The organism is Actinoplanes lutulentus, assembly GCF_003259845.1.
GTDB classification, from domain to species: domain Bacteria; phylum Actinomycetota; class Actinomycetes; order Mycobacteriales; family Micromonosporaceae; genus Actinoplanes; species Actinoplanes lutulentus.
The window spans coordinates 57672-115342 of record NZ_QLMJ01000022.1 but is presented as its reverse complement, the minus strand read 5'-3'; the positions used below and the strand labels follow the sequence as shown (position 1 = coordinate 115342).

General features: G+C 68.9%; 46 protein-coding genes (2 of these 46 cut by a window edge). 21 read left to right on the top strand and 25 right to left on the bottom strand.

Annotated features, from left to right (window positions below):
* Positions 1-793, top strand: partial view of a hypothetical protein gene (locus B0I29_RS36980; RefSeq protein ID WP_111653812.1) — the 3' portion only. It extends 170 nt beyond the left edge of the window; only the last 793 of its 963 coding nucleotides appear in the window; its start codon lies off the left edge, out of view; the stop codon is at positions 791-793.
* 87 nt (positions 794-880) lie between these two features.
* Here B0I29_RS36980 and B0I29_RS36975 read toward each other — a convergent pair whose 3' ends face one another.
* The gene (locus tag B0I29_RS36975; RefSeq protein ID WP_111653811.1) at positions 881-2296 is read right to left on the bottom strand and encodes a chitinase; all 1416 of its coding nucleotides are present in this window, start codon (positions 2294-2296) and stop codon (positions 881-883) included.
* Between the two features lie 134 nt (positions 2297-2430).
* Between B0I29_RS36975 and B0I29_RS36970 the strand changes: the two genes are divergently transcribed.
* The 4 genes from B0I29_RS36970 to B0I29_RS36955 all read left to right on the top strand — a co-directional run bounded on the left by B0I29_RS36970 (position 2431) and on the right by B0I29_RS36955 (position 6473).
* Positions 2431-3939, top strand: coding sequence for a ricin-type beta-trefoil lectin domain protein (locus tag B0I29_RS36970; protein WP_111653810.1), 1509 nt, complete (start codon positions 2431-2433; stop codon positions 3937-3939).
* Positions 3936-4973 carry a glycoside hydrolase family 43 protein gene (locus B0I29_RS36965; RefSeq protein WP_111653896.1) on the top strand — a complete coding sequence of 346 codons (1038 nt, stop codon included), beginning with the start codon at positions 3936-3938 and terminating at the stop codon, positions 4971-4973. Before B0I29_RS36970 ends, B0I29_RS36965 begins: the two co-directional genes overlap by 4 nt.
* A 239-nt stretch (positions 4974-5212) precedes the next feature.
* The gene (locus B0I29_RS36960) at positions 5213-5647 is read left to right on the top strand and encodes a hypothetical protein (protein WP_146617021.1); all 435 of its coding nucleotides are present in this window, start codon (positions 5213-5215) and stop codon (positions 5645-5647) included.
* On the top strand, positions 5637-6473 hold the full coding sequence (locus B0I29_RS36955; protein ID WP_111653808.1) for a hypothetical protein: 837 nt from the start codon (positions 5637-5639) through the stop codon (positions 6471-6473). Before B0I29_RS36960 ends, B0I29_RS36955 begins: the two co-directional genes overlap by 11 nt.
* Here the strand turns inward: B0I29_RS36955 and B0I29_RS36950 are convergent.
* Together B0I29_RS36950 and B0I29_RS36945 are read right to left on the bottom strand one after the other, a co-directional pair.
* Positions 6463-7815 carry a BNR repeat-containing protein gene (locus tag B0I29_RS36950; RefSeq protein WP_146617020.1) on the bottom strand — a complete coding sequence of 451 codons (1353 nt, stop codon included), beginning with the start codon at positions 7813-7815 and terminating at the stop codon, positions 6463-6465. The two genes, B0I29_RS36955 and B0I29_RS36950, sit on opposite strands and share 11 nt — an antisense overlap.
* Positions 7812-9089 (bottom strand): hypothetical protein, encoded by a 1278-nt coding sequence (locus B0I29_RS36945; RefSeq protein WP_146617019.1) that lies wholly within the window; start codon positions 9087-9089, stop codon positions 7812-7814. Before B0I29_RS36945 ends, B0I29_RS36950 begins: the two co-directional genes overlap by 4 nt.
* 99 nt (positions 9090-9188) lie before the next feature.
* On the opposite strand from B0I29_RS36945, the gene B0I29_RS36940 reads away from it, so the two are divergent.
* Positions 9189-9581 carry a PPOX class F420-dependent oxidoreductase gene (locus B0I29_RS36940; RefSeq protein WP_111653805.1) on the top strand — a complete coding sequence of 131 codons (393 nt, stop codon included), beginning with the start codon at positions 9189-9191 and terminating at the stop codon, positions 9579-9581.
* A 115-nt stretch (positions 9582-9696) separates the two neighbouring features.
* On the opposite strand, the gene B0I29_RS45405 is transcribed toward B0I29_RS36940, so the two are convergent.
* The 3 genes from B0I29_RS45405 to B0I29_RS36925 are packed head-to-tail and all read right to left on the bottom strand — an operon-like array spanning position 9697 to position 14608.
* Positions 9697-12471 (bottom strand): DUF6493 family protein, encoded by a 2775-nt coding sequence (locus tag B0I29_RS45405; protein WP_146617018.1) that lies wholly within the window; start codon positions 12469-12471, stop codon positions 9697-9699.
* Between the two features lie 10 nt (positions 12472-12481).
* Positions 12482-13699 (bottom strand): MFS transporter, encoded by a 1218-nt coding sequence (locus tag B0I29_RS36930; RefSeq protein WP_111653804.1) that lies wholly within the window; start codon positions 13697-13699, stop codon positions 12482-12484.
* 3 nt (positions 13700-13702) lie between these two features.
* Entirely contained in the window at positions 13703-14608 is a 906-nt protein-coding gene (locus B0I29_RS36925; RefSeq protein WP_220091530.1) for a TolB family protein, read from the bottom strand.
* Between the two features lie 145 nt (positions 14609-14753).
* Between B0I29_RS36925 and B0I29_RS36920 the strand changes: the two genes are divergently transcribed.
* On the top strand, positions 14754-15278 hold the full coding sequence (locus B0I29_RS36920) for a hypothetical protein (protein WP_146617017.1): 525 nt from the start codon (positions 14754-14756) through the stop codon (positions 15276-15278).
* A gap of 536 nt (positions 15279-15814) precedes the next feature.
* Complete coding sequence (locus tag B0I29_RS45400) at positions 15815-16108, top strand: hypothetical protein (RefSeq protein ID WP_181558168.1); 294 nt, start codon at positions 15815-15817, stop codon at positions 16106-16108.
* 25 nt (positions 16109-16133) lie between these two features.
* Here B0I29_RS45400 and B0I29_RS36910 read toward each other — a convergent pair whose 3' ends face one another.
* The 4 genes from B0I29_RS36910 to B0I29_RS36895 are packed head-to-tail and all read right to left on the bottom strand — an operon-like array spanning position 16134 to position 19237.
* Complete coding sequence (locus B0I29_RS36910) at positions 16134-16376, bottom strand: hypothetical protein (protein WP_111653800.1); 243 nt, start codon at positions 16374-16376, stop codon at positions 16134-16136.
* A gap of 5 nt (positions 16377-16381) precedes the next feature.
* Positions 16382-17785, bottom strand: a complete 1404-nt coding sequence (locus B0I29_RS36905; protein ID WP_111653799.1) for a flavin-containing monooxygenase — start codon at positions 17783-17785, stop codon at positions 16382-16384.
* Between the two features lie 13 nt (positions 17786-17798).
* Complete coding sequence (locus tag B0I29_RS36900) at positions 17799-18785, bottom strand: FO synthase (protein WP_111653798.1); 987 nt, start codon at positions 18783-18785, stop codon at positions 17799-17801.
* Positions 18782-19237, bottom strand: coding sequence for a MarR family winged helix-turn-helix transcriptional regulator (locus B0I29_RS36895; RefSeq protein WP_111653797.1), 456 nt, complete (start codon positions 19235-19237; stop codon positions 18782-18784). Before B0I29_RS36895 ends, B0I29_RS36900 begins: the two co-directional genes overlap by 4 nt.
* A gap of 228 nt (positions 19238-19465) precedes the next feature.
* On the opposite strand from B0I29_RS36895, the gene B0I29_RS36890 reads away from it, so the two are divergent.
* From B0I29_RS36890 to B0I29_RS36865, 6 genes are read left to right on the top strand one after another with little or no spacing between them, the layout of a single operon-like run.
* Positions 19466-19672: a hypothetical protein gene (locus B0I29_RS36890; protein WP_111653796.1), complete on the top strand. Its 207-nt coding sequence runs from the start codon at positions 19466-19468 to the stop codon at positions 19670-19672.
* A 45-nt stretch (positions 19673-19717) separates the two neighbouring features.
* On the top strand, positions 19718-21706 hold the full coding sequence (locus B0I29_RS36885) for an NADPH-dependent 2,4-dienoyl-CoA reductase (RefSeq protein WP_181558167.1): 1989 nt from the start codon (positions 19718-19720) through the stop codon (positions 21704-21706).
* 28 nt (positions 21707-21734) lie between these two features.
* Positions 21735-22547 (top strand): crotonase/enoyl-CoA hydratase family protein, encoded by an 813-nt coding sequence (locus tag B0I29_RS36880; protein WP_111653795.1) that lies wholly within the window; start codon positions 21735-21737, stop codon positions 22545-22547.
* Complete coding sequence (locus B0I29_RS36875; protein WP_111653794.1) at positions 22538-23095, top strand: PadR family transcriptional regulator; 558 nt, start codon at positions 22538-22540, stop codon at positions 23093-23095. Before B0I29_RS36880 ends, B0I29_RS36875 begins: the two co-directional genes overlap by 10 nt.
* Before the next feature lie 16 nt (positions 23096-23111).
* On the top strand, positions 23112-24326 hold the full coding sequence (locus B0I29_RS36870; RefSeq protein ID WP_111653793.1) for a cation:proton antiporter domain-containing protein: 1215 nt from the start codon (positions 23112-23114) through the stop codon (positions 24324-24326).
* Between the two features lie 22 nt (positions 24327-24348).
* Positions 24349-24924, top strand: coding sequence for a hypothetical protein (locus B0I29_RS36865; RefSeq protein WP_111653792.1), 576 nt, complete (start codon positions 24349-24351; stop codon positions 24922-24924).
* Here the strand turns inward: B0I29_RS36865 and B0I29_RS36860 are convergent.
* Positions 24912-26102 carry an MFS transporter gene (locus B0I29_RS36860; protein ID WP_111653791.1) on the bottom strand — a complete coding sequence of 397 codons (1191 nt, stop codon included), beginning with the start codon at positions 26100-26102 and terminating at the stop codon, positions 24912-24914. The genes B0I29_RS36865 and B0I29_RS36860 overlap by 13 nt on opposite strands.
* A 110-nt stretch (positions 26103-26212) precedes the next feature.
* On the opposite strand from B0I29_RS36860, the gene B0I29_RS36855 reads away from it, so the two are divergent.
* The gene (locus tag B0I29_RS36855; protein ID WP_111653790.1) at positions 26213-26884 is read left to right on the top strand and encodes a M23 family metallopeptidase; all 672 of its coding nucleotides are present in this window, start codon (positions 26213-26215) and stop codon (positions 26882-26884) included.
* A gap of 49 nt (positions 26885-26933) precedes the next feature.
* Here the strand turns inward: B0I29_RS36855 and B0I29_RS36850 are convergent, their stop codons facing one another.
* The 5 genes from B0I29_RS36850 to B0I29_RS36830 are packed head-to-tail and all read right to left on the bottom strand — an operon-like array spanning position 26934 to position 33553.
* Positions 26934-28616, bottom strand: a complete 1683-nt coding sequence (locus tag B0I29_RS36850) for a carbohydrate-binding protein (protein WP_111653789.1) — start codon at positions 28614-28616, stop codon at positions 26934-26936.
* Positions 28617-28654: 38 nt separating this feature from the next.
* On the bottom strand, positions 28655-30553 hold the full coding sequence (locus B0I29_RS36845; RefSeq protein ID WP_181558166.1) for a glycoside hydrolase family 127 protein: 1899 nt from the start codon (positions 30551-30553) through the stop codon (positions 28655-28657).
* An 8-nt stretch (positions 30554-30561) separates the two neighbouring features.
* Positions 30562-31371, bottom strand: a complete 810-nt coding sequence (locus B0I29_RS36840; protein WP_181558165.1) for a carbohydrate ABC transporter permease — start codon at positions 31369-31371, stop codon at positions 30562-30564.
* Complete coding sequence (locus B0I29_RS36835; protein WP_111653892.1) at positions 31368-32306, bottom strand: carbohydrate ABC transporter permease; 939 nt, start codon at positions 32304-32306, stop codon at positions 31368-31370. The genes B0I29_RS36840 and B0I29_RS36835 overlap by 4 nt, the downstream gene beginning before the upstream one ends.
* Before the next feature lie 2 nt (positions 32307-32308).
* Positions 32309-33553: a sugar ABC transporter substrate-binding protein gene (locus B0I29_RS36830; protein ID WP_111653788.1), complete on the bottom strand. Its 1245-nt coding sequence runs from the start codon at positions 33551-33553 to the stop codon at positions 32309-32311.
* Positions 33554-33740: 187 nt separating this feature from the next.
* On the opposite strand from B0I29_RS36830, the gene B0I29_RS36825 reads away from it, so the two are divergent.
* On the top strand, positions 33741-34712 hold the full coding sequence (locus tag B0I29_RS36825; RefSeq protein ID WP_245973061.1) for a LacI family DNA-binding transcriptional regulator: 972 nt from the start codon (positions 33741-33743) through the stop codon (positions 34710-34712).
* A gap of 199 nt (positions 34713-34911) precedes the next feature.
* Positions 34912-38547, top strand: a complete 3636-nt coding sequence (locus tag B0I29_RS36820; protein WP_111653786.1) for a LamG-like jellyroll fold domain-containing protein — start codon at positions 34912-34914, stop codon at positions 38545-38547.
* A gap of 45 nt (positions 38548-38592) precedes the next feature.
* Here the strand turns inward: B0I29_RS36820 and B0I29_RS36815 are convergent, their stop codons facing one another.
* The 4 genes from B0I29_RS36815 to B0I29_RS36800 are packed head-to-tail and all read right to left on the bottom strand — an operon-like array spanning position 38593 to position 44948.
* Positions 38593-41841, bottom strand: coding sequence for an FtsK/SpoIIIE domain-containing protein (locus B0I29_RS36815; RefSeq protein WP_111653785.1), 3249 nt, complete (start codon positions 41839-41841; stop codon positions 38593-38595).
* Positions 41838-43022: a hypothetical protein gene (locus B0I29_RS36810; protein WP_111653784.1), complete on the bottom strand. Its 1185-nt coding sequence runs from the start codon at positions 43020-43022 to the stop codon at positions 41838-41840. Before B0I29_RS36810 ends, B0I29_RS36815 begins: the two co-directional genes overlap by 4 nt.
* A complete protein-coding gene (locus B0I29_RS36805) occupies positions 43019-43966 on the bottom strand; it encodes an AAA family ATPase (protein ID WP_245973059.1) in 948 nt (315 codons plus the stop codon). The genes B0I29_RS36810 and B0I29_RS36805 overlap by 4 nt, the downstream gene beginning before the upstream one ends.
* Positions 43944-44948, bottom strand: coding sequence for an effector-associated domain EAD1-containing protein (locus tag B0I29_RS36800; protein ID WP_146617015.1), 1005 nt, complete (start codon positions 44946-44948; stop codon positions 43944-43946). The genes B0I29_RS36805 and B0I29_RS36800 overlap by 23 nt, the downstream gene beginning before the upstream one ends.
* A gap of 13 nt (positions 44949-44961) precedes the next feature.
* Between B0I29_RS36800 and B0I29_RS36795 the strand changes: the two genes are divergently transcribed.
* Entirely contained in the window at positions 44962-45882 is a 921-nt protein-coding gene (locus B0I29_RS36795; RefSeq protein WP_111653782.1) for an FAD-dependent oxidoreductase, read from the top strand.
* Positions 45883-45983: 101 nt separating this feature from the next.
* Here B0I29_RS36795 and B0I29_RS36790 read toward each other — a convergent pair whose 3' ends face one another.
* The 4 genes from B0I29_RS36790 to B0I29_RS36775 form a co-directional block, all read right to left on the bottom strand.
* A complete protein-coding gene (locus B0I29_RS36790; protein WP_111653781.1) occupies positions 45984-49277 on the bottom strand; it encodes a discoidin domain-containing protein in 3294 nt (1097 codons plus the stop codon).
* Entirely contained in the window at positions 49274-50689 is a 1416-nt protein-coding gene (locus tag B0I29_RS36785) for a glycoside hydrolase family 43 protein (RefSeq protein WP_111653780.1), read from the bottom strand. Before B0I29_RS36785 ends, B0I29_RS36790 begins: the two co-directional genes overlap by 4 nt.
* Positions 50690-50751: 62 nt before the next feature.
* The gene (locus B0I29_RS36780; protein WP_111653779.1) at positions 50752-53169 is read right to left on the bottom strand and encodes a glycoside hydrolase family 127 protein; all 2418 of its coding nucleotides are present in this window, start codon (positions 53167-53169) and stop codon (positions 50752-50754) included.
* Positions 53170-53224: 55 nt separating this feature from the next.
* Positions 53225-54043 carry a hypothetical protein gene (locus B0I29_RS36775; RefSeq protein ID WP_245973058.1) on the bottom strand — a complete coding sequence of 273 codons (819 nt, stop codon included), beginning with the start codon at positions 54041-54043 and terminating at the stop codon, positions 53225-53227.
* A gap of 208 nt (positions 54044-54251) precedes the next feature.
* Between B0I29_RS36775 and B0I29_RS36770 the strand changes: the two genes are divergently transcribed.
* The 3 genes from B0I29_RS36770 (at position 54252) to B0I29_RS36760 (ending at position 57289) form a co-directional block, all read left to right on the top strand.
* Positions 54252-55217: a LacI family DNA-binding transcriptional regulator gene (locus B0I29_RS36770; RefSeq protein ID WP_111653777.1), complete on the top strand. Its 966-nt coding sequence runs from the start codon at positions 54252-54254 to the stop codon at positions 55215-55217.
* A gap of 81 nt (positions 55218-55298) precedes the next feature.
* Positions 55299-56252 carry an alpha/beta hydrolase gene (locus tag B0I29_RS36765; protein ID WP_111653776.1) on the top strand — a complete coding sequence of 318 codons (954 nt, stop codon included), beginning with the start codon at positions 55299-55301 and terminating at the stop codon, positions 56250-56252.
* Positions 56253-56263: 11 nt separating this feature from the next.
* On the top strand, positions 56264-57289 hold the full coding sequence (locus B0I29_RS36760; protein WP_111653775.1) for a helix-turn-helix domain-containing protein: 1026 nt from the start codon (positions 56264-56266) through the stop codon (positions 57287-57289).
* 62 nt (positions 57290-57351) lie between these two features.
* Here B0I29_RS36760 and B0I29_RS36755 read toward each other — a convergent pair whose 3' ends face one another.
* Positions 57352-57671, bottom strand: the end of a protein-coding gene (locus tag B0I29_RS36755; RefSeq protein WP_111653774.1) for an aldo/keto reductase. It continues 622 nt past the right edge of the window; 320 of the gene's 942 nt are visible here — the last part of the coding sequence; its start codon lies beyond the right edge, outside the window; its stop codon occupies positions 57352-57354.

Genomic DNA, 57671 nt, shown 5'->3' with positions numbered 1-57671 from the left:
CGAACCCCCCGCCAGCGCCGGCCAGGAGCTTCCGGTCCAGCTCTCCACCGATCAAACCCAGACCTGCGTACGCGGAAACGCCCGCCCGATCGTCGACACCACTACCCCGACCATGTCGGCCGTCTTCATCGGTGATGCCGAGCCCGGCTTCGAGGCGACCTTCGAGCTGCGCGCCCTGGCCGGCACGGGACCCTCCGCCATGAGCTTCGTGCTCGGTAACCCCGGCGAGCCCGTCGTCAACGAGACCTGGCAGAACTATCTGGAGCCGGGCGTCTCGTACCGCTGGCGGGTCCGCGGCACACCCCAGGACCCGGCGACCGGCGGCGGATGGTCGGACTGGTGCGAGTTCACCATCAAGCCAGGGCTGGTCGAGATGAGCGACGCTTCCGACCCCGACGTCGTCCGCGAGCTCGGCGTGGTCCCGGCCGACAGATATCCGGTCACCCTCACGGCGGGCCAGTGGCTGCTGGTCATGGACGCGATCGACGGCGAGGACGACGAGGAACTGGACGACGTCGGCGACGATTTCCCGGACGAGATCGGCAACCAGATCCAGGCCATCGCCGACCAGATCCGCTCGCAGACCTCCAACAGAACGAGCACCGTCACGCTCACCGGCGCCGAGTGGGCGACGGTCGCCATGGAAATCGCCGGCCTCGCCAACGGCTGGGACCAGCTCTACGAGGAGGAGCCGGAGGTCGGCCAGGACGGCACAGATTACTGGAAAGTCGTCGACCGCATCTCCGCCGAACTCGGCGGCCCGAAACACACGACCCTCGGATTCGAACGTTAACCCCAACCCACCGGCTCCACAGGCCGCGTGTCGATTTAGGGCGCGATCCGCACCCTAAATCGACACGCATGCCCGGGAGACGGCGGGTCAGCCGAGGGCGTTCAGGAACGGCTCGTGGGAGTTCTTGAACTCCCAGCCGTAGAACTTGTCCCAGTTGATGCTCCACGTCATCAGGCCGCGGAAGTTCGGGTTCGTGCCGCTGCGGACCGTGTAGCCGCCGCAGTTCGTACCCTTCACCAGGCAGGTCACCGCCTGCTGGACGGCGGCCGGTGCGACGTACCCGTTGCCGGCGCTGGTCGAGCTGGGCGCGCCGAAGGCGATCTGGTCCTCGCGCAGGGCGGGGAACACGTTGGCGGTGTTGCCGGCGACCGGGAAGCCCGCGAGGAGCATGTCGGTCATGGCGATGTGGAAGTCCGCGCCGCCCATCGAGTGGTACTGGTTGTCCAGGCCCATGATGGAGCCCGAGTTGTAGTCCTGGACGTGCAGCACGGTGATGTCGTCCCGCAGCGCGTGGATCACCGGGAGGTACGAGCCGGCGCGCGGGTCCTGGCCGCCCCACGGTCCGGAGCCGTAGTACTGGTACCCGAGCTGCACGAAGAACGTCTCGGGCGCCATCGTCAGCACGAAGCCGGTGCCGTACCGGGCCTTGAGCGATTTGACCGCGCTGATCAGGTTGACGATGACCGGCGTGGTCGGGTTCTTGAAGTCGGTGTCGCCGGTGTTCAGCGACAGCGAGTGGCCCTCGAAGTCGATGTCGACGCCGTCCAGGCCGTACTTGTCGATGATCGCGCTGACCGAGCTGACGAACTTGTCGCGCGCCGCGGTCGTGGTGAGCTGCACCTGGCCGTTGGCGCCACCGATGGAGAGCAGCACCTTCTTGCCGGCCGTGCGCTTGGCCTTGATGGCGGCGATGAAGTCGGCCTCGGACTCGACGCCGGGGCACTCGGTGGCCGGGCAGAGACTGAACCGGATGTCGCCGGAGGTGGCCGTGGTCGGCTCACCGAACGCCAGGTTGATGATGTCCCACTCGGCGGGGACGTCGGTCATCCGCACGTACCCGGAGCCGTTGGCGAAGCTGGCGTGCAGGTAACCGATGAGGGCGTGCTTCGGCAGGCCGCCGACCGGGATCGGGGTCGTGCTCGTCGACGGGCTGACGCTCGGCGAAACCGACGGCGAAACCGAGGGAGAAACGGACGGCGACACCGACGGCGACGGGGACTGGCTCGTCACGGACGGCGAAGGGTTCGTCGTGCCGCCGCAGGCGCCGTTGTTGATCCAGACATCCCACTGGGCCGACTTGAGGACCGGGTCCTCGCCCTGGGTCCACCACTTGGCCGTGTAGTTGTTGCCGCCCTTGGAGACGACGTTGTCCTTGACGTAAACGGAGCCGGCGGACCAGGCCGCCGCGCAGGCCACGGCGGCACTCGCCGTGGTGGCGACATAGATGGTTGAGCATGCCACGACGAGTGCTGCCGCCGCGGCAAGGATCGGGGATCGACGCATGGCTAATTATTAGGACTGTTAACTGAACTTGTAAATAGGGTTCATTGACAGGCCGGCAACGGAATGACAGGGTTCGATCTGAGAGCGCTCTCACGCCCCGAAATCCCCGCCATCCCCGCGTGAAAGGACGAGCTATGTTCCGTCGCATCGTTCTCACGGCGACGCTCACCGCCGCCGCTCTGACCCCGTTCCCCGCTGCGGCTTCCGCCGCGGAAGCGCCGGCGGCACCGGCGGACACCGGCATGTTCGCCGCGATGAGCCGCGACCTCGGCCTCGACCAGGACGAGATCGCCGACCGGCTCACCACCGAGGCCGCCGCGCCGGTCATCGAGAACCGCCTGCGCCGGCAGCTCGGCGCCCGGTTCGGCGGCGCCTGGATCCCGGACGGCGCGACCCGCCTCACCGTGGCGGTGACCAGCGCGGCCGACGCCACGAAGGTCAGGGCTGAGGGTGCCGACGCGAAGCTCGTTGCGCGTACCGAAAAAGACCTGGCAGCGGACCGCGCCAAGCTGGACCGACGCGGCGCGCAAGCGCCGGACGCCGTCCGAAGTTGGTATGTGGACACGGCGGCCAACCGTGTGGTGATCACCGCCGCGCCCGGCGCCGAGGCCGCGGCCAGGCGTTTTGCGGCGGAGAGCGGCGCCGGCGCGGTGACCGTGCGCACCGAGGCGCAGCGACCGGTGCCGATGTATGACACGCGCGGCGGCGACCAATACGTCATCAACGGCAACACGCTCTGCTCGGTCGGATTCGCCGTCGCCGGCGGCTTCGTCACGGCCGGTCACTGCGGCGGCACCGGCAGCCCGACCCTGGGCTTCAACAACCAGGCTCAGGGTACGTTCGCCGGCTCATCCTTCCCCGGCAACGACTACGCATGGGTACGCACGAACGGCAACTGGGTGTCACAACCCTGGGTGAACAACTACTCCGGTGGCAACGTGGTCGTCGCCGGTTCGCAGGAGGCCGCGATCGGCAGCTCGATCTGCCGCTCCGGACGCACCACCGGCTGGCGCTGCGGCACGCTGCTCGGCAAGAACGAGACGATCAACTACGCGCAGGGTTCGGTCTCCGGCCTGAGCCGCAGCAACGCCTGCGCGCAGCCCGGCGACTCGGGCGGCTCGTGGATCTCCGGCAACCAGGCGCAGGGTGTCACGTCCGGCGGCACCGGCGACTGCACCAGCGGCGGCACCATGTGGTTCCAGCCGGTCAACGAGATCCTCGGGGTCTACGGCCTGTCGCTGACCACGTCCGGTGGCGGCGGTGGCGGTGGCGCGCTGATCAGCAACTGGAACAACAAGTGCCTGGACGTGCCGAACGGCAACTTCGCCGACGGCGTGCTGGTGCAGATGTGGAACTGCAACAACTCCGGCGCGCAGAAGTGGGAGGCCGTCGGCGGCGCGCTGCGCACCGGCAACAACAAGTGCCTGGACGTGCCGTGGGGCTCGACCACCAGCGGCGTGGAAATCCAGATCGCCGGGTGCAGCGGCAACCCGGCGCAGCAGTGGGTGCTCAGCGCGGCCGGTGACCTGGTGAACCCGCAGGCCAACAAGTGCCTCGACATCAAGGACTGGAACGGCAACGACGGCGCCCGCATCCAGCTGTGGGACTGCGCCGGAACCCTGAACCAGAAGTGGCGCCGATGATCCGGCGCGTGGCCGTCCTGGCGATCCTGCTCGCTCTGATACCGGCCATGCCCGCCAGTGCGGCACGGACCAGCCTGCGGGCTGCGGATCCGAGCGTGCTGCGGGTCGGCGGCACCTACATCGGCGTGCAGTCGCTGGGCGGCGGCATCGCCGTGCGGCAGGCGTCGTCGCCGGACGCCCTGGCGACCGCGTCCGCGCAGCAGGTCTGGTCGGACACCGGCAACCTCGGCGAGGTCTGGGCGCCGGAGATCCACCGCGACGGCGGCCGGTACTACATCTACTTCACCGCCGGGCGCGGCGCCGCCCACCGGATGTACGTGATCAGCTCGGCGTCGCCCGCGTCCGGTTACACGGGCGCGATCCGGATGGCGCTGCCGGACGACAAGTGGGCCATCGACGGCACCATGTTCGTCTTCGGCGGGCAGCGCTGGTTCTCCTGGTCCGGCTGGGCCGGTGACACCAACGTCGAACAGAACCTCTACATCGCCCGGATGAGCAGCCCGACCACGACGACCGGCGCCCGGTACGTCATCTCGCAGCCCCGGGAGAGCTGGGAGCGGGTGGTCGGCAACCCGTTCATCAACGAGGGACCGGAGGCGATCCGCGACCCGAACGGTCAGCTGCACATCACGTACTCCGCGAACGGCAGCTGGAGCAACCAGTACTGCATCGCCGACCTGCGGCTGCGGGCCGGCGGCGATCCGACGTACGTGTGGGACTGGTACAAGTCGAACGGCTGCCTGTTCGGCTCGAACCGCGCCACGATGATGGCCGGCTGGGATCCGACGCTGTACGCCGACGGGCCCGGCCACCATAGCTTCGTGCTGCTCGACGGCGACATCGCGACGAGCCCTCCGGCCGGGTCCCGATTCCCGCTGATGTACCACGCCGTTCCCAAGGGCATGCCGTACGCCTGGGAGAACCGGTACTGGCACACCGGGTCGTTCGCGTGGTGGGGAAACACGACGTACACCAGGGCGAACGTGCCGGGCGCGACCAGCAACACCGGATTCGGCATCAAGTTCTTCGAGTAGGCGTGGCTGTCACAGCTTCGACATGATTCCGAGGACGGACCGTCACGTCGGGGCACCAGGATGAGTCCTGGTTGAACCACCTTGTGGTCGTGCGGGGATGTTCTCTGCCAGGCATCCCCGCACGACGCGACCAATCATCCGATCCGAAGTACCCGTTCCGGTGAGTGCTCTGTCCCGGGACGCAGCGTGACAATGCCGGAATGGACGTGGGCCGCAAAGGCTTGGGTTGCTGCCTTCTGATGGCCGCGACCTTGTCGCTGACCGGATGTCCCGATCAGGAGAACACCCCACCACCGCCGTCGCCATCGTCGCCCGCTCAGACGACGGTCTCCCCCAGCACGAAGGTGCCCGCGAAGGTCGTGCCCGGCGAGGTGGAGCCCGGGGAGGTCGAGCCCGAGATCCACAGCGCTGAGCCATACGTGATCGGGACGTCACAACCCGGGCCGGAGATCCCGGGTGTGACGGTGCAGCCGACGCTCGCCGAAACGTCCCTCATTCCGGAGATACCGGGCGTCCATCCGCAGCCGACACTCGCCGCCAGCACGTCGTTCGACCCGGAGATCCCCGGCGTCACCTCGCGGCCGTCGCCGATCCCGCACGGCACCTCGCCGTCACCCACCGGCGCCAAGCCGACGACGACGGCGCCCACCTCCACGGACGGCAGTGGAGAGTGAGGCCGCGGGCACGGCCGTGCTCATCCGTGTCCTCGAAGCCGTCGGACTGGTCGTCGCCCCGTTCGCCACGCTGACCGGCCTGCTCTACTACTTCGGCTGGGTACGCACGAACGCGATCTTCTCCGAGTTCGGCATCGACGCCAACCTGCTGAAGTACACCACCCAGGACTACCTGCTCCGCAGCGCCGGGGTGGCGTTCCGCCCCTGTGCCGCGGTGCTGCTCGGCGCCGCGGTCGTGCTGCTGGCCCACCGCCTGCTGACCCGGGCCCTGGAGAACCGCCCGCGGCACCGGCAGGCGGTCCTGAGCGAGGTCATCGCCCTGGCCCTCCTGCTGCTGGCGCCCGGCGTCGGCGTCCTCTTCGGCCGAACCAGCCTGCTCACCCCGCTGACAGCGGCCGCCGCGCTGATCACGGGTGTGCTGCTGCTGGAGGTGGCCGTCTCGCTGTGGACGGCCGGCGAACGCACCGAGCGCCTGCTCCGGCGCGGCATCGTCGCCGGCGTCGTGGTGGTCGGCCTGTTCTGGGCGTTCTCGGTCTACGCGCAGCAGACCGGCGACCGGCTGGCCGCCGGTCTGAGCGGCAACCTGGGCGTGCTGGCGAACGCGGTCGTCCTGAGCACCGACGACCTGTCCCTCGCCGGACCGGGCGTTGTCCGGACCGATCTCGGCGAGGGCGTCGCGTACCGGTATCAGTACACCGGGCTCCGGCTGCTGGTATACCGCAACGACCGCTGGTTCCTGCTGCCGTCGGGCTGGCACGGCGACCCGGCGGCACGCGCGATAGTCCTGCCCGACGGCACCGGGCTGAGAGTCGAGCTCAGCCGCTGACCGTCCAATCCTGCACGTCGATCTGGCTGCCGCCGTACCGCGGAGCGAAGAAACTCAGCACGTTCGACGACTTCAGCCGCTGGTGGTCGATCAGCGGATCGGAGAAGTAGATCGCCGACGACGTCCAGCGCAGCGCCCAGTCACTCCACGCGGACGCCTTCGACGCGGTCTCGATGTGCAGCTTCCGTGTGCTGGAGTCACCGCTGACCACGTACAGATTGTCCTTGGAATCGACCGCGATGTCGCCGCGCGCGGACCGTTCCAAGAACGGGGTGTAGGTCTGATGCCACACCTTGCTGGCCTTGTCCCGCCAGTAATGCACCAGCACCGCCGACTCCCGCGCCGCCGTGAAATTGGTGTTGCTGGCCGCGGCCGCCGGCAGATGCGACGCGAGCACGTGCACGATGCCGGCCGCGTCGACCACCTGCGATTCCTGGTTGATCAGCCCACGGTTCTGGGCGATGCCCCACACCCTGAGATCCGCCGCGTCCGAGCGCAGCGGATTGGTCCCGCTGGTCGCCACCACGCTTCCGGCGCTGTTGCGCCACGTGCGTCCCTTGTCTTTGCTGTACGCGTAAAAAAGATCGTGGTTCGTGCTCGCGTCCGACGTCTCCCGCACCGTCCACGTGGCGTGCAGCAGCGGCACCGCCGGATCGAAGTTGTCGTACTCGATGCCGAACAGGTACGCGTTGTTGCCGGCCGTGGTGCCGTCGATGAACTCGCCGATGGACGACCACGCGCCGGCCCGGTACTCGTAGAGCACCTCGTCGCCGGTCCCGCTGTACCCGGTGCGGATCGCCAGTTGCAGCGTGCCGTCCGGATGCGCGAAGAACTGCGGATAGGTGACGACGTCCATGGCGACGCTGGTCAGCTTCGTCTGCACGGCGCCGAAACTCGCGGTGGACCAGGTGGCCGCGGTGGCCAGGCCGCTCACCGACTTGCGGTACCGCAGTTGCGACGAGTGCGTGTCGAACGCCAGGTGGATGGTGCCGTCCGCCGGCGCGATGCCGATGCTGATGGTGTTGTGCGAGTCGGTCGAGGTAGTGACGTAATCGGTCAGCCGCAGGTTCGACCAGGCCCCCGACGGGAGCAGCCGCCGGGACAGGTTCACGTAACCGCTCTGATCCCAGAACGCCGAGTACTGCCAGCTGCCGTACGTGACGATCCCGTCCTGCTGGAACGACTCACCGTTCATGTAACCGGTGTACGTCAGCGCCGTACGCCCGGCCGTGGTCAGCACGGTCGACCGGGAGAGGGTGACGGTCGGCGCGGCGGCCTCGGCCGGAGCCCCGACCGCCACCAGCGCAAGGATCGAGACGAGCGCGACGAAGGACCGCCTCACGACAGCGACCACGCGGCCGGCCGGATGGTTCCCGCGGCGTCCTGCACGTTCGCGATCAGCACACCGGACTCGGTCAGCTCCACCACCGAGCGGATGGTCCAGCCCCGCGGCGCCGGCAGCTCAGTACGCACGCCGTCGTGCCAGAGCGACAACCGGTTGGTGCCGTCGGCGCCGTCGGCCAGGATCACCATCCGCCGGCCGTTGGCGACGGCCACACCCTGCGCGCTGAGTTCTCCGGCGGCCAGCGGCACGACGGTCACCTGGTTCGCGGCGTTCCAGTACGCGGCGCTGCGTCCGCCGGACGCGTCGCTCAGGACACCGGCCACCCCGCCGTCGGCAGCGAGGTTGTTGACCGTCTGCCCGGACGGGCACACCAGGCCGCCGACCGGCTGGCCCTGGGTCGCCTCGGTCAGGATCACGTTCGTGCCGGGCACCCCGCCGGTGTGCCGGAGCAGCACGTACTTCGGCAGCCCACCGGTCACGCTGAACCCGCTGGCCACGACGCTGCCGTCGGCCTGGACCCGGGAGACGCAGGCGGGGCCGAGGTACGCCGTACCGAACACCGGCACCGGCACCGTCGCGCCGTCCCTCCACAGCACCGGACGGGCGGTCGTGCCCTGGCCGACGCCGCTGAAGACGGACACCAGAGTGGTGCCGGTCGCGTTGATCGAGATGACGTACCGGCGGTATCCGGCGTCGAGCTCCGGCGTTCCGCTCAGCAGCGTGCGCGTGCCGGAGCGGGCGACCAGCTCGGCCTTGCCGGAGATCAGTTCCGGTCCGGCGGTGGACACTCCCCACGTGGCGCCGCGCGGGTCCACCGCGCCGGCCCGGCTGCGCGGCTCGCCGATCAGCGTCGCGGTCGTACCGGTGATCGACCACCGGGTCGCCCGGGTCGCACCGTCGACTGTCACGTCACCGGCGACCTCGCCGAGGTCGGTGATGCTGCTGACCGAGCCCGAGGTCGCACCGGCCGGCAACGCGAGCCGCTGACGCTGCCAGCCGACGCGTGGCAGGCCCGCCCATCGGTACGGCGTCTCGACGATGGACGTGTTCCCGTCCGGCCCGGTGGTGGTGACGCGTGCGGTGCCGGCCACCACACCCAGCGGTGACACGTCGGACGCCGTGACGGCGAGCGCCTCCCCCGGCCCCGCCGCCGGGACCGGCAGCAGCACACCCCGCACGGCCGGAGCCGCCGAGGCAGGCGTTACAGCGCTGGCGGCGACGAGCGCCCCGGCCAGCGCCACCGCGGTGGCCCGCGTCACAATATTTGTCATTGCCAATGTGTATCAAGGTCGAGATGCCGGCACAATCCACCGCCCGACGGGTGCCGTCACACAGCCGGATCTCAGCGGCCCGGCAATAGGATCACCAGCATGACCGTGCCCGCGGATATCGCCGCCAGCAAGCAGATCAGCCTGACCACGTACCGCAAGGACGGCACCCCGGTGGCAACCCCGGTCTGGCACGTGGCCGACGGCGACACCATCACCACCGTCTCGTCCGCCGACGCCTGGAAGGTCAAGCGCCTCCGCAGGAACGCGCAGGTAGAGATCGTCCGCTGCGACGTCCGCGGCAAGATCGACCCGGATGCCCGCCCGGTCCGCGGCACCGCCACGCTCCTGCCGCCGTCCGAGACCGAGGCCGCACGCCGCCTGCTGGAGAGCCGTTACGTCTCCGCCCGCATCGGCGGCACCCTGACCCGGCTCCTCCACATCAAGCGCCCGGCAGGGATCGGCATCGTCATCACCCTCCAGCCAGAATCCTGAACAAGCCAGAAGCCCGATCCGGCCAGGAGCCTGAACCGGCCAGGAGCCTGAATTAGCCAGGAGCCCGATCCGCCCAGGGGCCTGAACCGGCCAGGAGCGTGGTCCGGACCAGGTTTCAGGCCGGTCCGGCGAGGACGGTCTGTAGTCGCCGGGCCTCCTTTGTCAGCCGGCTGCTGCCCGGTCTCGCCGCCGTGGCGGCCAGCTCGGGAATCAGGTCGCGGGCGGCGAGATCACCCGCGACCTGGGTGGCGAGCTGCAGCAGGTCGGGCAGACCACGCGGGGCGTGCGGCAACAGCTGCGGCAGCGCCGCGAGGATCAGCTCCCACAGCGCCCCGGCCGCGCCGCCACGGTGGATGTCGGCCAGCCCGGGAACCACCCTGGTCAGCTTGAGAGTGCCGTCAGCACACAGACTCCCCAGCTCCGCACCCACTCCCGCACCGATCCCGCCGCCGCCGCCCGCAGCCGCACCGATTCCGCCGCCGGCCCCCGCCGCCGCATCGATCCGGCCCGCCCCTGCGTCCGCCGCATCGATCGGGTCCTCGCCGGCGGCCAGGATCAGGAAGGCGTCGACCGCCGAGAGCCGGTCGGTGTCGTGGCGGGCGCCCAGCACGTAAGCCACCGCCAACGTCATGGCCGGACCGATCGGGCCCGAGCACTCGGCCAGCAGCGGCAGCAGCGGCCCGACGCCGCGCTGATCCATGTCGGCGAGGGAGGCGAGCGCGGGCAGCACCCAGGCCGCCGTCACCTCCCGGTGCTGCGGCAACACCACGGCGGTGATGTCGGCGGGTGCCGAGAAGTCGTGCGGGTAGTAGACCGGCACGTTGCTGCGATCCAGGTTGACCAGCCCCGCCTCCAGCAGGGTGCCCTCTCCCCCGGCCCGTGCCTGGTCGAGCCTGGCGACGACGCGGCGGGTGACCGGCGGCCTGCCACCGTACGCATAACGCCCGTCCTTGCCGACCTGCTCGAACCGGGTGCTCACCGGGTCGGGAAGCCCGCCGCCCTTGAGCCAGTCGGCGAACTGCCGGCCCGCCACCGACGTCAGCTCCGCCGCCCGGGTCACCACCTCGGCGTCGACGTCGCGCGGCACCCGCAGCAGTGCCTGCTCGACGTCGACCGGCCACGGCTCCCGGCCCGCGGCCTCGGCCCGGAGGAGCCGTTCCAGCAGGACAGCGGCGTCCAAGCTTCCGTTCACCGCCGTGGGCGTGGCCATCAACTCGGCAACCGGCTGCGCCGCGAACCGGTCCGCCACCTCCCGGATGCGCAGCCCGAGCACGCTCCCCGGCCCGCCGCGCAGCGATTTCTGCTCACCGGCGCCGATCAGCCAGGCCTCCCGCAGCGCACCCGGCGCCGGCACGTCGTTGCTGGTGGCGGGATTGACGATGGCTCTCATCGCGTCGCCGAGCCTCGCGGTCCGCAGCAGCTGTCCATGCCAGCCGGGATCGGTCAGCTCAAAGGAATACCGCTCCAGCACCGGCCGCAACACGCCATCCAGCGGCACCCCGGCAGCGGGCAGCGCCACCAGCGCGGCCAGCACCCGCTCCCACACCACAGCGGTCTCGTCGTGCAACAGCGCCGCGATCTCGGCCGCGAGCTCGGAGGCATCACTGATAGGTGGCGGCATCGACGCGACCGGCGCGGGTGTCACCAGCACCGGCGGCATGCCGGCCACCTCAGACGGGGGCAGCACCACGCCGAACATCTCGTGGGCGCGGGCCGGCAGGTCGCCGCCGAGCCCCGCGGCCGCATCGACCAGCCTCGTGACGGTCTCCGCGTCGACCCGCGCGATGTGCCGGCCGATCAGGGTCAGCGCGCGCTCCTGCACGTCGAACGTCGGGTGCCCGAACGCCACCGCAACCGCCTCCACGACCTCCCCGACCCGGTCCGGCTCGCGGCGCGCGACTCTCTCCAGCCAGGAGAGCTGCGCCTTGACCAGGACCTTTTCGGTACGCAAAAGCACCGCCCCACTCGTCTCCAGCACCGTCTCGACATCGAGGAGCCCGGCGTCGTCGACGACCCGCAAGGCCCGCTGGCCCAACCCGGCGATCGCCGACGGCGCCTCGGTGAGAAGCCGCGCGTAATCAAGCGCTGCCGGCGCCAGCTCGTCGACCGTCGGGGCTAGCGCGTCGTGCAGCAGGGCGAACGGCCGCAACCAGGCCGGGCGGTCGCCGCGCACCAGACGGTCGACCGTGGCGGCGAGGATCCGCGCGCGATCGAGGCGGCCCTCGGCCACCAGCCGCGCGACGACACCGGGGAACCAGGGCTCCGCGGTCCACTCGCTGCCCGTCCAGTAACTCCCGGTCAGCGCGCCGCCGAGACCGTCCGTCTCGAAGACCGCGGGAAGGAGCACGTCAAGATAGGGGCTGGACCCGAACACCTCGGCCGTCGGGTGACTCCGGTTGCCCTGGCTGTCGTGCAGGTGGGTGAGCCAGCCTCGCACGAAACCCTCGGTGCGCGGGGCCAGCGACGGCGAACCGTCCAGCATGGCCGCCACGAATCCCCACTGACCGGCCCAGACGTCCCTGGCCGGCAACTTCACGGCCAGGCGCGCCCCGAGATCGGCCAGCCAGGTGATCTCACGGGCCGCGGCGATCGCCGTGACACGGGCCGCGGGCACCTCACCCCAGCCGTCGCGCATGCCACGCCGGGTGAGCATCGTGGCAGCTCGCGCCGCCGACGGCGCACAGGCGATCACGGCGAGGGCGTAACCCGAGGCGGGGTAATGATCGCGGCTCTCCCACCGGTCCTGCGCGAGGCCGCCCGGCATCCCGGAATCCAGCTCGGCGACGAACGCCAGCCGCTCGGCCTCGCTCATCGCCAGCAGGCGCGAGGTGATCTGCCCGTAGGCCGGTCGCCTCGCCAGATCGTCCAGATCCGTCCAGGTCAAACTCATGCCCGCAAACCTAATTCTTGGGTACGACATTTCCGCGCGGCCGGGAATCGATCAGGGCCGAGTTCTCGTGGTCGTCGCCGGGCCGGCGTCCCCGGCGCAGGATGAGCACGCCGGTCAGAGCGGCCACCAGCTGTCCACCCGCGATCACCGCCAGCAGCGGGGCTGATCCGGCGCCGGACAGCAGGCCGCCCGCGGCTGCGCCGGCCGCCGCGGAGGTCACCTTGATGCCCGCGCCGAGCGTGAAGACCTGGGTACGGACCTCCGGCGGGGACTCGCGGTCGCGGACCGAGAAGAGGGCCACCGTGGTCGGTCCCATCAGCAGGCCCGCGGCGGCCAGCAGCGGCCACGTGCCGGGCAGGAACACCGGTGGCAGGAACGCCACGGACATCGCCGCCGTGCAGATCAGCAACGTGCGCTCCGGATGCCGGTGCACCACCGGGATCCGGGTCGTGAGCAGCGAACCGACGAGGCTCCCGGCAGCCGTGACCGCCATGATCAGACCGGTGAGCGGCGGATCGTGGCGGGCCGTGGCGATCGCCGCGGCCGCCAGGGGCAGCGCCCCGAAGCCGAACTGGCTGATGCCGGTCGTGGCGGTCACCGCGGCGAGGCGGGGCTTGCGGATCATCACCGAGACAGCGCTGAACGGCCTGCTGATGCGCTCCGGGCGTACCCAAGAAGGGCGCATGCCCAACGGGAGGGTGAGGAAGGCCAGCGCGCCCAGCAGGGCGAACGCGCCCAGGGTGACCAGCGACCAGGCGGGGCCGGCAAAGCCGGCGACCACCGCGGCGAGGGCGGGACCGGTGATCCCGGCGACGGAGTAGGTGGTCGCGTCGTAGCCGAAGGCGCGACCGGCGTCGCCGGGGGCCAGCTCGCGGAGCAGGCTGCTCAGACCGCCGAAGAGCAGTGGCGCGACGCAGCCGCCGGTGAGGAGCAGGATCGCGGCGGCCCAGGTGACCGGGCCGACCAGCAGGGCCGCTCCGGTCAGGGACAGCGCGTAGATCACGAAGGCGGAGAGGTAGAGCGGCTTGCGACGGCGAGCGCGGTCAGCGGCGGCGCCGGCCAGAGGTGCGGCGGCCACGTGCGGAACCATCAGTGCCGCGACCAGCAGGCCGCCGACGCTGGCGCGACCGGTCTGTTCGATCGCGAGCAGGACGATCGCTACTCGGGCGCCCTCGTCGGCGAGGCGCGCGCCGATCGCGGCCAGGAGGTAACGCGTCAGGACCGGCACTGTTTATCGGGTGGGGTAGTCGATGTACGCGAACCGGGTGCCGTCCGGGGACCAGCTGTTGACGTTGATCGTGCCCTGGCCGCCGTCGAGCTCGACGATGGTCGCGGCATCCTGCCAGTCGTCGTTGTTCACCAGCCGCAGCCGGACCGGGAGGTCGGCGGGGTGACCTGTGGTGCCGGGCGGGAAGCTCAGGTAGACCGCGTGCCGGCCGTCCGGGGACAGGTGCGGGAACCAGTTGACGTGGTCGTCGGTGGTGAGCTGTTCCAGGCCGGTGCCGTCCGGGCGGATGCGGGCGATCTGCGCGTGGCCGGGCTCGCTCTCGCTGGAGAAGCGTTCGGTGTTGAAATAGATCCAGTCGCCGGCCGGGTCGTATTCCGGGCCGTCGTCGGGTCCGGCACCGGTGGTGAGCGGAGAGTCCTGGGTGCCGTCGACGCTGATCGTGCGCAGGGTGCCGGTGTGCCACTGCTCGTTCTCGATGCTGACGTAGGCGAGCGTGGTGCCGTCCGGGCTGACGCCGTGCAGGAAGTGCATCCGGCCGGGCTCGTGCGTGATCCGGCGCCCGGGCCCGCCACGCAGCGATGCCTCATAGATGTGCCCGTCGTTCGCGGACAAAAAAACCGTCTGCCCGATCGGCTTTCCGTCCGGCTTTCCGTCCGGCGCGAGGACGTGGTCATTGTTCAGCTCGGGTACGCCGTCAAGCGTGATCAGCTCAGGATTGCCGGAGCCGTCGGCGGGCAGGCTCCAGAGCAGGCCGTCGCCGTTGAGGATGAGCTGGTCGTCGGCGGTCCAGTTCGGCGCTTCGTAGAGGATCGTGTCGCTGGTGTGCACGATGATGTCGGCGCCGGTGGCGATCTCGTAGACCCGGATCCGGCACTGCTGCCCGTCGGCGAGAGTTCGTGCGAAGGCCAAGATTGCTCCCACATGCAGTAACGACATTCCGGGTTTGACAGCTGCCACCACGCTGAATTCAGCTGGACTGGTCAGCCGGACAAGAACGGAATCTTGGATGCTCGACAGTCTCTCGCACGAACCTAACTGGATCATCGTAACTTTCGTGGGGGCACTGCTGGGCGCGTCGGTGACGTGGTGGTCGTCGCCGGTCCGGTACCTCCGCTCCCGCCGCCGGAACCGCCACCTGGTCGGGACCTGGTACGAATGCCACTACACCTTCCGGCAGGGCCAGCTCATTCTCGGGCGTGCCACGCTCACGATCCGGCCGGGTTTCCGGAACGCCCTCAAGGTGGTCGCTGAGCAGCACGAAACCCATCCGGACGGGGCGGTGACCGACCTCAGCTATGCGGGCTCGCTGCACCGGGAAGGCCAGCTCGTCCTGACACTGTCCGGCAGGTCGCACGACGAGACGCTGGTGATGCGATACCTGGAGCGGTTGCCGTCCAACCCCGCGCCGGTACCGGGGATATGGCTGTGCCGCGACCACGACGGCTTGCCGGCCGCCGGGGTGAGCGCGCTGAGCAGACGAGAACTGACCGACGAGCAGGCACACGAGGCACTCACGTCGGGGGGCGCTGCACCGGGAGCACTGCGAATCTCACTGCGCGAGGCAACGGCGGCTCCCTGAGGGCGGCGGCTTTACCTCGTTCATGGTCCGCATGCGGTGTAAGAGTCGACCCTTTGTCGCGGGGGCCCGCGTTGGCGCAAACACTGTTCTCGGTAGCGATTCCTCCGCCGATCAGCCGCAGCGGGAGGCAGTGACGCGGGTGTCCCGGGATGCCTGCTCTGGTAGATCAGGGAGGCACCTCCGCGCCTGCGCAACGCGGGTGGATGGAGAGGTGCGGAGCGCTTGCCGGACGGCGGCGTGCCGGGCGACGACGCCAGGTCTGCGGTTGTCACCTCGGACCATGAATCTGGCGACGCCAGGTCTGCGGGCACCGCCTCGGAACGAGGTTCTCGGGTGGTCTGCTCCGGTCCGGCTCGGCCTCGGTCCTCGCCCATCGCGGGAGGGGTAGGTCCGGAAGCTGGCGCTGGTCGCGTGGCTGCCGGGCCGTCGCTTTGGCACATTTCGCCGGGCGACGGCGACGGCGACGGCGACGGCGACGGCGACGGCGACGGCGACGGCGACGGACAAGCATCGCCGGCAGCCGTCGCAGAGTCTCCGTGGGCGCGATCGTGCAGCTGGCGCAGGCGCCGGGCGTGGCGTTGCGTCAAGCCCCACGAACGGTGCCGCTCGTGCTCGCGCCGGAACTCCTCGGCCGCTGGCGAATAATTGCGGCGCAGCGTCCGATCCCGGAGATGTCTCGTCGGGAACAAGGAAAGCTGAGCCATACCTCCATTGTCCGCGGCGAAACCAGAATCGACGATGTCACCCGCCCGATTTTCACATCAAGAAATGACGGAAAAATCGACTTGCCGACCCCGATCCGGCGCTTACCAGAAATTGCACAGGAATGACAGTTTTAGCGCTTTCTGCTGCGCGTCAGTAGGCCCACGGTGACTTGCCGTGCTTCAGGACTCGCACGCCGGCTTCGGCGCTTGCCGGCCACAGGGTGACCTGATACTCCAGATGATCTCCGGGTTCGCCCTCGTGGAACCTCGCCGGCCGGCGGGCCGTCTGCGCGTAAGCGACACCCTCCGTTGCGCCGTAGGCGCAGCAGGGGTACGGGATCGCGTCCTCGCCGATGCCGGTCCGGGCCGCGTCGGTGCTGGTGGACGTGGGCACGAGGATCAGCCGAACGGGGCTGGGTCGAAGCGGCCGTTGCGCTCGCGGAACTCGGTTGCGGTGCTGGGCCACAGCAGGGTCAGGCGGCCGCTGCGCGGATCCACGTACCAGCTTGTGCATCCCCCGCGCAGCCACACGGTCCGCGACGCCATGGTGTCGATGTCGCGGGTGTACGCCTCCTGCGCCCGCGCCGTCACCTCCAGCGGACCGTCGACACGGCCGAGGTGGTCCAACGCTCCGACCAGGTAGGACAGCTGGCTCTCGATCACGTGGACAGCGGAGTTGTGCCCGAGCGCCGCGTTCGGGCCGTCGAGGACGAACATGTTCGGGAACCCGTGCACCACCGTCGACGCGTGCGACACCATGCCCTGCTCCCAGGCCTGGGACAGCAGCAGCCCGTCCCGGCCGGTGATCCGGGAGGCATACGGCTGCTGCGTCGAATGGAAGCCCGTGGCGAACACCAGCACGTCGATCTCCGCGCGATGCCCGTCACGAGCGATCGCCGTCTGGCCGTCGAAACGGTCCAGCGCGCCCGCCAGGGTCACCTCGTCACGGCCCATCGCCGGGTAGAACGTGTCCGACAGCAGGATCCGCTTGCACCCGACCTCGTAATCCGGGGTCAGCCGGGCGCGCAACGAAGGGTCGGGCACCTGCGCGGCGAGATGCCCGAGCGCCCGGGAACGCAGCTCGGCCAGTGCGGCGGGCTCACGGCGGCGGGCGGCGATGCCCTGTTCGAGACCGGTGAAGGCCTCTTCGCGTACCCGAAGGATCTCCGCCGCGTCCGCGGCGGCATGTGCGTGGTCGTTGCGCGGGATGACGTACGGGTTGCTGCGCGCGAAGACCGTCAGGTGCTTGACCCGGTCGACCAGCGACGGGATGACCTGGATCGCCGACGCGCCGGTGCCGACGACGCCGACGCGGGCGCCGTCGAGGTCGACACTGTGATCCCACCGGGCGGTGTGGAATGCCGGCACCGAAATTCCGGAGATGTCGGGAATCTTGGGCTCGGTGAGCCGCCCGGCCGCCAGCACCAGGACCCGGCAGCGGAACGTTCCCCGCGTCGTGGTGACGTGCCACCGGCCCGCGGAGTAGACCGCCGCCGTCACCTCATGCCCGAACCGCAGATGCGGCGCCACTGCCGGCCGCGCGGCCAGCCCACGAAGGTACGCCTGAATCTCGTGCCCCGGCGCGAACGTCCGCGACCAGGCCGGATTGGGCGAATGGGCAAAGGCATAAAGATGCGAGGGTACGTCACACGCGACACCGGGATAGGTGTTGTCACGCCACGTCCCGCCCACGTCGGCGGCCCGTTCGAGCACCACGAACGTCTCGTCGCGACCGGACAGCTCGATGGCCGCGCCGATCCCGGCCAGTCCGGCGCCGACCACGACGACGTCAACGTCCGTCATGTCAGATCGCCCGTCATAACAGGTCGTACCGGGTGGTGCGCTGCCGTGCCGGGCGCCCCAGCTCGGCGGCGATCGTCGCGACGTCGTCCCGGGTCAGCGAAATGCCCTGCTCCTGGCCGGCCGACGGGTCGAGGACGCCGTCGATCAACAGCCCGCCGAGGTCGTCCGCCCCGCCGCGCAGCAGCTGGATAGCGACGGCGGTGCCGACTTTGGGCCACGGCGCCTGGATGTGGTTGATCCGGCCGGCCAGCACCAGTCTCGATACGGCCGTGAGCGCGCGGGTCTCGCGTACCGAAGGGCGTGAATTGACCGGGAGCGCCGCGCCTGGCGCGGGCGGGAACGGCATCGCGATGAATTCGGTGAACCCACCTGTCTTCTCCGCGATCGCGGCGAGAAGCCGCAGGTGGGCGACCTGCTGGGCGGGGGTTTCGATGTGCCCGTAGAGCATCGTCGAGGTGGACGTGAGCCCGGCCTCGTGCGCCGTGGTGATCAGCTCGACCCAGCGGGCGACGGGCATGTCGGGGCCGCCGGCGAGCCGGGTACGCACATCGTCGTCCAAGATCTTCGCCGCCGTGCCGGGAACCGAGCCCAATCCGGCGTCCCGGGCCCGTTCCAGGAACGAGCGCGGGCTGATGCCCAGCCGGGCGGCGGCGTCGGCGACCTCGGCGGGCCGGAACGCGTGCAGGTGGATCCCCGGAGCGGCGCCGGCGATGGTCCGCACCAGGTCGAGGTAACCGTCGTCGGGCGCGCCGGCGGGCAACGGGTTCTGCACGCAGACCTCGGTCGCGCCCAGGCTCGCGGCCTCGACGACGAGGTCGTGCACCAGCGACAGGTCGGCGCCGACACGTTCGGTGTTCAGGTTGCGGTTGACCACGAAGGTGACCTGGTCACCGACGAGCTCGCGGCGGACCGCGTCGGCGCGGGCGCACAGGTCCTCCAGGTCCTGGCCGTCGGCGCCGAGCAACTCCACCGCTTCGGCGTCGGTCAGGGACGTCGTCATCGGGCACTCCCGGGTTCACAGGGATCGCAGAGCAGCTCGGTCAGCTGCGGGAGGACCGGCACGATGCGTTCCAGAGCGGCGCGGTCGTCCGCTCCGAGCCGGGCGACCGCCTCGGCCAGGGCGTTCTCGCAGGCCGTGTCGTAACGGATCAGCAGGTCGGCGGCGTACGCCGAGATCTTGATGGTGACCCGCCGGCGGTCGGTGCCGTCGCGGATCAGCTCGACGAGGCCGCCGCGTTCCATGGCGCCGAGCAGGTTGCTGACCGTGGGGCGGGCGAGGCGGAGGCGTTCGGCCACCTCGACGGTGCTCAGACCGTCTTGTCCGGTGAGCGCCCGCAGCACCTCGATGTGCGCCTCGGGCAGGTCGGGCAGGCCGTCCGCGGCGCGGGTCGCGCGCAGCAGCGCACGGCGCAGCGGTCCCACCTGGCGGCCGAACTCCCCGATGATCGTCACCGCCCGAGCCTACTAGGTAGGTTCGGGACAAACCTTGTTCGCGCCGTCACCCTCCCCCGCTTCACACCCGTGAACTGCGTCAAAATGGTTATCAACGACCTGTGAATCCATGCACATCGCTGGCGTGTTACATGCTGGTAATGTGCGGCCGGGCGGCTGGCGGACCACAAATCCCGAACCGGGCGCTTCTCATTGTTCACGGGCGATCCCCGGGAAGGACACTGTTTCATGCGCGAGGAATTCACCTCGACCACGGCGTTGCTCGGCACTTATGACCCCGGTCGCGCACAGATTATCGGCGAGCAGGGATTGGCCGCCGGATTCTGGACGTCATTCGAGGTGCGAATGGGCGACATCGGTGACGATCTGATTATCACCTACATTCCGTTGCGCCGGAAAAACCGGAGGATCCGCAGCCTGAGGGCCGTCTCCTGAGCTAGTCACTTTTTTTACTATGCACCTTTTTGTATGATGCCCTGCGTGGAGTATCCGACGCTGCTGAGTCCGCTGGACCTCGGGCACACCGTGCTGCGCAACCGCGTGGTCATGGGCTCGATGCACACCAAGCTCGAAGATCGAGCCCGTGACCTGCCCAAACTCGCCGCCTACTTCGCCGAGCGGGCGCGCGGCGGCGTCGGCCTGATGGTGACCGGCGGCTATGCGCCGACCTGGCGCGGCTGGCTGGCGCCGATGGGCAGCCAGATGACCAGCAAGCGGCACGCCGACGCGCACCGGATCGTCACCGGCGCGGTCCACGAACACGACGGCAAGATCCTGCTCCAGGTCCTGCACGCGGGCCGGTACGGGTATCACCCGTTCACGCTCGGCGCCTCGGCGAAGAAGTCGCCGATCACCCCGTTCTCCCCGCGCGCCATGTCGACACGCCAGGTCGACCGCACCGCGAGCAGTTTCGCGCGCGCCGCGGCCCTGGCGAAACGAGCCGGGTACGACGGCGTCGAGATCATGGGCTCCGAGGGATACCTGATCAACCAGTTCCTCGCCGCCCGCACGAACGACCGCACCGACGCCTGGGGTGGCTCGGCCGCCAAGCGGATGCGGTTCCCCGCCGAGATCGTCCGGCGTACGCGTGACCTGGTCGGCGACGACTTCATCGTGCAGTACCGGATCAGCCTGCTCGACCTGGTCGACAACGCCCAGTCCTGGGAGGAGACGGTCGAGCTCGCCCGGGAGTTGCAGCAGGCCGGCGTCACGATCTTCAACACCGGCATCGGCTGGCACGAGGCGCGTGTCCCGACGATCGTCACGTCGGTGCCGCCCGGCGCGTTCACCTGGGTCACCGCGAAGCTGCGCGAGCACGTCACCGTACCGATCGTCGCCTCCAACCGGATCAACCGGCCGGAAGCCGCCGAACAGATCCTGGCCGCCGGCGAGGCCGACCTCATCTCGATGGCCCGCCCGCTGCTCGCCGACGCCGAGTGGGTCGCCAAGACACAGCAGGGCCGGGAACGCGAGATCATCACCTGCATCGCGTGCAATCAGGCCTGTTTGGATCACACGTTCAAGAATCAGCGGGCGTCCTGCCTGCTCAACCCGCGAGCCGGGTACGAGACGGAACTGGTCCTGTCGGTTACGCGTACCGTCAAGAAGGTGGCAGTGGCCGGCGCCGGACCCGCCGGGCTGGCGGCAGCGATCGAGCTTGCCGGACGCGGGCACCAGGTGGAGCTCTTCGAGGCGGGCGACGCGATCGGCGGGCAGTTCCGGCTGGCCGCGCGGATTCCCGGCAAGGAGGAGTTCGCGCGCACGCTCGACTACTACCGCCACATGATCGACATCCGCGGCGTGAAGCTGCATCTTGGCGTTCACGCGGGCGTGGACGATCTCGCGGGGTTCGACGAGGTGGTTCTCGCGACCGGCGTGCGGCCGCGGATCCCGGACATCCCCGGGGTTGATCACCCGAGCGTGCTCACCTATCAGCAGCTCATCAACGGAGCGCCGGCCGGTGAGCGGGTCGCGATCATCGGCGCCGGTGGCATCGGTTTTGACGTCGGTGAGTATCTGCTGCATCAGCAGGACGAGCCGCTCGACGACTGGATGCGGCGCTGGGGTGTCACCGATCCGGAGACCGTGCCCGGCGGGATCACCACCAAGGTCAAGACTGCGGCCCGGCGCCAGGTTCACCTGTTGCAGCGCAAGGAAACCGCGCTCGGCAAGGGGCTCGGGAAGACGACCGGCTGGGTGCACCGGGCGACGCTGGCCGACGCCGGTGTGACGATGCTGCGGGGCGTGTCCTATGAGCGCATCGACGACGAGGGTCTGCATCTGGGGACCGGTGTGCTTGCGGTGGACACGATCGTGCTGTGTGCGGGACAGACTTCGGTACGCGATCTTGAGGCGCCCCTGCGGGAACGCGGCGTCACCGTCCACGTGATCGGTGGTGCTGACGTGGCCGCTGAGCTGGACGCGAAGCGGGCGATCAAACAGGCGACCGAGCTGGCTGCTCGGATTTAAGCGATTTATGCGGTTCAAAGGGAAAATTATGAAATATGTGACCGTGCAAGTTGAAAACGGGATCGCTCAGGTCCGGCTCAACCGGCCCGACAAGCTGAACGCTCTCACCCTCGACACCCTCCACGAGCTGATCGCCGTGGCCCGCCGCCTGCGCCGCGACCGGACCCTGCGTGCCGTCGTGATCGCCGGCGAGGGCGACTCGTTCAGCTCCGGCCTCGACATCGTCGCCACGATGCGCAAACCCGCCCGCATCGTGCGCGCGTTCCTGCCCAACCCGTTCCTGGGCACCAACACGTTCCAGGAGGCCTGCTGGGCGTGGCGGCGCATCGAGGTCCCGGTCATCGCCGCGATCCACGGCCACTGCTACGGCGGCGGCATCCAGATCGCCCTGGCCGCCGACTTCCGGTACGCCACACCGGACTCGAAGTGGTCGGTCCTGGAAGCCAAGTGGGGCATCATCCCCGACATGACCGGCATCCGCAGCCTCACCGAGGTGGTCGGCGTCGACGTCGCGAAGAAGCTCACCATGACCGCCGACCGCATCGACGGCACCGAGGCCCAGCGCCTCGGCCTGGTCACCGAGCTCTCCGACGACCCGGTGAAAGCCGCGACCGCCTTCGCCGAGAGCCTGCTGACCCGGTCACCGGACGCCCTGGCCGCCGCGAAACGCCTGATCGACGGCGCCCTGACCAGCAGCGCCCGCCGCACGTTCGGCCGGGAACGCCGGGAACAGATCCGCCTGCTCGCCCTGCCGAACACCGGCATCCTGCGCCGCGCCGTGGTGAAGAAGAGCGAACCGGAGTTCCGCCCGAGGGCCCGTAAGATGCGTCCGTGGCACTGAGGAACGCCCTGCTGGCGGCGCTGATCGACCGGGAGTCCTCGGGCTACGACCTGGCGAAGAAGTTCTCGGTGTCGGTCGCGAACTTCTGGACGGCCACGCCGCAGCAGCTCTACCGCGAGCTGGAGAAGATGGAATCCGAGGGCCTGCTCGCGGCCCGCGTCGTCAAGCAGGACAAACGCCCCGACAAACGCATCTTCTCGGTCACCGACGCGGGCCGCGCTGCCCTGCACGCCTTCACCCGCCAGGAACCCAAACCCACCACGGTCCGCGACGAGCTTCTGGTCCAGGTCGAGGCCCTTGCGTACGCCGATGTGCCCAGCGTCCGCTCGTCGATCGAGACTCAGATCAAGCAGAGTCGCCGGCGTTTGGAGGCGTACGAACGCTCCTTGGCGGAGATCCTGGGCAGCCGCACCCAGGAGGAGTTCGTGGCGACGGGTAACCGGATCGGGCCCTATCTGACGCTGCAGCGAGGGATCAGCTTCGAGCGCGAGAACATCAGCTGGGGCGAGCTCGCCCTGACGATCCTGGAGCGCCGTTTCCCCAGCTAGATTACCGTGGAAAGCCGTGGTCCTCTGTCTGGTGGTGATCACGGCGGTGGCCGGGACCTGGGCTCTCGTCGCCCGGCGGCTGGAGCACTGGCAGGTCCGCGCACCCCTCGTCATGGTGGTGGCCGGCCTCGCGACCGGCTTCACCACGAACCTCATCGAGAACACGCTCAGCTCCACCGTCGCCCAGCACGTCGCCGAGGTCATCCTCGCGGTGCTGCTCTTCGTGGACGCCACCGAGGTACGCGGCGGCCGGCTGTTCGGGGACGAGCCCGGACTCGCCGGGCGGGCGCTGCTCGTCGCGATGCCGCTGAGTCTTGTCGCCGCGATGGCGCTCGGCGGGCTCATGCTGCCCGGCGGTCTCGGCTGGCCGGCCCTGCTGGTGATCGCGTGCGTACTCGTGCCGATCGACCTGGCGCCGGCCGAGTCGCTGATCCGCGACCACCTGGTGCCGGCCCGGGTACGCGGCGTCCTCAACGTGGAGAGTGGCTACAACGACGGCATCATCTCGCCGATCTTCGCGTTCGCGCTGATCCTGGCCGGCACGTCCTCCCCCGCCGACACCGCCGGCGAGGCGCTGTCCACGGCGCTGCCCAGCGCGGTCAAGGCGCTCGTCGCCGGGCTGGCGTTCGGCCTCGCGATCGCCTGGCTGATGAACCACACCGAACGCCTGGAGTGGACCACCCCGCAGTCACGCCGGGTCATCGTGGTGGTGGCGCCGCTGCTCACCTACACGGCCACCACGGCAGCCGGCGGCAACGGGTTCGTGGCGGCGTTCGTCTGCGGGATCGCGTTCCGGTTCCTGCGGCAGGTGGTGCCGCGGCACCGGATCAAGCAGCCCGTCCGCACCCCGGAGCTGCAGCTCCTCGAGGACGTGTCGGTGCTGTCGACCATCGCCATGTGGTTCTACCTGGGCAACGCCGCCGTGTACGTGCTGCGCGGGGGCATCCGGTGGCCGGTCGTGATCTACTGCCTCGCCGTCCTGACCGTCGTGCGGATCCTGCCGATCCTGCTCGCCCTGCTCCGGTCCGGCATGCCGTGGCGCGAACGGCTCGCCACCGGCGTGATCGGCCCGCGCGGGACCACGTCGATCGTTTTCGGACTGCTCGCCTTCAACGACCTGCCCGAAGGCGAGCTGGCCCATACGGCCCTGACCACGATGACGCTCACGGTGATCGCCAGCGTCCTGCTGCACGGCCCCGGCGCGGTGATCGCCGGCCGGGTCCGGCATTGAACGACCTGCATACGATGCGGGCGTGACCGCGAGCCGGGTAATCGCACGACAGGTCCTGCTCACCCTCGGAGCCCTGCTCACTCTCGCCGCGATCGGCGCCCTGCTGGGCGTCGTCTTCGGCCTCGACTCCGGCTGGCGTCATGTGGCGGTCACCGTCCTCATGCTGGCCGGCCTCTACGCCCCGGGAGCCGTCTGGTTCATCGGCGAGGACTCCCTCGACATCGACGGCCTGTGGATCATGCCGATGACGCTCGCGTCGGTCTGCCTGACAGCGGTCCTCCCCTTCGCCTTCAACCCGCCGGACACCGGCCAGGCGTTCGACTCACGGTTGCGAGCCTTCGGGTACGCGCTCGCGGGCATCGGATTCGGCGTGCTGTTCCTGCTCACGGCGTTGCGGATCCACCGTGACGTGCGACGCGTCCAGGTCACCGGTTCCCGGCTGCCCCCGAAACCGTGGGCCGGCCAGGGGCCGCCGCAGCGGAACACCGACGAGCCCGGCCCGCCCGACGTCGAGTTGCCGGACTCCGGCAACGTGCCCCAGCCCGCCGGCCACCACAGCGCGGACCACGACAGTGACAGCGGCGACTACGGCGATTGAGCGGCCGGTGCGGAGCGGAGCATCAGCAGGCATGCGCACGCCGCCACCAGCATGGCCGCGACCGGGAACGCCGCCTGCGGCCCGACCAGCCCGGTGAGTGGCGCGGCCACCGCTGCTCCCACCGCCATCGCCACGTAATCGGCGTGCAGCACCCACCCCGCCACCGTCCCGATGATCGGCGCCGGCGCGTCCCGCTGCACCGCGATGTCAGTGCGCACCTCGATCAGGCTGATCGCCGCCCCGGCCAGGCACAGCACCACCGACAAACCAAGAAATCCGAGGCCGAGACCGCACAGATCGAGCAGCACCGCCAAAACGGCCAGCACCACAGCAATCGCCCGCGGCGATTCACCGAACCGCGGCGCGCACACCGCCCCGGCGATCCCGCCGACGCCCAGCGCGACGAACGCCAGCCCGTACCGATCGCCGGCCGCGACCATCACCAGCAGGACCGTGAGCAGGCCGTACACAAAGCTGCCGGCCACATCGGCGATGGCCATCGTCAGCAGCGCCGGGCGCTTGTGGAACGCGGCCAGGACGATGCGGAACGACGGCACGCCGCGCGGCACCACCCCGACCGTCCGGCGGAAGGCGGTCCGGTCGCCGATCGTCAGCAGCAGGCTCGCCGAGACCGCGAACACCGCGCCGACCAGCACGAACAGCGCCGCGTGCGCGTCGAACGACAGCAGCACCGCGACCACGAGCGGCCCCACGATGAAGCTGATCTCGGTGAGCACCGCGCGGGCCGCGTTCGCCCTGGCCAGACCGGCGATGCCGACGAGTGAGGGCAGCGACGCGGCCAGGCAGGGTCCGCTCACCACGGCGGCGGCCTGCGCGCCGGCCGCGAAGATCAGCAGGGTCCAGGCGGGCCACCCCGCGATCACCGCGGCGGCCGAGGCCGCCATCAGCGCGACACGCACGAGGTCGGCCACCACCATGAGACCCAACCGATGGGTACGGTCGGCGAGCAGGCCCGCGAGAGGTCCGGCCACGACCGCCGGCAGCACCCGGGCCGCCGTGACCGCCCCGGCGAGCGTGGCCGACTGCGACCGGGCGTAGACGATCGCGGTCAGCCCCACCGCGTACGCGGCGTCGCCCATCTGGGAGACGGCGAAACCACTCGCCAGTTTGAGCATGTCGCCGCGCGACGTCTGCCGGTCGGCAACGGTGCTGTTCATGCCCAAAAGCCTGAAGAATGCCCGGTTGGTCCGCTATCACCCGGGCAGGGTCAGGGGAACGGCCGGTACCGGACAGCGCCAAACGCCGCATGACACATAAGGTGCTGCGAATGCGATACCTGAAATGCCTCTCCGGGGTGGCGGCCGTCGCCGTCGCTCTCACCGGGTGTGGTGTGCCCAGTGAACCGGTAGCGGCCAACCCACCCCCGCAAGCAGTCCAGCAGGCGGCTCCGGTGAAAGCCGAGCCGATCACGCTGGTCGCGGCCGCCAAGAAGGTCACGTACGCCTTCCCGGTCAAGGCCAAGAACGTCTCGTTCCACAAGACCCACGCCGGTTACCCGGCCACCGACATCTTCGCCGCCTGCGGCAAGCCGTTCGTGGCCACCACCAGCGGCGTCGTGCTCGAGGTGAGCCGGGTCGACAAGTACAAGAAGGGCATGAAGGACGGCCCGTACAACGGCGGCAAGTTCGTCTCCATCCAGGGTGACGACGGCGTCCGCTACTACGGCTCGCACCTGAGCAAGGTGACCGCCGGCATCAAGAAGGGCGTCCGGGTCAAGACCGGCCAGAGCCTCGGCAAGGTCGGCAAGACCGGTAACTCCAGCGGCGTCTGCCACGTGCACTACGGCATCTCGCCGCCGTGCAAGAAGGCCGGCGACTGGAAGGTCCGTCGCGGTGTCGTGTGGCCCGCGAAGTACCTCACGTCATGGCGCAAGGGCGGCAAGAAGAGCCCGGTCGCGGCGGTCAAGGCGTACAAGAAGAAGAACGGCTGCAAGGCCTAGTTCCACCTGATGACGGCGCCGGGCGGGAGCCCGGCGCCGTCATGCTTTCTCAGGCGAGGTTGATGTAGTCCAGCTCGGCGTAACCGGTGCCGCCCGCGAAGTTCGGCGAGCCCTTGGCCAGGCGGATCACGTTCCAGCCGGCCCGCAGGGTGACGGACGCGTTCACCGTCGAGCCGAAGACACCCCAGGCGGCGGTGGCCGGGTAGGACACCGTCTGCCAGGCGCTGCCGTTGTACGCGAGACCCTGGGTGGCCGTGGCGCCGGTGCCGTTCGCGTACCCGATGGTCATCGTGTACGCACGGGCGGCCGGCACGTTGACCAGGAAGTCCACGAACGACTGGTTCCGCGAGTTGGCAATCCCGTCGATCTGACCGACATAACCGCCGCTGGACGCGGAGGCCGCGCTGAATCGGTTCGCGTTGACCACTGTCGCGTTCTCGGCCTCATACCGCTGCTGCCAGGTTGCGGCCCCGCTCGCCGGGGTGATGAGCAGCTGATAGGAGTCCAGGGCGTTCATCCCGGTCACCGGCACGCTGATGCTTCCACCGGAAACGGTGTAGGTCGTCGACGACACAGCGATCGGCGCGCTCTGGTTCGTGGTCCGCCCGGTGGTGCCGCTGCGCACCAGAGTGGCCCGGACCTGCGATCCCAGCGCCCCGAGCCCGTTGACCCGCACGGTGTTGCTCCCGCTGTCCCCGCCGAACACCACGTTCACGAACCGGCGGGTGCTGTCGTAGGCGGCCACACCCTCCAGCCATGACCCTGGAATCGTTTGCACGATGTTCCCGGCCATGTCGCCGTACCACTTGTAGGTCCAGTACGACGATGTCGGCGCGTTGTTGTGGAGCAGCCCGTTCAGCGTGCCGGCCTCGTACCAGTAGGCCCGTTCCGCCGACCGGATGCCGTGCCGCTCGAAGACGGCCATGTAGTGCACCGCGACGCTGGGGATGTCGACCTGCGACGGCGACGCGTACTCATTGATCGAAATCGGACGCGGTGAGATCCCGAGGGACTGCTCGATGGCCCGGTAGTCGTTCACGTGCGCCTGGACGTTGAGGTAGCTGTCGTTGTCCAGCTCGTGCCAGACGATCACGTCCGGCAGCGTGCTCGTGTTCCGGGCGTTCGTGAGAAAGTCCACCATCCACTGATGGTTGTAGATCGCATGCGATGGCCCGACGATCGGCGTCACCGTGTCCAGCGTGCGGATCAGGCGATGGGTGCGGGTCCAGCCGTCGAGGAACGAGCCGGCCGACGCGGTGTTCCACGTCCAGTCCGGCTCGTTCCACAACTCGTACCCATCGATGTTTGTCGTGCCGGTGGCGGCGGTCCGGGCCTGGACCATGGTCCGGACCTTGGCCTCCCAGTCCGCCCAGCTGACCCAGCGATAGGGGAAGTTCGGATAGATGTCCGGCAGCCGCAGGAACTGCTGCGCGCCGGCGCTGGTCACCTTGCCGGCCACCAGCAGGCCGTCGCAGCAGGGTGTCGTCGCGCCGTTGCCGAGCTGCTGAACGCCGGGCGGCGGCTGGGTCAGATGGTTGAGCCGCAGCGGGTAGAGCTGTTCGAGCGGCGGCTTCGATCCGGTGTCGACGGCGTAGAGGCCGCCGGCGGCGACGTGGGTGACGGGGCGGACCACGGTGCCGACGTTGACGGTGAGGGTGTTGCCGGCGGCCTGCGCCGGGCTGGGGACGACCAGCCCGGCTGTGACCAGCAACAACACGGCGATTTTGCGCACTGTTTCACCTCGGTGGGGGGTGAGTGATGGGGACGGTTCTACGTCTCCTGCGCGGCCAGCGGGATCCAGATCCGCATGGCACCCGAGGCCCGGTTGGCCCACAGGAAGTAGGGGATGGCGGTGACTGTCGCCGCTGGGCCTGACGGCCCGTGCGGCGCGGTGGGCAGGTCACGGTAGAGCGGTGCCTGCTCTTGCGAGGACCGCAGGCGTACGGGTACGCGCACCGTGACCGGAGCGACCCCGGTGGTGTGGAAAGCGACGGCGAGGGGCGAGGAGGTCGACAACTCGACGTCTTCGAGCACCGTGCCGGCCGGCATGTCGGCCTGCTCCAGGCAGTACACGAGCGGACCGCGGACCAGGGCGGCGGCACCCCGGCTGGCGTCGACCCGGGGATGCGCGGCGACCAGACGGGACGGCATGGTCAGGACCAGCTGGACCTCATCGCCGAGGTGCCAGATCCGGTCGAGGCGCAGGTAGCCGTCACGCGCCTCGACGCGGGCCGGCGTGCCGTTGACCCGCAGCCGCGCGCTGTCGCACCAGGCCGGCACGCGCAGGGCGAGCGTCCACGGCTCGGCCGAGGTCGACGTCACGGTGACCGTGACCTGCTCGTCCCAGGGATAACGGGTCTCGACCTGGACGGCATGTTCCCCATGCTCGATCGTCCCGGATCCGTACAGGTGGAGCTGCAGCCCGGACTCGTCGCCGGTGGCGAGATAGTGGTGCAGCGACGCCATCAACCGGGCCAGGTTCGGCGGGCAGCAGGCGCAGGAGTACCACGTGAGCCGCTGGGACGGCGCGTCCTCGTGCGAGCCGTCGTGCCCGGTGCGCAGCTGCAGCGGGTTGGAGTAGAAGAACGCGGTCCCGCCGGCCGCGGTGCTGCCCGCGATCCCGTTGTGCAGGACACGTTCCATCTCGTCGGCGTACTTCACGTCGCCGGTGGCCAGCAGTAGCCGCCACGCCAGCTGGAAGTTGCCGATCGCGGCGCAGGTCTCCGCGTACGCACGGTCCGGCGGCAGCTCGTACGGATCGCCGTACGCTTCGTCGCGGTGCCGGGAACCCTGCCCACCGGTGATGTAGGTGCGTGATTCCAAGGCCGAGTCCCACAGCCGGATCGTCGTGTCGAGCAGCTCCTGGTCGCCGGTCTCGACGGCCACGTCGACCGCACCGGCCAGCAGGTACACCTGCCGCACCACGTGCCCGGTGACCTCGGCGGTGCCGCGCAGCGGTTCGTGGTCCTGGTAGTACGCCGGACCGAAGCGGCCCTCCCCCAGCACCCCGTGGCCACGGTTCTCGACGAAGCGGGCGGCCAGGTCGAGGTACGGCCGGTGACCGGTGACCCGGTACAGCTCGGCGAGGGCCGTCTCCACCTCGGGATGGCCGTCTACCTCCGGCGATTGGGCGTACCGAAGCACCAGAAGGTCGGCGAAACGGCGCGCGACCGCGACGACCTGCTGTGCCGCGGGGGTGTCCGGCGCGGAACGCGCGGCGGCGACGGCGGCCTGGATGAGATGGCCGGCGGTGTACATCTCGTGGCTGAAGTGCAGCTCAGCCCACTGTTTCGCGCGGTTGTCCGGATCCTGGTAGTAGGAGTCCAGGTATCCGTCGGCGTCCTGCGCCTTCTCCAGCAGCGCCGCGGTCTCGTCGGCGAACGCGTTCGCGGTGCCCGACCAGAACGCCGCTTCCAGGGTCTTGTGCACGTCGGTGTCGGCGAACCAGAAGCCGCGGAACTCGCCGTCCGCGTCTCCGGTGACGCGGCGCAGGTTCGCCAGGTTGCCGTACGCGTCGAGCTGGGTGACGCAGTGCGGCAGGGTGGCGTCGATGTTGCGCTGCTGCCAGCCGCCGAGCAGGCCGTCCGGGTTCAGCCGCACCGCTGAGGCGGGGTGCAGCTTTCCGATGGCGTCTGCGGTGGGCACGACGGGGCCCAGATTTTCGGTCACGATGTTCCTCAGTCCTTGACGGCGCCGGCGGTCACGCCGGCTGCCACGTAACGCTGGGCCAGGATGAGCAGCAGCGTCGCGGGGATGGACGCCACCACGGCGGTCGCCATGATCGCGTTCCACTGCTGGTTGTTGTTGCCGATGTAGTGATAGATGCCGAGCGTGATCGGCTGGTGATCACCGCCGCCGTCGAGCGTCGTGGCGAAGACGAAGTCCGACCACGCCCACAGGAATGCGAACAGGCTGACCGTGACGATCGCGTTCCGGCTGACCGGCAGGATCACCGAGAGGAACGTGCGCCACTTCGACGCGCCGTCGATGAGCGCCGCGTTGATCAGCTCGTCCGGGATGCCGGACATGAACGCCGTGAAGATCAGCACGCCGAACGGGACCGCGATGGTGGAGTCGGCGAGGATCAGTCCGGGAATCGTGTTGAGCACGCCGAGTCGCAGGTAGATGGCGTAGAAGCCCATCGCCATGATGATTCCGGGGATCATCTGGGCGATCAGCAGCACGAAGCTGAGCGCGCCGCCGCCCCGGGGCCGTAGTTTCGCCAGGGCGAAACCGGCCGGCGCCGAGATGAGCAGGGTGAGCACGACGGTGCCCAGGCCGACGAGCAGGCTGGTGCCGAGATAGGGCATCTGCTGGTCGATGACCGCGCGGTAACCCTCCAGGGTCCCGTTCCAGGGGAACAGGTGTGGCGGGTCGGCGCGCATGTCGGTGTCCTTGGTGAAGGACACGTTGATCATCCAGTAGACCGGGAACAGCATGATCCCGGTGAGGATCAGCCCGATGATCGTTTTCGCTGATCGGATCACTGCGCCTGCCTCCTCTGGATCCGGATGTAGAGCAGGCCGAAGATGAGCGCCATGATGATCAGCAGGTTGCCGACGGCAGCGCCGGGGCCGAACTCGGGCAGCAGATTGCCGAAGCTGAGTCGATAGGACCAGGTCGCGAACGTCATCGACGCGTCGGCCGGCCCGCCCTTCGTCATGATCCAGATGATGTCGAAGACCTTGAGCGTGTAGACCAGCCCGAGCAGCAGGGTGATCGCCGAGACGGGTCGCAGCAGCGGGAACGTGATCCGCCAGAACCGCTGCCAGCTCGTCGCGCCGTCAAGGGCCGCGGCCTCGTAGACCTCGGCCGGGATCGCTTGCAGGCCGCTGTAGAGCACCACCAGGTTGAACGGGATGCCGATCCAGATGTTCGCGATGATCACACTGGTCAGCGCCCAGTCCGGTGACGTCAACCAGTTGACCGGGTCAATGTTGACGGCGGCAAGTGCAGTATTGACGATGCCGGAGTCACTGTTGAGCATCCACGTCCATGTTGACGCGCTGACAATCAACGGCAACAGCCACGGTACGAGGAACAACGCCCGCAACGTCGCCGACAACCGGAAGCTCTGGGCGAAGAACACGGCCAGTGCGAGCCCGATGGCGAACTGGAACGCGATGCTGACGAACGTGAACGCGAGCGTGTGCAGCAACGCCGGCCAGAACGTGGCGTCGGCGAACACCTCGCGATAGTTGTCCAGTCCGCTGAACGGCGCGTCACCGCGGACGAAGCTGCGCACGGTGTAGTCACGCAGACTCAGATCCAGGTTGCGATAGAGCGGGTACGCGTAGAACGCGATCAGGTACACCACAACCGGGGCGAGGAACGCCCACGCGGCCCAGTTGCGCTGTTTCTTGGGGGCCCGCGTGCCCACCGTCGTCTCGGCAGGCACGCGGGTCAGAACGTCGTGGGTCATCGTCACTTGGTGGCGGCAGCCGCGGTCGTCTGTGCCGTGGTCAACGCGTCCTGCGGGTTCGCCGAACCCGACAATGCCGCCTGGAACCCGGTCCACAAGGGCTGCGAGATCTTCGGGTACTTGGTCCCGAGGTCGTCACTGGTCCGGCCCTTCGCGGCCTTGACCGCGTCGACCCACACGGTCAGCTCGGGGTTCTCGGCGACCTGCTTGGTCTGCACGGCCTCGGTGGCGGCGATGTACGACAACGTGGTGTCCGTGGTGAACGCGTTGTCCGCGTTGGTCAGGCAGTTGACCAGCTTCTCGGTCACGGCGTACCGCGCGGTGTCGTCCTGGATCGGTGCGGTCACGAACTCACCACCGGTCGGCGCCGGTGCGACTCCGCCGGCCTGCGACGGGATCGGGATGATGCCGTACTCGAAGCCGGTCTTCTTCGCGTTCGCCAGCTGCCAGGTGCCGTTCTCGCTGAACGCGAAGTCGCCGGTGGCGAACTCCTGCCAGCTGGTGGTCTGCGTGTTGTTCAGGACCGAGTTCGGCGCGAGGCCGTTCTTCAGCCAGTCGGTCCACAGCGTCAGTGCCGCGACACCCTGCGCCGAGTCGAGCTGGGTCAGGTTCGCACCCGAACCCCAGAACCACGGCAGGAACTGGAAGCTGCCCTCCTCGGTACCGATCGCCGAGAACGTGATGCCCTTCTTGCCGGACGCCTTGACCTTGTCGAGCGCGGCGGTCAGGCCGGCCCAGTCCTTGATGGCCGCCGGGTCCACACCGGCCTTGTCCAGTACCTCTTTGTTGTAATACAGCGCGAGGGTGTTCGCGCCGATCGGGATGCCGTACGTCTTGCCGCCGATCTGCCCGGCGGCGAGCAGGTTCGGCGAGACGGCCGCGGTGTCGACCTTGACCTCGTCGGTGGTGGTCAGCACGCCGGCGTCGGCCAGGGTGGACACCACCGGGTTGTCGACGATCAGCACGTCCGGCGAGTTGCCCTGCTGTGCGGCGAGCAGCGCCTTGTTCGTCAGATCAGTGGTGTCATAACCGGTGCGCTTGACCGTGACACCGGCGTCGGTGCCGCACTGGGACAGCAGCTTCACCCAGTCCGAGCTGTCGTCGAACTGCGGGTACGGGTCCCAGACGGTGTAGTCGCCGGTCGGCGCGGCACCGCTGTCACCGGCGTCGTCGTTCGCGGAGGAGCAGCCGGCCAGCAGGCAGGTGGCAATGAGGAGGGAGGCAGTGGCTTTTCGGGAGATCGGCATATCGAGTCACCTAAGGGCTTTTGTGAGTTAGGAAATCGATTGCCTAGAAGCTAGGTAGCGTCTTGCTCACATGTCAAGGGCGGGTTACGGTCGCATTACGCAGGCCACCTAGGAAACTCCGTGGTCCGCGCAGGAAACTGGGGAGGAAAAACTGAGTACGACAGAACGCGCGGTCACCATCAGCCAGGTGGCGGCGCTCGCGGGGGTCTCCACCGGCACGGCGTCCAAGGCGCTCAACGGACGGGGAGCACTGCGACCAGAGACCCGTCAGCGCGTCCAGCAGGCCGCCGAGCAGCTCGGATTCGTCGCCAACGCGGCGGCCCGTTCGCTGCAGACCGGCCGCACCTACACGGTCGGCATGATCACCACCGACAGCATCGGCCGGTTCAGCATCCCGCTGCTCATCGGCGCCGAGGACGCCCTCGGGGCGGGGCAGATGTCGGTCTTCCTCTGCGACGCCCGCGACGACCCGATCCGCGAGCAGTACTACCTGCGCACCCTGCTCAGCCGCAAGGTCGACGGGATCATAGTGACCGGTCGCCGTACCCAGGCCCGGGCGCCGATCGGCGTCGGCCTGCCGGTCCCGGTCGTCTACGCGTTCATCAGCTCGGCCGACCCGCGCGACTGCTCGGTGGTGCCCGACGAGATCGACGGCGCCCGCCGCGCGGTGCAGCACCTGCTCGCGGTGGGCCGGCGCCGGATCGCGCACGTCACCGGTCCGGAGCATCACCACTCGGCGACCGTGCGCGCCCGCGCCACCGCCGAGACCCTGGCCGCGGAGGGCCTGCAACCGGCGGCGCCCACCCTGTACGGCGAGTGGAGCGAAGCGTGGGGCCGCCAGGCCGCCGGGATCCTGCTCTCCACGGGTGCCGACGTGGACGCGGTCTTCTGCGGCAGCGACCAGATCGCCCGGGGCCTGGTCGAGGGGATGCAGGCGGCCGGCCGCTCGGTCCCGGCGGACGTGGCCGTGGTCGGTTTCGACAACTGGGACGTCATGGTCGACGGCTGCCGGCCGGCCCTGACCAGCATCGACATGGATCTGGAGGGAATCGGCCGCTCCGCCGCCGAGCTCCTGCTGGCAACGATCAACGGCAATCCGGTCCACGGCCGCCAGACCCGCCCCTGCCGCCTGGTCCCCCGGGCGTCGACAGCGGTCTGACTCGCTCGGACTCGCTCGTACACAGTGGAGGCAAACGATTTCCTAGTGAGTCATTGACGAGCATCGGGGTTGTTCGTAACCTACCGGAAACCCCTTGATGACAAACGCGGCTTGGTTGCGGATCGCGCGGCAACCGTTTTCCGCATCGCCGGAACGATGCCGTGTTTTGTTAACGCTCACACCTCGCTTGGAGTGATGCATGAGACCGCCCCGCCTGCTGTCCGCCGCGAGCGCCGGCCTCCTGGCCGCCACCCTTCTCGGCAGCGCCCCCGCCTCCGCGGCCGACCTCCCCTCCCCCGCGGCCGACCTCCCCGCCTTTGCCTCCGCCTCCGCGGCCGATCTCCCCACCCCCGCCTCCGCGGCCGATCTCCCCGCCCCCGCCTCCGCGGCCGATCTTCCCTCCCCCGTCGTGGCCTACGAGTTCGACGCCGACGACCTGTCCACCGGCGTCGTCACCGACTCCTCCGGCAACGGCCTGAACGGCACCCTCGTCAACAGCGCGACCGCGGCCCTCGTCGACGGCGCGAACCCCGGCGACCAGGCGATTCAGCTTCCCGGCGGCGCGCCCACCTCGAACGGCGCGTACGTCCAGATCCCCAAAGCGGTCCTCGACGGCCGTACCGAACTCACCGTCTCCACCCGGGTGAAGTGGGACGGGACGACCGCGCCCTGGCAGTGGATCTACGCGCTCGGCAAGGACAACAGCCGTTACCTGTTCAGCACCCCGTACAACGGCGACGGGAAGCTGCGCACCGCGGTGACCGTCAACTCCGGCGGCGCCGAATCGCAGGTCACCGGGTCGGCGGCGTTGCCCGCGGACGCCTGGAAGACGCTGACCGTCACCCTCGGCGGCGGCCGGGTGACGACCTATCTGGACGGCGCCGCGGTCAACAGCACCGCCACCACGATCACGCCCGCGCAGCTGGTCGACGCGAGCACCGCGTCGGCGGGGTTCATCGGCAAGTCGTTCTACGCCGACCCGCTGTTCGACGGCGCGGTCGACGACTTCCGGGTCTACGGGACGGCACTCACCGCCGCGCAGGTGGCCGAGGACTTCAGCGCGACGCCGCCGAGCGTAACGGAAATATCCGAAACGTCCTTCAACATCCGCACCACGATCGGCACCCCGCCCCGCCTTCCGGCCAGTGTGCCTGCGGCGTTCACTGACGGTTATGACCGAAATATCGCCATAACCTGGCAGCCCGTGGACCCGGCAAGCTACGCCCAGCGCGGTACCTTCACCGTCACCGGAACCGCCGCCGGCACCACTGTCACCGCCACGGTCACCGTGATCCGTGAAGGCGAACTCACCATCGACCTCGGCACCACCACCGGCGCGTTCCACGGCGGCGCCGCCGGAACGCTCTACGGCCTGTACGGCGACGGCGTCCCCACGAACAACTTGATCGAGGGGATGAACCTGCGGACCGTCTCGACCAAGGCGCAGGACGGACCGCAGCACCCCGGCGCCGATGCCCTCGAAGTCGTCAAACCCCTCGCGGACAGCACCGATGGCGATGTCTACATCTACATGACCGACATCCACCGCGGTTTCCCGTACCAATGGCCCGGGAGCACGCCGCAGGAGAAGCTGACGCTCTTCAAGCAGAAGATCGCCAAGCAGGTCGACCAGGTCGCGACCCTGGATCCGGAATACCAGGACAACATCGTCTTCGTGCCGTTCAACGAGCCCGAGGGCAACATGTTCGGCACCGGCGAGTGGAGTTACAACCAGGTCAGCTGGCTGAACAACCCCGCCGACTACTTCCAGGCGTGGGACGACGTCTACGCGCTGATCAAGGGCAAGCTGCCGGGCGCCCGGATCGCCGGCCCCAACACCAGCATCCTGTTCGACCAGGTCAAGGGATTCCTGGAGCACGCGCGTGACGCGGGCACGCTGCCCGAGGTGATCACCTGGCACGAGCTGAGCCACCCCGAGGCGGTCCGCGACAACGTCGCGAAGTACCGCGAGTGGGAAGCCGAGGTCCTTCCCGGCCAACACCTTCCGATCAACATCAATGAGTACGCCTTCAACTACCACACCAGCGTGCCCGGCCAGATGATCCAGTGGATCTCGGCGATCGAGGAATCAAAGGTCGACGCGGACATCGCGTACTGGAACATCGACGGCAACCTCTCCGACTCGGCCGTCCAGGCGAACCGGGGCAACGGCCAGTGGTGGCTGTACAACGCGTACGGGCAGATGACCGGCGACACCGTGAAGGTCACGCCGCCGTACCCTGGCCAGAACTACACGCTGCAGGGCGTCGCCACGCTCGACACCGGCAAGAAGCAGGCCCGGGCGATCTTCGGTGGTTCGGCCGGCGCCGGATATATCCGGTTCACCGACGTGCCGAAGAGTTTCGGGAAGACCGTGCACGCCTGGATCCGGGAGATCCCGTGGACCGGCCAGGTCGGCGACTCCGCCCCGCCGCGACTGATCGCCGAGCAGAATCTCACGGTCGTCGGTGGCGAGGTGGCGGTGCCGTTCGACAAGCTGACGGAAGCTTCGGCGTACGAAATCGTCCTGGGACCGGGCACTAAGAGTGACCGGACAACGGCCGTGCCCACCACCTGGTCGGGATCTTTCGAGGCGGAGGACGCGACCTATACCGGCGGCGGGTACAGCAGAAACGGTCCGGAAGGCTCGCCCTCGGACGTCTCGAAGTTCTACACCTCGGGCGGTTTCAACGTGGGCGGCCTGCGGACCGGCAGTGACGGCGTCCTCGATTTCACGGTCGACGTGCCGAAGGACGGAACCTATGACCTGAGCGTGTTCGCGAACTCGCTGAACACGTTCGACCTGGTCAGGGAACAGGGTCCGACAAACGTCTTCCTGCGCGTCGACGGCACCGCTGAGCAGGAGATTTTCCTGCCGCTCGGCTACAAGTGGGTGGTCTGGGATCACGCCGACACGACGGTGAAGCTCACGGCGGGCACTCACCAGATCTCGCTGGCCGCCCGCAGCATCGACGGCCTTCGCTCCACGAAGGGCGACGCGATCGTCGACCGGATCACCCTGTCGCTGCCCAACCCGGCCGCGACCAGCGACGTCTACGAGGCCGAGCTGGCGTCCCTCGACCACGCTCGCACGGTTTCCGGCGGCGCCGAACTCGGCCGCGGCAGCACCGCGACGTTCTGGGTCTACTCCCCCAGCGACGCCGCGTCGATCTTGGACTTTTCGGTGACCCGCGGCAGCGCCTCGGTTTCCGTGAACGGCATCGACGTCGGCAATTCCCGCAAGGTCGCCGTCTCCCTCTCCGGAGGCGTCAACAAGATCAAAGTCAAAGGCCTGAGCAAGGGTACGGTCGTCGACCGCCTGTCCGTCCGCGGCAGCTCTGTCTTGCCGGCCGTTACCTACGAGGCGGAGTCCGCCGTCGTGACCGGCAGCGCGGCGGTGGTCACGAAGTCCCTGGCCAGCGGCGGTTCCGCGGTGACCGGCATCAGCGACGCCAGCACCCTTCGTTTCACCGTCCCGGCGGCGAAGGCCGGCACCTACGCCCTGCGGATCCGCTACTCCAATCCGGAGCAGGCGGTGGCGACCCACTACAACCCGGACCCCCTGGCCCGGCACGCGGATGTGTCGGTGAACGGCGGCGCGGCCAAGCGGGTGCTGTTCCCGCACAGCTTCCACGACAACAACTTCTGGGAGCTGACCGTCCCGGTGACGTTGAGGCGGGGCCAGAACACGTTGACATTCAGTTCGTCAGAGCTGCCCAACTTCGACGGGGTGACCTACGCGTCCGATGACTGGCCGGACGTGCTGCTCCGCTCCCAGTACGCCCCGCTGATCGACAAGGTGACCGTGGCGCCGTACAGCGCCGCCGTCCGCTGACCCCCGGGTGGGGGCCGGTTCGCACGCCGGCCCTCACCCGGCACCCTATCTGCCGGGTGGCAGGTGGTAGAGCTGGACGAACTGCACGTCCTGGTCTCGGAAGGTGACGATCCCGCGGCCCGGCGGCAGTGGCTGCACACTGAGGCTGGATGACATCCCGTCCTCGCGGCCGCGTCCGGACAGCGCCACGCCCGCCGGACTCAGTTCGGTCATCCGGAGCAGCACCGGGTCGAAGAGCGCGTGGCCCACCTCGAAGTACCGGTGGGCGATCACCAGATGCAGGCCGACGTCACGGCCCTGGCTGAGGTACGGCAACAGCGGTGACAACTGGTCCGACATCAGCTCGTAGTCGTCGACCAGGACGAACACCTCGGGGCCGGTCCACCACGAGCGCTCCCGCAACTGCTGCGCCGTCACGTCGGGGCTCGGCAGCCGCCGTTTCAAATAGTTGGCCAGAATTTCCATCTCACCGGGCTCCGTGCCGAGCACGACAATCAGTGAATTCCAGGGCCCAAGCCGACGGTCGATCGAGGCAGACAGGGCGCGCAGGAACGACGTCTTGCCGGACCCCGGGTCGCCGGTGACCAGGAGGTGGGTGTTCCGGGCGAAGTCGACGAGGATCGGCTCGAGATTGACGTCGCCGACACCGATGGGCAGCTGGAAACCGTCGGCCGCACCCAGATCAATATGGTCGTAGGGCAGTTCCTCCGGCAGCAGCCGAACCCCCGGCGCCCGCGAACCCGTCCACGCGTCGGCGATCTCCCGGGCCAGCAATGCCGGCGAAGCCGCGCTGCTCAGCATGGGTTGCACGGTGAGGAAGTCCAGGACGGTGCCGTCCGGCGCCGCGCTGATGCCGCGTCCTGGCTGGTCCGGCACGTCCCCGGCCGCGCGAGGGCTGATCACGGATTCGCCCGGGTCGTCGAGGCGTAACTCCAAACGGGATCCGAAGGTGCCGGGCGGCAGTTCGGACCAGTGCTGCGCGCAGGCGATCAGATGGACGCCGTAGGACGGGCCACGATCGGCGATCAGGTCGAGCACCGGCCGGAGTTCGGCGAAGTCCTCGTGAAGCGCGGCCCAGTCCTCGACGAACAGGAACGCGTCACCGAAATCGTCCTGGACGTTGCTGCCTGCGCGCCAGTACTCCCCCATCGACTCGAAACCGGACAGCCTGAAGTAACGCCTTCGCAGTGCCAGCAGATCGGCCAGCTCGAAGACGGTCCGGCGGACCCGATGCCGGTCCGCGAGGCTTTCCGTCACGCTGCCGACATGCGGGATCTGCAGCAGCCGCTCCCGAAATCCGCCGAGATCGCCGAGACCGTAGAACTGCACCTCGTCCGGTGTGTGGGTCAGCGCGAGAGCGGTCAGCAACGAGCGGACCACAGTTGACTTGTCGGCGAAGTTGGCGCCCACTACCGCGACGTGCCCGTCCACACCGGACAGGTCCAGCCACAGCGGTTCCCGAGGCTCGTCGAGGACAGCGATCGGGACACGCAAGGCGCCTCGGATGCTCCGGTCAACCGTCTGGAGACCACGTGCCGGGTCGACGGTTACCGGGCCGAGGACCTCGTCGAGGGCGATCGAGCCCTGCAACGGGGGCCGCCACACCTGGCGAGCCGGCGGGCCCGCGTCCTTCAACACATCGACGATCAGGTCCAGGTCCGTCTCGCCGGGGCGGCCGGGCGGTGTTCGCCCGGAGACCCGCACTGCCGTGAACCGGACCAGGTTGGCGTAACCGGCGTCGAGGTATCCGTGACCGGGTTCCTCCGGCAGGTCGTAGGCGTCCGGGACGCCCACCGCCAGCCGGGATTCCATGGCCGAGGCGGTGCGCAGCGCGATCCGGTACGACAGGTACGGCCTCAGCTCATCCAGCTGACCCTCCGCCAACCGGCGTGCCGACAGGAGCAGGTGGACGCCGAGCGCCCGGCCGGTCCGCCCGATCCGCCGGAACAGCTGCTCGACTCTCGAACCGGCCGACAGCAGCTCGGTGAACTCGTCGCAGACCACCAGCAGGGTGGGCAACAGCGGTAGGCCGGTTCCCTGGCGGGCCATCCGATAGTCCCGGAGGCTCGCGACATCGCCGGCGTCGCGGAACAGTTTCTGGCGGTGGATCAGCTCGTTCTCCAGGGCATCGGCCAGGCGGTCGGCCTGCCTGGGATCGCCGGCCAACTCGGTGATCGTGCCGGCGTTGTGCGGGAGCAGCGCCAGCGGGCCGAAGGTGGTGTTCCACCGGCCGTCGATCAGCAGGAAGTTCAGCGTCTCCGGTCCGTGTGTGATCGCCAGCGCGGCCACCATCGCCCGCAGCAGGTCGTGCCGGCCGGAGCCGCCGGTGCCGATCAGGAGGCCGTGCGGGCCCGATCCGCCCTGTGCCGCCTCCTTGAGGTCGAGGTCGACCATGCCGCCGTCGCGGAGGACGCCGATCGGAATGCGGAGCATGTAGTGCTCCACGCGCCAGGAACGGATCATGTGGACCGAGTCCCGCAATGCCCTTGCGTTCGTGGAGAGCAGACTCAGGAGGTCGACGTGGGTGCCGTCGTTTTCCCGTACCGATGTGGGATCGGAGCGGGAGAGGGTCTGCAAGGTCTCGATGACCTCGGTTGCCAGAGCCGCGACGGCGGCGTCGGGGTGGCGCGCGAGGGTGAGCAGGGTGGTTTTGATCGTGGCGTTGTCGGCGCCGGGGAGCAGGCCCAGGCGGCCGAGGGCTCGCGCCGTGTCGAGGGACGGCTCCGCGGTTTGCAGGCGGGTGAGTTCTTCGGTGAGGTTGGCGGCCTGCGCCGGTGCGTCGGTGAGGCGTTTGCGCATCGCGACGAACCATTCCTGGCCGAAGGTCGCGCGGCCGGCGGCGGCCTGTTGGGCGTTGGCGAGCCAGTCGGCGGCGCGGGCGGGTTCGACGATGCTGAGGGCGGTCAGGCGCTGGGCGAATTCGAGTTCGCGGGGCTGCCAGGGGTCGGCGTGGTTGGTGTATTGCTCCAGCAGCAACGCGACCTTGGTGAGCCGTTCGAAACCGTAGGCCGCGTCGAGGGCGGCCAGCAGCAGGCTGCGCAGGTGCGGATCGACCTCGTAGAGGCCGGCGCCGGATTCTTGGAAGAGCGGCGAGTTCAGCAGCTCGGCCTCGGCGGCGTAGCCGAGCACGGTCGGCGGGTCGATGAAGAAGTTGACCCGCAGGAGATGGAGGAATCCTACGTCGAGGACGGGTGGCACGGCGGCGTGGCAGGCGAGCTCCAGCGCGCCGGGAGTCAGCGCGGTACGCGCCTCGTAGAGCAGGCCGGTCGCCCGGGAACTGCTGGTCCACGTCATAGCGGACGCTCGATGCGTGGGCCGGCGCCGCGCAGGGCGTCGACCGCGCGGTGCAGGCCGTCGGCGGTCAGTGGGGACATCGGCACGTGCCGGGCGATCTGCTCGGCCGTGGTGCCCGGCCAGAGGCGCGACCGGACCGGGTTGATCCAGGCGACAGTGCAATGCGCTTTCCGCAGCGCTTTGATCATGGCGATGGTGCCGACGAGGCGGCCGGTCTGCAGGGTGCCGCGGGCCGCGCCGCCGTCGCTGATGATCGCGGCGGCGGTGCCGGGAACGATGTCGTCGAGGACCGTGGTGAAGGCGCGGGGTTCGGTCAGGGCCGGGTCGGCGTAAAGGCGGCCGGCGGCCGAGGGGGCGATCCGGCCGAGGACCGGGTCGAGTTCCGGGCTGAACGGGTCGGGCAGCTCGCGCAGCACGGCGGTGTCGACGCGGCTGCTCGGCAGGTTGTGGAAGTACCAGGTGGCGATGGATTCCAGCCGGCCGGCGTGGTGGATCTCGCGGACCAGGTGCTCGACGAAGTCGCCGTACGGAGTCATCGAGCCGTTGCGGTCGATGAGCAGCAGGAGCCGGGCGGTGTTGCGGCGGGCGGGGATCAGAATCGGTCCGGTGAAGACGCCGGTGCGGGTGTAGCGGTCGATCGTGGCGTCGACGTCGACCTCGGAGGGCGCGCCGTAGCGGATCGGCCGGCGCAGGCGGCGCCAGGTCTGGGCGATCTCGCGCGAGGTGAGGGGGTAGCGCGGCGCGAGGGCGAGTGAGGAGTCGAATCGTCCGGTTGTCGGGGGCTTGAGGGACATCCCGGACAGGCGGTGGAGGGTGGGCAGATCGCGCGGTTTATCGGAGGCAACAGCAGGCGGCGGCGGAGCGGGCTGCGGCTGCGTGTCGTCGTGCCGCGTCTCGGGCTTCTGGCTCCCGTGTCTGTCCTCTTCGGACGTCGCCGTGGCCGTGTTCCACGCCGGCACCTCCACCCCGGCCAGCACCGCCCGGATTGTCTCCTGCTCGCCGACCGATTTTGCCCACAACCCGACGCACAGCGCCTCGAAGTCGCGGGCCGAGCCCACCCCGAATCCTGCGGCGAGCGCCGACCTCAGCGTCAGGCAGTCGTCCAGGCCGATCGGCAGGCCACGACGGCGCAGCCGCACCACCAGCTCCCGTACGAAGTCCGGCGGATCGGCGCGGGTCACGGCCGGCCGAGCCGCTCGTTCGCGCGGATCTGATCGCCGCGCTGTTTGAGCAGCGCGTCCAGGTACGGCAGACCGGCCACCTGCTCGGCCGGGGTGCCCACCGCCTCCAGGAAGCCCGCCCAGTCGAGCAGCTCGCTCAGCCCCGGACGTTTCGCGAAGTCGACCTGACGCAGCCGCTCGATCACGTCGATGACGGCGTCGCGCAGGTCCGGCCGGGTCACCTCGTGCATCCGCAGGATCGCGTCGAGGTCGGCCCGCTCGGCCGGGAACTCGATGTAGTGGAAGACGCAGCGCCGCAGGAAAGCCCCGGGCAGCGCTTTCTCCTCGTTGTTGGTGACCACGATGATCGGCCGCAGGTCGGGCCGGTCGCGCGGCACCGCGTAACCCCAGCCGGGCACCTCCTCGACGGCGAACGCCAGCTCGTCGAGCTCGTGCAGCAGATCGTTCGGGAAGTCCAGGTCGGCCTTGTCGATCTCGTCGATCAGCAGCACCGAACGCCGGCCACGCTGAGCCCGGGCGATCACCCGGCCGAGCGGGCCGAGCCGGATGTACGCCCGGACGTCGTCACCCTTACGCCACCCGCGCAGCTGCCCGTCGTGCAGGCGCCGCACCGCGTCGTACTGGTAGAGCAGGTCCTGTCCCCGGCTGGTCGACTTGATGTGCGCCTGCTCCAGGGGAAGACCGAGCCCGTACGCGACAGCGTGCGCCAGCCTCGTCTTGCCGACACCGGGATCACCCTGCACCAGCAGCGGGCGGCCGAGACTGATCGCCAGGTTGACGGCCGACAGCAGGTTCGGGCTGAAGCGGTACGGCTCGGCTTCCACCGTCCGTTTCTGATCACCCTCCTCGGTCAGCGATCCGGCGTCCTCAATGGACTTCGACGGCGGAAGCGGCTCCTCCGGGGTGAACCACAGCGAGGTGTCAACGCGGTGCCGGGTCTGCAAGGCTCCCCCACTCCTCAAGGCGACGCTTGAAATCCGCCGGCGCCCGGCGGACGTCGCGGATCGAACGGTCCATCTCCTCGTACAGCCGCCGCATGTCGAGGTCGTCCCCGATCGCACTCCTGTCGGCGATCATCATGGCCCAGGAATCGGCGAGCGTGGGGGGCCAGCCCCGGCGCGACACGACCTCCTGCGCCCACAGGGTCAGGTCGGTGGCGTCCGCGGCCGGCACGGGCAGATCGACGACGCCCGCCGGATGGCCGTCCACACCGACGAAGAGCGCGACGAACATGTACGGGTGCGCGCCGAACCGCTCCTGGATCCCGCCCCACAGCGCGGCGACGGCAGGCGCGCTCGCCCCACCGGTGAGCAGCGGGCAGACGACATTCACCTGGTCCAGATCGGATTTGTAGTCAAGGATCCGCTTCAGCTGCGAGTCGACGGAACCCTGGTCCGGGCTCAGGCTCAGCCAGTCCTTGCACTCGGTCTCACCGAGGCAGTACGGCAGCCACGCGCACAACTTCTTGACCACCAGGCCTTCGGCGCTGTGCAGTCCGAGACCCAGCACCCGGCCGGGGACATGGCGTTTGGCCGCCACGATCGCCCGCTTGATCCGGTCGAGGTCGAAGAACGCGCTGTCCAGCAGCTGGTGATCCTGCGGCGGCGCCGGCTGCGGCACCGACGCGTGCGCGAAACCGCAGGTGACGGCCCAGATCCGCAACGCCTCGTTCTCCGAGCGGTCCGCCAGGATCGACTCGATCAGCTTGACCAGCCACCCGCCACTCTTCGCCGCCTGGATCAGCCGGAACACGACCATCGGCAGCGGATTGTGCGGGTCCGCGTGATGCGAAAGCTCCATCTCCAAGGAGAAGAAGAGCAGACGTTCAAGATCATCACGACTTCGGTACGCGTCGAGGATGGCCGCCTCGAGTTTCCGCAGCTGGTCGCCGGTAATCGTTCCACCTCCGCTTCCACAGTAGAACACGTAGGGTTTCCGCGTGAGCAGCGTAACGGTGGTGGGCGCCGGCGTGATCGGACTCAGTGTCGCCCACGAGCTGGCCGCCGCCGGCCATCACGTCCAGGTCCTCGCCGACCGGCCGGCGACAAGGAGTGTGTCCGCGGTGGCCGCGGCGATCTGGTTCCCGCACGATGTGCACCGGTCGCCGGAGGTCCTCTCGTCCGCCGCGGTGACGTACCGCCGGTTCTCGGAACTGGCCGGCGATCCGGCGACCGGGGTCGCGATGCGTCCCGGCACGGTGATCGTGCGCCGGGCGGACGCGGACACGTCCTGGACCCGTGCGATTCCATCGTGGGCCCGGACCGCCGCCGGAGTGCGCTGCACGGTGCCACTCATCCAGACCGACGTTTATCTGGGGTGGTTGCGGGCCGCGGTTCTGGCGCTGGGCGTGCGCATCGACACCGTTTCCGTGTCGTCGGTTTCGTCGATCCTGGATGGGGCTGACGCTGTTGTGGTCGCAGCCGGTCTGGGGTCGGCCGCGCTGCTCGGCGACGACGACGCGTTTCCGATTCGCGGGCAGGTGGTGCGGCTGGCCAATCCCGGCATCACGGAGTGGTTCACCGACGAGGACAACCCGGAGGGCCTCACCTACGTGGTGCCGCGCGCCGGCGATGTCGTCTGCGGCGGCACCGGCGAGACGGGTTCGTGGGACGAGATTCCGGATCCTCTTATCGAGGCGGCGATCCTGCGGCGGGTCTGCGCTCTGGTTCCTGAGCTGGAGGGTCAGCCGGTGCTGTCGCGCGCGGCCGGGTTACGGCCGGCGCGCTCCAGCGTCCGGGTCGAGGCCGTGCCGGGTCATGGCCGGCCGGTCTTCGCCTGTTACGGCCACGGCGGAGCGGGCTTCACCCTGTCGTGGGGCGATGCGGCCCGGATCGCGAGCCTCGTCGCCGCCGTCGGGTAGCGACCAGCGGCTCGACGGGTCGAGCCGCTGGTCGTTTTCAGCTGCTGGTCGCATTCAGCCCTGGACGTTTTAGCTTTTGGATGCTTTAGCTGGTGGATGCTTTAGCTGCTGGAGGCTTTCACCTCCAGCAGGCCCACCGAGGCTGTTCCGCTGGTCAGCGCGACCCGCAGGCGCGTCGTGCTGATCTCGCCGAAAGTGACCGCGTTGTACTGGTTGGCCGCCACCCCATACGTGCCCGGCGACGGTACGTCCACGTAGGCGGTGCCGTTCCAGTACTGCAGCTTCCACGACGCCGGTAGGTCGATGCCCTGGCCGTCGTCGAAGAAGTAGACCTGCGCCGACTTGAGTGTCTGCGCGGACGGCCAAGTCAGCTCGGCCCACTGTTGTCCGGTGTTCGGCCATGTACCCCAGCGCGGGTTCACCGTGTCGTTCGACGACGGAGGGTCGATGCCGTCGTTGATCGCCGTGACGCTCTCCCACGATGAGGTGTACGACGCGCTCGGTATCGCCGACAGCGCCAGGTTCGACGACGGCGGCACCACGACACCGCTGCTGTAGAGCTTCACCTCGGTCAACCCGGTCTTCGCGGTGCCGGACGGCTGGGTGAACACGATCCGCAGCCGAGACGTGTTGACTGGACTGAAGTTGACTCTATTCAAGTTGTTCTGTGGTGTTGACGGCGACTTGACTTGACTTGACGCGGCAACCCACGTCGTCCCGTTCCAGTACTGCACGGTGTATGACGCCGGCGGTCGATAGCGGTTGCCGGCCCGGTCGTTACGGAGGTAGACGGCCGCCTCGTCGACCGTCTTCGCCGTACCCATGTTGATCTCGTACCAGTCGGTGGCGTTCGTGCTGCCGTACGAACCCCAGAGCGGGGCGTTGGTCGGCAACCCGTCGATCGCACCGGCCACCGTGGTGCCCGAGGTCGTGTACGACGCCGTCGCCGTCGCGCCCGCCGCCAGGTTGGTGTTCGACGAGACGCCGGCCTTGGCCAGGATGTCGGTCATCCGCGCGCTGTTCTGCACCACGTTCTGCGGCGCCTGCAGTCCGGAGAACGCCGTGTTGTACGCGACTGTCCCGCTCGTGGTGACCGCACCGGTCGCCGGGTTGTAGGTGAACGGCACCAGCTGGTTGATCGTCGCGACCCGGGTCCCGTTCAGGAAGATCGAGTACCCCTGCGGCACCCCGGTGTACCGGGTCACGCCGTCGGCCGGGTCATCCCAGACGACCGAGAGGTTCGCGTTGCGGTACCGCAGGTTGTTGACCGCGAAGTGGCTCCACCCGATGTTGATCGGCGACAGCTCGATCTGCGTGTCGTTGCGCGGCCGCAGCCCCGCCACGTCCTCGATGATCGTCCAGTTGCCGCTGCCGAGGATGTTGTGGTGGATCCACGACCGGTACGTGATCGCGCTGCCGTTCCAGTCCGCCCAGAACTCGTTGGCATCCGGCCACGCCGTGTTGCCGTCGACGTACTGCGCCCAGGCGTTCCAGTAGAGCAACTTCTTGTAGTCGTCGTTGGTCATCCAGCTGTTCGGATAGTTGCGCAGCGCCGACGAGTAGAGCCGGAACTGCACCGTCGAGTTGATCGTCGAGAAGTTGTTGCTGCCCGGGTTACCGGCCGCCGCGGCAGCCGCCTTGTCGACCTGGTTCGCCGTGTAGAACGGGAAGATCGGGTACTGCGCCGGGTCGGCGAACAGCCGCAACGCCTCCCGGTACTGGGCCGTGTTCGGCATCAGCCCGACCGAGTACGGGTAATAGTTGTTGATCTCCTTCCACGGCACGTGGGTGTTCGTCGACACGTGTTTGTGCTCCAGCAGCTGCCGGTCCGGGTTCCACAGCGTGTTGATCACGCCGGTGCGGATCCGGTCGGCGAGGGTCTGCATCTCGGTCGCCTTCGCCGTGTTGCCCTGCAGGCTGTACGCGTCCCGGGCCGCGTTCGCGGCACTCCACACGTACGCGGTCTCGGCCCGGTCCAGGTTGCCGGCCCGCCAGTGGAACGACACCGCGTCGGCGTCATTGCCGGTCATCGCGCCCCAGTCATACTCGATGACGCCGTTGTTGTTCGTGTCGTACGTGGCGAGCTGGCCTTTCGCGTCGCCCTCGGCGTACCGGGCGAAGTTGGTGAGCATGGCCGGCTGCCCGCCGTGGATCTGGTACGCCCGCCAGGCCGCCTCAGCGATGTACTGCGTGTACGAGTTGGACCAGTTCTCCGGGTCACCCGGGTTGTCCATGAACCGCCCGTTCGCCGACGACTGCCCGACCGCGAAGTAGGGGCCGTAGGAGTACTCCGCGCTGCGCAGGTACTTCAGGTCGTCGATGTGCATCGGCTGGGTCAGCGCGATCGCGTTGTTGTAACCGGTCACGCCCTCGATCGACTGCGGGAACTGGAAATCCTGCCCCGGGATGTCCGCGTCGAGGTGGTTGAACCGCATCAGCCACCAGCGGTAATAGATGTTCTTCTTAATCGCGGCATCCGGCACGTCGATGTAGGGCACGTTGTCGGCCCACCACTTGTTGTACTCGCGCACGTGCGTGCCGAACGCGTCGGCGGCCGTCCGGGCGCGGTAGGCGTCGTACTCAGTCCGGGACTGCGGAATCTCGTTGGCGACCATGCCGAGCTGCACCTTCACGGTGACCGTGGCGCCGGCCGCGACCGTTACTGATCGGCTGAGCGCCCCACTCGCGGCGGTGAACCCGTCCCCGGAGAGGCGCGGGTACAGCGTGGTCAGGTTGTTCTTCACGGCCCGGGTGCCGGTCAGCTCGGTGCCGCTGACCGTGGTCGCGTACGGCGAGGTCGCGTTCAGCGCCACGGTCGCCGACGCGGTGCCGGTGTTGACCACGGCGACGTTCGTGACCAGCACATTGTTGTTCGTGATGAACTTGGTGACGTCAAGGCGGATCGTCCCGCCGGTGTGCACGCTGCGCCAGTGGCTGGGTGTCTGCCGGCGCTGTGCGGCCTGCTCGGTGAACGTGCCCGGCGACGCGGTGATCGCATAGGCGTTCTGGCTGCTGATGTTGTCCCAGTACGCGGCGTTGCCGCCGAAACCGATCACCGCGGGGTTGTGCGTGTACATGAACGCGGCCCGGCCCCGCGTCATGAGCCAGGTGCCGGCCGGGTCGTTGCCGGTGCGGGCCAGGAGGCGGTCCATCCAGAAGTCGGTGCCGGACGCCTCGGCGTCGTAGATCGCCCGCATCGTGTCGCCGGTCGAGTAACCGACCGGTGGCGCCGGGATCGAGCCCGCGTTGGCAAAGGTCGGGAAGCCGATGGTCTGTGCGGCATGCGCCGGCGTCGGCAGACCGACCACACCGGCAACGATGAGAACCAGACCCATGATGTACGCGCACAGCCGGCGAATCACGACGTAGACGCCCGTGCCACTCCGGCCGTTCATGACTGGAACGCCTTCCACTCGAGCACACCGGTGGACAGCCCGGCGCGTGACGTGATCAGAAGACGAAGCCGCGTCGTGTTGACTGCATTGAACGTGATGACGTTCTCAACGCTTCCAGTCGTTCCACATGTTGATTGGCCGGCAACGTTGACATATTGACTGCCGTTCCAATACTGCAGTTGACACGACGCCGGCAAGTCAATGCCCTGGTTGTCGTCGAACCAGTAGACCGACGACTTGTTGACCGACTGTGCGGCCGGCCACTGATACTCGATCCACTGGCTGCCTTGCTGCGGCCAGTTGCCATACGCGAGGTTCGACCGGTCCTGCGAGTTGGCCGGCACCCCACCGTTGTTGATCGCGGCCAGGCTCTCCCACGACGACACATACGACGTCGACGCGGTCGCGTTAGGCGCGATGTTGACGCCACTGCCACCACCGCCACTACCGCCGCCACCCGTCGTCGGCACCACCCGTTGAATCGTCCCGTCAGCGTTGAAGTACAGCTTGTCCACCGCCACCGACCTGCGGAAATCGCCACCACCCGGCGCGTCGGCGGTGTGATAGACGATGTACGACTGACCGTTCAACTCCACGATCCCGGCGTGATTCGTCGTCGACGACACCTGCCCCAGCACGATGCCTCGATGTGTCCACGGCCCCAGCGGATTCGTCGCGGTCGCATACCGCTGACAGGCGTAACTCGAACTGGTCACGCAGCCGTTCGTGTCGTTGGCGGCGTACATCATGTAGTAGAGGCCGTTGCGCTTGAACATCCACGGCGCTTCCCAGTAGTTCGTCAACCCGGTCGGCGTCACCACCGACCCGACCGTGTCGATCATGTTGGCGGCAAGCTTGACCGCACGCGGCGCCCAGTACCCACCCCAGTACATGTACGCCTGGCCGTCATCGTCGACGAAGACCGTCGGGTCGATGTTGAGCCCCGACGAGTTCGGCGTGCTGTCGCTGATCAGCGGTCCACCCTTGGCGTCGGTGAACGGCCCGAGCGGACTGTCACCGACCGCGACGCCGATGTTCATCCAGCCCGCGCCGTTGCCATTGATCGAGGTGTACCAGTAATACTTCCCGTTCCGCGGCTCGACCTCGCTGGCCCACGCGTCGGCCCCGGCCCACGGGAACGTCGCGATGTTGGCCCGGGCGCCGTGGTGGGTCCATGTGTTCGCATCGGTCGAGGACAGGACGTGCCACTCGCGCATCACGAAGTTGCTGGTGCCGGCCGGCGCCTCGTCGCGGCCCGCGTAGACGTAGAGGGTGTTCCCGACGACGAGCGGCGCCGGATCAGCGGTATAGATGCTGATGATGATCGGGTTGGCGGCGTGCACGGGTACAGCGGCCACGGCAATCGCCGTGATCACCCCGCACCCGGCAGCCAGCCATTTCTTGACTGACATCGGTGCTCCCTTATAAAACGAAAACCGAAAACCGATAGACCGAAACCAATAAACCGATAAACCTATGAACCGGTGGCGTTCAACTGGGACACCTCGGACGCCGACAACGCCCGGCTATAGATCCGGAATCCGTCGACGGCCGCGGACAGATAGGGGTCGCCGGCGTACTGCGACCGGCCGATCCAGTTCTGCGTGGTGGAGCCGAGCGCGCTGGGCCGCACGGTCAGCGCGCTGTTGCGGGCCACCTCGACCCCACCTGCGTAAAGCACGCCGAGATTGCCGGTGTGCGTGACGGCCACGTGCGTCCACACGCCGGTGGGGAGGGCGGCCGGCCCGTCGATGCGTTGCTCGGCACCGGACCCGGCGCTCGTTATCGCGTACCGAAGAGTCCCTGAGCTGCTGCGCGCGGTGAGGAAGAGGTAGGCACCGGTCCCGGTGCCGAAGTCGAAGACCCGGGCCCACGAAGCCGCGACGTCCACGCGCACCCACGCCGCCACCGTGAACGCGGCGGCGCCGGCCAGAAGACCGGCAGGCAGTGAGACGTATCCGCCGCTCAGCAGCACGCCCCGCCCGGTGCGACCGGTGGTCCGGGAGGCAGCGCCGGCCAGAACTCCGTTCCACCCGTTGCCGGTGGCGTCGAGCACCGCCGACCCGGAGGCCTCCTCAAACGGGTAGTGCGCCTCCCGCGGCACATTCGACACCACGTTCCAATAGACCGAATATCGCTGCCCGTGCGTCTTGTAGAACGGCCGGAGCAGCACCGATCCGGCCGTGTACTCCAACGCCGCGGACGATGGCCGTAACAACGACGGGTCCAGAGGAGGCAACGCGCTCAGGTTGCTGGTCCCGAACTGCCCGGCCAGCACGATCGGCCCGTGCTTGACCGCCCGCACGGCCGGGTTGTCCGGCGTCGCCTCGACGCTCAGCGCCATCGGCACACTGATGTCGACGGTGTCCCCGGTGGCCCAGGTCCGGCTGATCGCCAGGTAGGAACCGGGCACCGGCGAGCCGGTGAGAACGCCGTTGACCCGAACCTGCGCGCCGCTCGTCCAGGACGGGATCCGGATCCGCAGGTCGATCGCCCCGGACCCGGCCGTCACGGTGAGCCGCGCGGTGGACGTCTCCGGGAATGTGGTGTCCTGCCGGATCGTGATGCCCCGCCCGGGCCAGGTCAGTGTGGACGCGACGAACAGGTTCACCCAGAGGGCCGTCGATCCGTCGTGGAAGTAGACGCTGTCGCCGAACTTGGTGTTCGTCTCCATCCCGGTGCCGTGGCAGCAGGTGAAGTTGTCGTAGTCGTTGCTGTACGTCTTGATCCCACCGGCCCGCAGCGGCACGTAATAGCAGTGGTGCCCGTTTGCCGAGCTCGGGTTCTGCGCGCCGAGCAGATGGTTGTAGAGCGCCTTCTCATAGAAGTCCATCAGCTCGGCGGCCCGGGCCGAGTCGGTGAACGCGAGCTGCCGGGTCAGCTTCAGCATGTTGTAGCTGTTGCAGCACTCGCAGGTCGTGTCGGAGAGTTCGCTCGCGATCCGGTTCGGCGCCTGGAAGTACTCGCCGTTGGAGTTGCCGCCGATGGCATAGGAGTGCTGCCGAACAACAAAGTTCCAGAAATTGACCGCTATATCCCGATATTTCAAGGTCCCCGTCGCGTGGAAACCACGGATCGCCGCGAGCGCCTTGGGAATCTGCGTGTTCGCGTGAAAACCGGCCAGCGCGTCGACACCCGCGGCCAGCGGATCCAGCACCTGCGCGTGGTCAAAATACTGCGCCGTCGTCAAATGCGCCGGAAACGCCGACAACTGATACAGATTGAACAGCGCCTCACCCATGCCACCGAATTCGACCCGCAGCATCTGCTGCCGCTGCGCATAGGTCAGCACGCTGTTCCGAGCCCGTACCCACTCCGCTTTCCGGGTCAGCACGGTCAGCGCCTGCGCACTGCCGGTCAGCACGTGCCAGTCGAGCAACCCGGCCACGATCTTGTGCAACGTGTAGTAGGGAGCCCAGACCGACTGTCCGGTTTCGACCCGGTCGATGAAGCTCTCCGGATACGCCGAGAGATAACCGTTGGCCCGCTGACAGAGCGCGAGCTGGGCGACCAGATAGTCACCCTTGGTCTTGAACACGGCCTCACCGGTGCCGGCGTACGCCTGGGCAAGACCGGTCAGCACGTGACCCATCGAGTGCCCGCGCAACTCCGTCGACGGCGATTCCCAGCCACCGCACGGCGTCGCGGACGACGGCAGACCGGCGGTCACCCGGAACATGTGCAGCAGCCGGTCGGCGTCGAGAAAACGCAGATAGGCGTGGGTACGCCCGGCGTTGTCAGCGAACGGCCCCGCCCCGAGACGGACGGCGGTCAGCGGAAACGCGTACAGGGAAACGCCGTTGTCGGGGCGAGCGAGAGCGAGCGAAGGCAGCAAGGCCGAGGCCGAGGCCGAGGCCGCGCTGGTTTTCAGAAGTGTCCGACGCGAAAGCATGTCAGCGCCTTTCGGAAGGGGCCCCGGCGAACGAGCCGGGGCCCCACGGGAACGGTCAGTAGCCGTAACGGCTCTTCAGATGCCGCCACCAGTCGCGCAGCATCCAGGCATCGAACTCGGTGATGCCGGGAGCGCTGCCGGCCTTCATCAGGAACCCGCCCACTCCGGTCGGTGTCCAGTCGTAGAAGTCGTCCAGACCCCACGTGTGACCGATTTCGTGCAGCAGGATCGTCATGTTCGCCGCGTTGATGTTGTTCATGAAGTACTCGCGGCCCATCCGCTGACCCCAGTCACCACCGGCGCCGCCGCCGAATCCGTCGGTGAGCCACAGTGATTGGTCGTAATGGCGGGCGTATCCGCCGGGGCAGTTCGGGTACTGCCCGTTCTGGTTGAAGAATCGGCCGCACGGCACCGAGCACTGCGGCGCGTTCTCCCGGATGTCATTGACGTAGACCGCTACCGATGTGTCGGTCCATTGCAGCTGGGCGCGGTTGCGCACGGCCCAGCCGACCACCCGCACCGGCACGTCGGAGTACGGCCAGGCGTTGTGCCCGGCCAGCTCGTCCATCCACTTCTTGTGCTGCCGGGCCAGCGAGGCGTGGATGGCGTCGCGCTGCGCCACGGTCACGCTCGCCGTGGAATCCCAGCGCACGCAGTAGTTGACGTAGCCACGGTTGGCCATGATCTGGTCCCAGCCGTAGTTGCGGAACGCGTACAGATTGCCGTTGTTGTAGGTCTGCTCCTGGTGTTGCCAGACCTGGTTGAGTCCGGTGACCAGGTTCGACGGCGGGCTCCAGGTCGGCGGGGCGGCCTGCGCCGCTGCCGGAGCCATGATGATCGCCAGGAACAGGGCGATGATCAGTCGTGTTCTCACGGAACCTCCTTGATCGACATCTGTCGATGTCTTGAATGAGATTCGCCCGACGTCCCGAAGGCGTGCGAGATCGTCAGGCGGGCTCCGTCCCTGTGCCCCGGTGGTGCTTCCGCCTGCCGGTGACGCTGCCTTACGAAAAGGTTTTCGGCAAGGTGCTCATCGTGTTACGAATAGATTCCCGTAAACGGGCTACCTGCTGGGAGCGGCTATGGGACGTCGACGCACGCACGCGGTGACCCTGGCGGACGTGGCGCGCCGGGCGGGCGTTTCGGTCGCCACCGCATCGAAAGCCCTCAACGCGCGCGACCAGGTGGCGGCCACCACCCGGGAGCGGGTCCTGCAGGCCGCCGGCGAGCTGTCGTTCTCCCTCGGCGGGCGTACCCGGGCCATCGGGCTGCTCGCCGACGAGCTCGGGAGCCGGTTCGCCATGCCGATCCTGCTCGGCGCGGAGACCGCGCTCGGCCTGTCGCTGCTGCTCTGCCCCGGCAAGCCCGGACAACTGGCGGTGCTGGCCCGGCACGTCGAGGGCATCATCGTGATCGGGTACGACAACGACAGGCGCCCGTCACTGCCCCGCGACATCGGGGTGCCGGTGGTCTACGCGTACGCCGAGTCCGACCACCCCGCCGACGTCTCGGTCATCGCCGACGACGAGGGCGGCGCCCGGCTGGCCACCGAGCATCTGATCACTCTCGGACGGCGCCGGATCGCGCACATCACCGGGCCGTGGTCCTTCCGCGCGGCGCGCGAACGGGCCGCCGGGTTCGACGCGATCCTGACCGGCCACGGCCTGCGCGCGGCCGGCGGCCAGCCACGGTACGGCGAGTGGTCACAGCGCTGGGGCCGGCACGCCGCCGCCGATCTGCTCGCCGCGCACCCGGACACCGACGCGGTGTTCTGCGGCAACGACCAGATCGCGGCCGGCGTCGCACAGACCCTGCACGAGCTGGGCCGCCGCATCCCCGGCGACGTGGCGCTGGTCGGTTACGACAACTGGACCGAGTTCGCCGCCGACTGCCGGCCGCCGCTGACCAGCGTCGACCTGAACCTGCGCGGGCTCGGCGCGACAGCGGTCCGCATCCTGCTCGACGGCACCCCGGCACACGGCGTGCACCGGCACCCCTGCGACCTGGTCATCCGCGCCTCCACCGTGAGCCCGCCAGCTGGCGGGTAGATTCCGCCGCATGGCGCTCGAACGGACTCCGCCGACGGGCCATCCTGTGGTGACACCGATCACACGCAAGGAGCACCGCCCATGACCACCGCCCCGCCGTTCGACCCGGAACTCGCCGCCGCCCTGGCCGTCATCAGCGAACAGCTTCCCCCGGCCCTCACGCCCGAGATGATCCCGCTGATCCGGAAGGGCACCCCGCTGGCCCCGATCAGCGACGACGAGCTGCGGCGCGGCGGCGCCTTCGAGATCGAGGAACGCACCCTCGACGACCTCGGCATATCCCTCCTGATCTGCAGGCCTACCGGTTCGACAGGGCATACCGGCTGCATCTACCACACCCACGGTGGCGGAATGATCCTCGGCGACAAACGGACCGGCGTACCCGGCATGCTCGAACTGGCCGAGCCGTTCGGCCTCACCGTCATCTCGGTCGAGTACCGGCTCGCCCCGGAGACCCCGCACCCCGGCCCGGTCGACGACTGTTACGCCGGACTGGTCTGGACCGCCAAGAACGCCGCCGAGCTCGGCATCGACCCGGACCGGCTGATCGTCGCGGGCGGCAGCGCCGGCGGCGGCCTCGCGGCGGCACTCGCGCTGATGGCCCGGGACCTGGGCGGACCGTCACTGCTCGGCCAGATGCTGATCTGCCCGATGCTCGACGACCGCAACAACACCCCGTCCGCTCTGCAGATGGCCGGTCTCGGCATCTGGGACCGCACCGCCAATCAGACCGGCTGGGGCGCGCTGCTCGGTGACGCCGCCGGCGGGCCGGACGTCTCCCCCTACGCCGCGCCGGCCCGGGCAGCCGATCTGGCGAATCTGCCGCCCGCGTTCATCGACGTCGGCAGCGCGGAGACGTTCCGCGACGAGGACGTCGCGTACGCGAGCCGGATCTGGCAGGCCGGCGGCCAGGCCGAACTGCACGTCTGGCCAGGCGGTTTCCACGGCTTCGACACCATGGTGCCGAGCGCGGCGCTCGCCCAGGACGCCCGCCAGGCCCGGGTCCGCTGGCTGAACCGCCTGCTCAGCGCCTAGCCTGAACAACCATGAAAGACCTGGCCGTCCGCCTCGCCGCCCTCGACGCGGACGCGAGCGCCGCCGTCCAGGTCATCGCGTACTTCGACGGCCTCGCCGAGGCCGGCGCCGGGCTCCAGAGCATCGTCCGCGGCGCGGCCGTCCTCGCCGGCTGCCCGGCCCGCCTCGACGACCCCACCCGCCGAGTCCATATTAGAGTCCTCCCCGACGGCACGTCCGCGACCGATCCTGATCAGGTCGAAAATCATTGGCCGCACGCAACCGCCGGCTCCGCGACCCTGCGCCTGGAACGTAACGGCCCTCCCGGCCCGGTCGACCCGATGGTCCTGGAACGAGCCGCCACCGCCGCCCGCACCGTCCTCGATCGCACCCGCGGCCGCGCTCCCGCAGCCGACGAGATCGCCCTCATCGAGCTCCTCACCGACGCCGCCGCCCCTCCCGACGCGCGCCAGCGAGCCGCGCGCCACCTGGGCCTCCCACCTGACGCGCCGGCTTTCGCGGTGGTCCTTCACACCGGTTCGGTACGCGTCCACGCCGCCACTGAGAACGCCAACTCATCCGGCCACCAACCTTCGAACGGCATGGCAAACACCGCTTCGACGGGGCACCCACACCGTGCCGGCATCGGCCCCGCCGTGCCCATCCTCGAACTCCCGGCCTCGCACCGAGCCGCCCGCACAGCCCTGCGCTTCACCGCCGCCGGCACCGACGACGACCCCGGCGAACCGGTCATCCACTACGCCGACCTGGGTGCCCTGGCAGCACTGGCCACCATCCCCGACCCCGGCGCGGTGCCCGACGTCATCACCCTGGATCACGCCGCGACAACCGCCGCCTGGCTACTACCGACCCTGCACGCGGTGTCCACCACGATCAGCCTGCGAGCCGCGGCGGCCAAACTCCGCCTGCACCACTCGACCCTCCAGGACCGGGTGATCCACGCCGAAAACCTGCTGGGCTGGAGCGTCCGCAACCCGCACGGCCTGCTCCGCACCCAGCTGGCCCTCACCCTCAGAAGCCTGCGCCGCAACCCATGACGCAGCTCAGCAACCCGTGATGCCGCTCAGAACCCGTGACGCCGCTCAACCCGGGACGTCGCTCAGGAACCCGAAACCTCGTCCAGCGCAGCCCGTTCCTCCGCCGTGAGCTCGAACGCCGCCGACGCCACCAGCGCCGGCAGCTGCTCAACGGTCCGCGCGCTGGCGATCGGCGCGACCACGTCCGGCCGCCCCCGCAACCACGACAGCGCCACCGTCGACGGCTCAGAACCCCGTGCATGCGCGATGTCGGCGAGAACCTTCACCACGGCCAGCCCCGCGTCATTGAGATACTTCCCGGCCCCGTGCCCACGGGGCGAGGCACCGAGGTCATCCGCCGACCGGTACTTGCCGGTCAGGAACCCGCTGGCCAGCGCGTAGT

Bases quoted from the DNA above. Each gene is read 5' to 3' on its own strand.
- B0I29_RS36970 (WP_111653810.1), top strand. From the start codon at position 2,431: ATGTTCCGTCGCATCGTTCTCACGGCGACGCTCACCGCCGCCGCTCTG.
- B0I29_RS36760 (WP_111653775.1), top strand. From the start codon at position 56,264: ATGAAAGACCTGGCCGTCCGCCTCGCCGCCCTCGACGCGGACGCGAGC.
- B0I29_RS36860 (WP_111653791.1), bottom strand. From the start codon at position 26,102: ATGAACAGCACCGTTGCCGACCGGCAGACGTCGCGCGGCGACATGCTC.
- B0I29_RS36905 (WP_111653799.1), bottom strand. From the start codon at position 17,785: ATGACGGACGTTGACGTCGTCGTGGTCGGCGCCGGACTGGCCGGGATC.
- B0I29_RS36940 (WP_111653805.1), top strand. From the start codon at position 9,189: ATGACCGTGCCCGCGGATATCGCCGCCAGCAAGCAGATCAGCCTGACC.
- B0I29_RS36830 (WP_111653788.1), bottom strand. From the start codon at position 33,553: ATGCCGATCTCCCGAAAAGCCACTGCCTCCCTCCTCATTGCCACCTGC.
- B0I29_RS36820 (WP_111653786.1), top strand. From the start codon at position 34,912: ATGAGACCGCCCCGCCTGCTGTCCGCCGCGAGCGCCGGCCTCCTGGCC.
- B0I29_RS36815 (WP_111653785.1), bottom strand. From the start codon at position 41,841: ATGACGTGGACCAGCAGTTCCCGGGCGACCGGCCTGCTCTACGAGGCG.
- B0I29_RS45405 (WP_146617018.1), bottom strand. From the start codon at position 12,471: ATGAGTTTGACCTGGACGGATCTGGACGATCTGGCGAGGCGACCGGCC.
- B0I29_RS36900 (WP_111653798.1), bottom strand. From the start codon at position 18,785: ATGACGACGTCCCTGACCGACGCCGAAGCGGTGGAGTTGCTCGGCGCC.
- B0I29_RS36965 (WP_111653896.1), top strand. From the start codon at position 3,936: ATGATCCGGCGCGTGGCCGTCCTGGCGATCCTGCTCGCTCTGATACCG.
- B0I29_RS36785 (WP_111653780.1), bottom strand. From the start codon at position 50,689: ATGTCAGTCAAGAAATGGCTGGCTGCCGGGTGCGGGGTGATCACGGCG.
- B0I29_RS36960 (WP_146617021.1), top strand. From the start codon at position 5,213: ATGGCCGCGACCTTGTCGCTGACCGGATGTCCCGATCAGGAGAACACC.
- B0I29_RS36770 (WP_111653777.1), top strand. From the start codon at position 54,252: ATGGGACGTCGACGCACGCACGCGGTGACCCTGGCGGACGTGGCGCGC.
- B0I29_RS36880 (WP_111653795.1), top strand. From the start codon at position 21,735: ATGAAATATGTGACCGTGCAAGTTGAAAACGGGATCGCTCAGGTCCGG.
- B0I29_RS36790 (WP_111653781.1), bottom strand. From the start codon at position 49,277: ATGAACGGCCGGAGTGGCACGGGCGTCTACGTCGTGATTCGCCGGCTG.
- B0I29_RS36975 (WP_111653811.1), bottom strand. From the start codon at position 2,296: ATGCGTCGATCCCCGATCCTTGCCGCGGCGGCAGCACTCGTCGTGGCA.
- B0I29_RS36855 (WP_111653790.1), top strand. From the start codon at position 26,213: ATGCGATACCTGAAATGCCTCTCCGGGGTGGCGGCCGTCGCCGTCGCT.
- B0I29_RS36765 (WP_111653776.1), top strand. From the start codon at position 55,299: ATGACCACCGCCCCGCCGTTCGACCCGGAACTCGCCGCCGCCCTGGCC.
- B0I29_RS36835 (WP_111653892.1), bottom strand. From the start codon at position 32,306: ATGACCCACGACGTTCTGACCCGCGTGCCTGCCGAGACGACGGTGGGC.
- B0I29_RS36945 (WP_146617019.1), bottom strand. From the start codon at position 9,089: ATGACAAATATTGTGACGCGGGCCACCGCGGTGGCGCTGGCCGGGGCG.
- B0I29_RS36890 (WP_111653796.1), top strand. From the start codon at position 19,466: ATGCGCGAGGAATTCACCTCGACCACGGCGTTGCTCGGCACTTATGAC.
- B0I29_RS36780 (WP_111653779.1), bottom strand. From the start codon at position 53,169: ATGCTTTCGCGTCGGACACTTCTGAAAACCAGCGCGGCCTCGGCCTCG.